Source organism: Acidovorax sp. MR-S7 (assembly GCF_000400995.2).
GTDB lineage: Bacteria > Pseudomonadota > Gammaproteobacteria > Burkholderiales > Burkholderiaceae_C > MR-S7.
Genome location: NZ_DF238937.1, coordinates 56834 through 102778 on the forward strand (window position 1 = coordinate 56834; position 45945 = coordinate 102778).

General features: G+C 68.2%; 54 protein-coding genes and 1 tRNA gene (1 of these 55 running past the window's edge). 43 read left to right on the top strand and 12 right to left on the bottom strand.

From position 1 onward, the window contains the following. Together AVS7_RS13940 and AVS7_RS13945 are read left to right on the top strand one after the other, a co-directional pair. On the top strand, positions 1-153 hold the end of the coding sequence (locus tag AVS7_RS13940; RefSeq protein WP_034690984.1) for an amino acid ABC transporter ATP-binding protein. The gene continues 627 nt to the left of window position 1, outside the view; the window shows 153 of its 780 coding nt (coding positions 628-780); its start codon lies beyond the left edge, outside the window; it ends in the stop codon at positions 151-153. A gap of 34 nt (positions 154-187) precedes the next feature. Beyond that, positions 188-1492, top strand: coding sequence for a DUF3422 family protein (locus AVS7_RS13945; protein ID WP_020229027.1), 1305 nt, complete (start codon positions 188-190; stop codon positions 1490-1492). Positions 1493-1592: 100 nt separating this feature from the next. On the opposite strand, the gene speE is transcribed toward AVS7_RS13945, so the two are convergent. Together speE and speD are read right to left on the bottom strand one after the other, a co-directional pair. Next, positions 1593-2552: a polyamine aminopropyltransferase gene (speE, locus tag AVS7_RS13950; RefSeq protein WP_020229028.1), complete on the bottom strand. Its 960-nt coding sequence runs from the start codon at positions 2550-2552 to the stop codon at positions 1593-1595. Beyond that, positions 2552-2962, bottom strand: a complete 411-nt coding sequence (speD, locus tag AVS7_RS13955) for an adenosylmethionine decarboxylase (protein ID WP_020229029.1) — start codon at positions 2960-2962, stop codon at positions 2552-2554. The genes speE and speD overlap by 1 nt, the downstream gene beginning before the upstream one ends. Positions 2963-3334: 372 nt before the next feature. On the opposite strand from speD, the gene AVS7_RS13960 reads away from it, so the two are divergent. From AVS7_RS13960 to hisD, 12 genes are all read left to right on the top strand, one after another. Beyond that, the gene (locus AVS7_RS13960) at positions 3335-4156 is read left to right on the top strand and encodes an ABC transporter ATP-binding protein (protein ID WP_024001588.1); all 822 of its coding nucleotides are present in this window, start codon (positions 3335-3337) and stop codon (positions 4154-4156) included. A gap of 58 nt (positions 4157-4214) precedes the next feature. After that, positions 4215-4997, top strand: coding sequence for a lipid asymmetry maintenance ABC transporter permease subunit MlaE (mlaE, locus tag AVS7_RS13965; protein WP_020229031.1), 783 nt, complete (start codon positions 4215-4217; stop codon positions 4995-4997). 14 nt (positions 4998-5011) lie between these two features. Further along, positions 5012-5488 (top strand): outer membrane lipid asymmetry maintenance protein MlaD, encoded by a 477-nt coding sequence (gene mlaD, locus AVS7_RS13970; protein WP_020229032.1) that lies wholly within the window; start codon positions 5012-5014, stop codon positions 5486-5488. Then, the gene (locus AVS7_RS13975) at positions 5485-6219 is read left to right on the top strand and encodes a VacJ family lipoprotein (RefSeq protein ID WP_020229033.1); all 735 of its coding nucleotides are present in this window, start codon (positions 5485-5487) and stop codon (positions 6217-6219) included. The genes mlaD and AVS7_RS13975 overlap by 4 nt, the downstream gene beginning before the upstream one ends. Before the next feature lie 137 nt (positions 6220-6356). Continuing rightward, the gene (locus AVS7_RS13980; protein WP_020229034.1) at positions 6357-7010 is read left to right on the top strand and encodes a phospholipid-binding protein MlaC; all 654 of its coding nucleotides are present in this window, start codon (positions 6357-6359) and stop codon (positions 7008-7010) included. Beyond that, positions 7011-7280: a lipid asymmetry maintenance protein MlaB gene (locus tag AVS7_RS13985; RefSeq protein WP_020229035.1), complete on the top strand. Its 270-nt coding sequence runs from the start codon at positions 7011-7013 to the stop codon at positions 7278-7280. It begins immediately after the preceding gene. A gap of 30 nt (positions 7281-7310) precedes the next feature. Further along, positions 7311-8225, top strand: coding sequence for an ABC transporter ATP-binding protein (locus tag AVS7_RS13990; protein ID WP_020229036.1), 915 nt, complete (start codon positions 7311-7313; stop codon positions 8223-8225). Then, complete coding sequence (locus AVS7_RS13995) at positions 8222-8977, top strand: ABC transporter permease (protein WP_020229037.1); 756 nt, start codon at positions 8222-8224, stop codon at positions 8975-8977. The genes AVS7_RS13990 and AVS7_RS13995 overlap by 4 nt, the downstream gene beginning before the upstream one ends. Before the next feature lie 4 nt (positions 8978-8981). Continuing rightward, positions 8982-9227: a BolA family protein gene (locus AVS7_RS14000; protein WP_020229038.1), complete on the top strand. Its 246-nt coding sequence runs from the start codon at positions 8982-8984 to the stop codon at positions 9225-9227. A gap of 71 nt (positions 9228-9298) precedes the next feature. Continuing rightward, complete coding sequence (gene murA / locus AVS7_RS14005) at positions 9299-10609, top strand: UDP-N-acetylglucosamine 1-carboxyvinyltransferase (protein WP_020229039.1); 1311 nt, start codon at positions 9299-9301, stop codon at positions 10607-10609. Beyond that, positions 10606-11256, top strand: a complete 651-nt coding sequence (hisG, locus tag AVS7_RS14010; protein ID WP_020229040.1) for an ATP phosphoribosyltransferase — start codon at positions 10606-10608, stop codon at positions 11254-11256. Before murA ends, hisG begins: the two co-directional genes overlap by 4 nt. Positions 11257-11262: 6 nt before the next feature. Beyond that, entirely contained in the window at positions 11263-12585 is a 1323-nt protein-coding gene (gene hisD, locus AVS7_RS14015) for a histidinol dehydrogenase (protein ID WP_020229041.1), read from the top strand. Here hisD and AVS7_RS14020 read toward each other — a convergent pair. Next, entirely contained in the window at positions 12572-12859 is a 288-nt protein-coding gene (locus AVS7_RS14020; RefSeq protein ID WP_020229042.1) for a DUF2917 domain-containing protein, read from the bottom strand. The two genes, hisD and AVS7_RS14020, sit on opposite strands and share 14 nt — an antisense overlap. Before the next feature lie 153 nt (positions 12860-13012). On the opposite strand from AVS7_RS14020, the gene AVS7_RS14025 reads away from it, so the two are divergent. The 15 genes from AVS7_RS14025 to tatC all read left to right on the top strand — a co-directional run bounded on the left by AVS7_RS14025 (position 13013) and on the right by tatC (position 23877). Next, positions 13013-14497: a PLP-dependent aminotransferase family protein gene (locus AVS7_RS14025; RefSeq protein WP_020229043.1), complete on the top strand. Its 1485-nt coding sequence runs from the start codon at positions 13013-13015 to the stop codon at positions 14495-14497. Continuing rightward, on the top strand, positions 14494-15597 hold the full coding sequence (locus AVS7_RS14030) for a histidinol-phosphate transaminase (RefSeq protein WP_020229044.1): 1104 nt from the start codon (positions 14494-14496) through the stop codon (positions 15595-15597). The genes AVS7_RS14025 and AVS7_RS14030 overlap by 4 nt, the downstream gene beginning before the upstream one ends. After that, positions 15594-16226, top strand: coding sequence for an imidazoleglycerol-phosphate dehydratase HisB (hisB, locus tag AVS7_RS14035; protein WP_020229045.1), 633 nt, complete (start codon positions 15594-15596; stop codon positions 16224-16226). The genes AVS7_RS14030 and hisB overlap by 4 nt, the downstream gene beginning before the upstream one ends. Before the next feature lie 52 nt (positions 16227-16278). Beyond that, on the top strand, positions 16279-16947 hold the full coding sequence (gene hisH / locus AVS7_RS14040; RefSeq protein ID WP_024001592.1) for an imidazole glycerol phosphate synthase subunit HisH: 669 nt from the start codon (positions 16279-16281) through the stop codon (positions 16945-16947). 50 nt (positions 16948-16997) lie between these two features. Next, entirely contained in the window at positions 16998-17738 is a 741-nt protein-coding gene (hisA, locus tag AVS7_RS14045) for a 1-(5-phosphoribosyl)-5-[(5-phosphoribosylamino)methylideneamino]imidazole-4-carboxamide isomerase (protein WP_020229047.1), read from the top strand. A 1-nt stretch (position 17739) separates the two neighbouring features. Further along, positions 17740-18741, top strand: coding sequence for a UDP-glucose 4-epimerase GalE (galE, locus tag AVS7_RS14050; protein ID WP_024001593.1), 1002 nt, complete (start codon positions 17740-17742; stop codon positions 18739-18741). A 25-nt stretch (positions 18742-18766) separates the two neighbouring features. Then, positions 18767-19546, top strand: coding sequence for an imidazole glycerol phosphate synthase subunit HisF (gene hisF, locus AVS7_RS14055; RefSeq protein WP_020229049.1), 780 nt, complete (start codon positions 18767-18769; stop codon positions 19544-19546). A gap of 94 nt (positions 19547-19640) precedes the next feature. After that, positions 19641-20030: a phosphoribosyl-AMP cyclohydrolase gene (gene hisI / locus AVS7_RS14060; RefSeq protein WP_034690988.1), complete on the top strand. Its 390-nt coding sequence runs from the start codon at positions 19641-19643 to the stop codon at positions 20028-20030. Positions 20031-20037: 7 nt separating this feature from the next. Beyond that, positions 20038-20415, top strand: coding sequence for a phosphoribosyl-ATP diphosphatase (locus AVS7_RS14065; RefSeq protein ID WP_020229051.1), 378 nt, complete (start codon positions 20038-20040; stop codon positions 20413-20415). Then, a complete protein-coding gene (locus AVS7_RS14070) occupies positions 20412-20795 on the top strand; it encodes a membrane protein (protein WP_020229052.1) in 384 nt (127 codons plus the stop codon). Before AVS7_RS14065 ends, AVS7_RS14070 begins: the two co-directional genes overlap by 4 nt. Next, positions 20788-21816 carry a patatin-like phospholipase family protein gene (locus tag AVS7_RS14075; protein ID WP_020229053.1) on the top strand — a complete coding sequence of 343 codons (1029 nt, stop codon included), beginning with the start codon at positions 20788-20790 and terminating at the stop codon, positions 21814-21816. Before AVS7_RS14070 ends, AVS7_RS14075 begins: the two co-directional genes overlap by 8 nt. A gap of 26 nt (positions 21817-21842) precedes the next feature. Further along, entirely contained in the window at positions 21843-22202 is a 360-nt protein-coding gene (locus AVS7_RS14080) for a histidine triad nucleotide-binding protein (RefSeq protein ID WP_020229054.1), read from the top strand. A gap of 73 nt (positions 22203-22275) precedes the next feature. Next, positions 22276-22518 carry a Sec-independent protein translocase subunit TatA gene (gene tatA / locus AVS7_RS14085; RefSeq protein ID WP_020229055.1) on the top strand — a complete coding sequence of 81 codons (243 nt, stop codon included), beginning with the start codon at positions 22276-22278 and terminating at the stop codon, positions 22516-22518. Between the two features lie 12 nt (positions 22519-22530). Beyond that, entirely contained in the window at positions 22531-23019 is a 489-nt protein-coding gene (tatB, locus tag AVS7_RS14090; protein ID WP_020229056.1) for a Sec-independent protein translocase protein TatB, read from the top strand. Between the two features lie 69 nt (positions 23020-23088). Continuing rightward, positions 23089-23877, top strand: coding sequence for a twin-arginine translocase subunit TatC (gene tatC, locus AVS7_RS14095; RefSeq protein ID WP_020229057.1), 789 nt, complete (start codon positions 23089-23091; stop codon positions 23875-23877). A gap of 78 nt (positions 23878-23955) precedes the next feature. Here tatC and AVS7_RS14100 read toward each other — a convergent pair whose 3' ends face one another. After that, positions 23956-25095 (bottom strand): S1C family serine protease, encoded by a 1140-nt coding sequence (locus AVS7_RS14100; RefSeq protein ID WP_034690974.1) that lies wholly within the window; start codon positions 25093-25095, stop codon positions 23956-23958. A gap of 299 nt (positions 25096-25394) precedes the next feature. Here AVS7_RS14100 and AVS7_RS14105 point away from each other — a divergent pair, with 299 nt between their 5' ends. Genes AVS7_RS14105 through pdxA form a run of 3 tightly spaced genes read left to right on the top strand, consistent with a single transcriptional unit; the run spans position 25395 to position 28567 of the window. Beyond that, positions 25395-26732: an MFS transporter gene (locus AVS7_RS14105; protein WP_020229059.1), complete on the top strand. Its 1338-nt coding sequence runs from the start codon at positions 25395-25397 to the stop codon at positions 26730-26732. After that, entirely contained in the window at positions 26729-27478 is a 750-nt protein-coding gene (locus AVS7_RS14110) for a Nif3-like dinuclear metal center hexameric protein (RefSeq protein WP_020229060.1), read from the top strand. Before AVS7_RS14105 ends, AVS7_RS14110 begins: the two co-directional genes overlap by 4 nt. A gap of 39 nt (positions 27479-27517) precedes the next feature. After that, the gene (gene pdxA / locus AVS7_RS14115) at positions 27518-28567 is read left to right on the top strand and encodes a 4-hydroxythreonine-4-phosphate dehydrogenase PdxA (RefSeq protein ID WP_024001595.1); all 1050 of its coding nucleotides are present in this window, start codon (positions 27518-27520) and stop codon (positions 28565-28567) included. A gap of 30 nt (positions 28568-28597) precedes the next feature. Here the strand turns inward: pdxA and mscL are convergent, their stop codons facing one another. Further along, positions 28598-29026: a large conductance mechanosensitive channel protein MscL gene (mscL, locus tag AVS7_RS14120; RefSeq protein WP_020229062.1), complete on the bottom strand. Its 429-nt coding sequence runs from the start codon at positions 29024-29026 to the stop codon at positions 28598-28600. 137 nt (positions 29027-29163) lie between these two features. Between mscL and petA the strand changes: the two genes are divergently transcribed. From petA to AVS7_RS14150, 6 genes are all read left to right on the top strand, one after another. Then, on the top strand, positions 29164-29763 hold the full coding sequence (gene petA / locus AVS7_RS14125) for a ubiquinol-cytochrome c reductase iron-sulfur subunit (protein ID WP_024001596.1): 600 nt from the start codon (positions 29164-29166) through the stop codon (positions 29761-29763). Between the two features lie 14 nt (positions 29764-29777). Further along, positions 29778-31199 (top strand): cytochrome bc complex cytochrome b subunit, encoded by a 1422-nt coding sequence (locus AVS7_RS14130; RefSeq protein ID WP_020229064.1) that lies wholly within the window; start codon positions 29778-29780, stop codon positions 31197-31199. A gap of 16 nt (positions 31200-31215) precedes the next feature. Further along, positions 31216-31971 carry a cytochrome c1 gene (locus AVS7_RS14135; RefSeq protein WP_020229065.1) on the top strand — a complete coding sequence of 252 codons (756 nt, stop codon included), beginning with the start codon at positions 31216-31218 and terminating at the stop codon, positions 31969-31971. A gap of 95 nt (positions 31972-32066) precedes the next feature. Then, positions 32067-32678 carry a glutathione S-transferase N-terminal domain-containing protein gene (locus tag AVS7_RS14140; RefSeq protein WP_013517797.1) on the top strand — a complete coding sequence of 204 codons (612 nt, stop codon included), beginning with the start codon at positions 32067-32069 and terminating at the stop codon, positions 32676-32678. Between the two features lie 22 nt (positions 32679-32700). Then, positions 32701-33207, top strand: a complete 507-nt coding sequence (locus AVS7_RS14145) for a ClpXP protease specificity-enhancing factor (protein WP_020229067.1) — start codon at positions 32701-32703, stop codon at positions 33205-33207. Positions 33208-33273: 66 nt separating this feature from the next. Further along, positions 33274-33349: transfer RNA gene (locus tag AVS7_RS14150), tRNA-Thr, on the top strand. Between the two features lie 39 nt (positions 33350-33388). Here the strand turns inward: AVS7_RS14150 and AVS7_RS14155 are convergent. Further along, entirely contained in the window at positions 33389-33688 is a 300-nt protein-coding gene (locus tag AVS7_RS14155; RefSeq protein WP_020229068.1) for a hypothetical protein, read from the bottom strand. A gap of 37 nt (positions 33689-33725) precedes the next feature. Between AVS7_RS14155 and AVS7_RS14160 the strand changes: the two genes are divergently transcribed. The 5 genes from AVS7_RS14160 (at position 33726) to AVS7_RS14180 (ending at position 40207) form a co-directional block, all read left to right on the top strand. Continuing rightward, the gene (locus AVS7_RS14160; protein ID WP_034690978.1) at positions 33726-34673 is read left to right on the top strand and encodes a M23 family metallopeptidase; all 948 of its coding nucleotides are present in this window, start codon (positions 33726-33728) and stop codon (positions 34671-34673) included. Between the two features lie 136 nt (positions 34674-34809). Then, positions 34810-37566 (top strand): preprotein translocase subunit SecA, encoded by a 2757-nt coding sequence (secA, locus tag AVS7_RS14165; protein ID WP_020229070.1) that lies wholly within the window; start codon positions 34810-34812, stop codon positions 37564-37566. A 62-nt stretch (positions 37567-37628) separates the two neighbouring features. Next, positions 37629-38858 (top strand): bifunctional glutamate N-acetyltransferase/amino-acid acetyltransferase ArgJ, encoded by a 1230-nt coding sequence (gene argJ, locus AVS7_RS14170; protein WP_020229071.1) that lies wholly within the window; start codon positions 37629-37631, stop codon positions 38856-38858. Between the two features lie 54 nt (positions 38859-38912). Further along, entirely contained in the window at positions 38913-39785 is an 873-nt protein-coding gene (locus AVS7_RS14175; RefSeq protein WP_020229072.1) for an ATP-binding protein, read from the top strand. Then, positions 39782-40207 carry an NUDIX domain-containing protein gene (locus tag AVS7_RS14180; RefSeq protein ID WP_020229073.1) on the top strand — a complete coding sequence of 142 codons (426 nt, stop codon included), beginning with the start codon at positions 39782-39784 and terminating at the stop codon, positions 40205-40207. The genes AVS7_RS14175 and AVS7_RS14180 overlap by 4 nt, the downstream gene beginning before the upstream one ends. Positions 40208-40270: 63 nt before the next feature. On the opposite strand, the gene AVS7_RS14185 is transcribed toward AVS7_RS14180, so the two are convergent. The 6 genes from AVS7_RS14185 to pilB are packed head-to-tail and all read right to left on the bottom strand — an operon-like array spanning position 40271 to position 45764. Continuing rightward, positions 40271-40492, bottom strand: a complete 222-nt coding sequence (locus tag AVS7_RS14185) for a DNA gyrase inhibitor YacG (protein WP_020229074.1) — start codon at positions 40490-40492, stop codon at positions 40271-40273. Between the two features lie 5 nt (positions 40493-40497). Next, on the bottom strand, positions 40498-41253 hold the full coding sequence (zapD, locus tag AVS7_RS14190) for a cell division protein ZapD (RefSeq protein WP_020229075.1): 756 nt from the start codon (positions 41251-41253) through the stop codon (positions 40498-40500). Between the two features lie 41 nt (positions 41254-41294). After that, entirely contained in the window at positions 41295-41906 is a 612-nt protein-coding gene (gene coaE, locus AVS7_RS14195) for a dephospho-CoA kinase (protein WP_020229076.1), read from the bottom strand. A 2-nt stretch (positions 41907-41908) separates the two neighbouring features. Further along, positions 41909-42787, bottom strand: coding sequence for an A24 family peptidase (locus AVS7_RS14200; protein WP_020229077.1), 879 nt, complete (start codon positions 42785-42787; stop codon positions 41909-41911). A 3-nt stretch (positions 42788-42790) separates the two neighbouring features. Beyond that, positions 42791-44008, bottom strand: coding sequence for a type II secretion system F family protein (locus tag AVS7_RS14205; protein ID WP_020229078.1), 1218 nt, complete (start codon positions 44006-44008; stop codon positions 42791-42793). Between the two features lie 19 nt (positions 44009-44027). Continuing rightward, entirely contained in the window at positions 44028-45764 is a 1737-nt protein-coding gene (gene pilB / locus AVS7_RS14210; protein WP_034690979.1) for a type IV-A pilus assembly ATPase PilB, read from the bottom strand. Between the last annotated feature and the right edge of the window lie 181 nt (positions 45765-45945).

The following is a 45945-nucleotide window of genomic DNA, read 5'->3' on the forward strand; positions in this document are numbered from 1 at the left end:
GTCGTCACGCACGAGATGGGCTTCGCGCGCGAAGTGGCGCACACCGTGGCCTTCATGGACCAGGGCGAGCTGATCGCGGCGCGGCCCGCGCGCGAGTTCTTCGCCGATCCAGGGCACGAGCGCGCGCGGGCGTTCCTCGAACACATGCTCTGACGCGACAATGGCGCATTCCTCACCGCCTGCGCCCATGACCCTCGCACCGCTCCCCACGCAGCACGCCCAGCGCGTGCTGCTGCACAACGAAGTCCATGCCCGCCCGCCCGAGGCGCTGGCCGCGCCGCTGGCGATCACGCACATCGTGATGCTGGCCGACGCGGCCGGGCGCGATGCCAGCCGCGCCCACCTGGCCACGCTGCTGCGCAACCACCACCTGGCCCCGCCCGATGCGCACACCACGCACCTGCGCGTGGACCTGGGGGCGTTCCGCATCCGCTGGGAGCTGCACACCGAATTCGTCTCCTGGACCTTCATGGCCGTGCCGGCCGGCGCCGCCGTGCCCGAGAACGGGCGGGCGCCCGCGGCCGCGCTGGAGTCCGTGCCGCGCGACTGGCTGGCGGGGCTGCCGGGCGAGTGCCTGTGCGCGCTGCACCTGTGGGTGGCCGCCGCGCGGGAGGTGGATACGGGGCCCGCGTTGCGGGGCTGGCTGCGCGAGGAATCGCTCGTCGCCTGCGCCGTCGCGGGCGGGCAGGGCGAGGTGTACACCGACTTCGCCATCCACGCCGACGGCTTCTCGCGCATGCTGCTGGTGGCCGGATCGCTCTCGCCCCAGCGCCTGGGGCGGCTGGTGCAGCAGCTGCTTGAGATCGAGACCTACCGCATGGCGGCGCTGCTGGGCCTGCCCGCCGCGCGCGATGCCGGCGCGGCCCTCGCCAGCGCCGAGCGCGAGCTGGCGGAGCTGGCCGAGGCCATCCGCAGCTCCCGCCGCGACGCGGAGCCCGCGCTGCTCGACCGCCTCACGCGGCTGGCGGGGCAGGTGGAGGGGCAGTACGCGGCCACGCACTCGCGCTTCTCGGCCAGCAGCGCGTATTTCGAGCTGGTGGACCGGCGCATCCAGGACATCGGCGAATCGCGGCTCGCGGGCCTGCAGACCATCGGAGAATTCATGGAGCGGCGCCTGAGCCCCGCGCGCAGCACCTGCGCCTGGGCCGCGCGGCGGCAGAACGCGCTCTCCGAGCGCGTTTCTCGCATGAGCAACCTGCTGCGCACGCGCGTGGAGATCGAGCAGCAGCAGAACAACCAGGCCCTGCTGGCCGCGATGAACCGGCGCGGCGACCTGCAGCTCAAGCTGCAGTCCACGGTGGAGGGGCTTTCGGTGGCGGCCATCACCTATTACATCGTCGGCCTGGTGAGCTACCTGGCCAAGGGGGCGCAGAAGCTGGGCTGGCCCTTCTCGCCCGAGAGCACGGCGGCGGTGGCCATCCCGCTGGTGGCCGGGGGCGTGTGGTGGTCGCTGCGGCGGCTGCACCACCGCATGTTCGGCGAGGCGCACTGATAAAAAAGTGAGCTGGTTGCGCTTGTCTGCTCTGGATTTTCATGTGAAAACATACGGAAACCCTTGTAGGACAAGCGCAACCAGCTCCTTTTTTTGAAAATCAGCCCGTTGTGACCGTCACGGGCGGCAGCTCCGACGGGTCGCGTACCTCGGCCAGCGTGTCGCCGCTGCGCAGCGGTTCGGCCGGGCGCGCCAGCAGTGCGCGCACGAAGTTGGGCTGGGCCAGCAGCGCGTGGTGCACCGCGCCGTTGTAGAGCTGCAGGTCGCCGATGTCGCGCACGGCCAGGCGCGCGTCCACCTCGGCGGCGGTGAGCCGGGCCGGGTCGGTGCTGTCCGACGCCATGGCCATGCACCACAGCGTGCCGTACAGGGGCACGTACTGCAGGTAGGGCCGGAACACCGGGAACACCGCGCGCACCGAGGCGGCGATGCGCGTCAGCGTCTCGTGCAGGTGGATGGGCGAGCCCAGGTGCAGCGACAGCACGCCGCCGGGGTTCAGCGCGCGGCGGCAGGCGGCATAGAACTCCACCGTGTACAGCTCTACGGCGGGGCCGAAGGGGTCGGTCAGGTCCAGCACGATCTGGTCGAAGCGCTCGCGGCCTTCCGCCAGCAGCGCGCGCGCGTCGCCCAGGCGCACCTGCAGGCGCGCGTCGTCGAACGCGCCGCGGTGGATGGCGCCCAGCCACTCGCGGGCCATGGCGATCACCTCGCCGTCCAGCTCGGCCAGCACCACCTGCTCGATGCCGGGCAGCTTGAGCAGCTCCTCGGCCGCGCCGCCGTCGCCGCCGCCCACCACCAGCGCGCGGCGCACGCCGGCATGGGCGATGGCGGGCAGGTGCACCATGGGCTCGTGGTAGAAGAACTCGTCACGCTCGCTGGTCATGAAGCAGCCGTCGATGCGCATCACGCGCCCGAACTGCGGGTTCTCGAAAACCTCGATGTGCTGCCACGGCGACTGGCGCTGCGCCAGGGTGCGCTGGTCGCTCAGGTAGAAGCCGAAGTCGGCATTCAGGCGCTCGGCCACGAAGCGCGTGGCCTGCGCGGTGCGCGCGCCGGCCATCACGCGCGCTCGACGCGGTGCAGGTGCGGATCGTTCGGGTTGAATGCGGCCTGCAGGTCGCCGAACAGCTGCTGCGCCTTGGGCCGGTTGTCGGTGGTGTAGTTGCACACGTACACGTCCAGCGTCACATAGCCCGACTCGGGCCAGGTGTGGATGGACAGGTGCGATTCGGCCAGCACCACCACGCCGGTGACGCCGCCGCCCTCGCCGAAGCTGTGGAACAGCGAGCCCACGGTGGTCAGCCCGGCCGCGGCCACGCGCTCCTTGCAGAAGGCTTCCAGGTACGCGGCATCCAGCATCAGGCGGCTGTCGCACAGACAGCCATACAGGTCGCCAATCAGGTGCAGACCGGTGGCCTGGCGCTGGACGGACGGGGCGGCGATGGGGACGACGGACTGGAATTTCTTCATGGAGTTCAGGCCCTTTCTGCAGGCACGGGGGGTGGCACGGAAGATGGCGGGCCCGGCGCGGGGACAGGGAGTCCACGGCGGGCGCGCCCGGGGCGCTGCAGCGCAGGCACTGAACGGAAGGCAAGGGGGAATGCCGCTGGCAATTGCCGCGCCCTCGTTCCGCTGGACGCACCGGGCGCCCATGCAACGCTGACAGCAATCCGCTCGGCAGGGCGAGCGTGACATTTCTCTCGAAGCTGTCAATTATAGCCAACAGTTATATACATCCGCATACACCCAGGTGATCCCTGTCCAGCATTTCCAGAGGGTTTCCCCTATGATGTAACGTTTTTCCGCTGCCCCGTGGGGGCGCGGCCCTGCATTCTTCACTCCATGCCCTCCAACGCCCCATCGCCTTCCGAGGCTCTCGTGGAACTGCGCAACGTCACCTTCGGGTACGGCGAGCGCGTGATCCTGCGCGACCTGTCGCTGACGGTGCCGCGCGGCAAGGTCACGGCGCTGATGGGCGCGTCGGGCGGCGGCAAGACCACTGTGCTGCGCCTCATCGGCGGCCAGCAGCGTGCCCAGCAGGGCGAGGTGCTGGTGGCCGGCCAGGACGTGGGCCGCATGAGCGTGGAGCAGCTCTACGCCGCGCGCCGGCGCATGGGCATGCTGTTCCAGTTCGGCGCGCTGTTCACCGACATGAGCGTGTTCGAGAACGTGGCCTTCCCGCTGCGTGAGCACACCGACCTGCCCGAGGCGCTGATCCGCGACATCGTGCTCATGAAGCTCCACGCCGTGGGCCTGCGCGGCGCGCGCGACCTGATGCCCAGCCAGATCTCCGGCGGCATGGCGCGGCGCGTGGCGCTGGCGCGGGCCATCGCGCTGGACCCCGACCTCATCATGTACGACGAGCCCTTCGCGGGGCTGGACCCGATCTCGCTGGGCACGGCCGCGCAGCTCATCCGCCAGCTGGGCGACTCCATGGGCCTGACCACCATCGTCGTCTCGCACGACCTGGAGGAAACCTTCCGCCTGGCCGACCACGTCATCATTCTCGGCCCCGGCACGGTGGCCGCACAGGGCACGCCCGAGGAAGTGCGCGCCAGCACCGACCCGCTGGTGCACCAGTTCGTGCATGCGCTGCCCACGGGGCCGGTGCCTTTCCACTACCCCGGCCCTACGGTGCTGCAGGACTTCGGAGGCATGGCATGAGCCGCACGGCCGTTCCGAGGGCTCATGGCGCCGCAGTGCGCAGCACGGAGGTTTCCGAATGAGCTGGTGGCGCCCTTCGCACGTGGGCTATGCGGTGCGCACCAAGCTGGCCGACATCGGCGCGGGCGCGGGCCTGTTCGCGCAGCTGGTGGGGCTGCTGGGCCCGGTCATGCAGCGCCCGGCGCTGGTGCGCGACCAGGTGCACTTCCTGGGCAACTATTCGCTGTCCATCATCGCCATGTCGGGCCTGTTCGTGGGCTTCGTGCTGGCGCTGCAGGGCTACAACGTGCTGCAGCTCTACGGCTCGGCCAACTCGCTGGGGCTGGTGGTCACGCTGGGGCTGGTGCGCGAGCTGGGGCCGGTGGTCACGGCGCTGCTGTTCGCCGGGCGCGCGGGCACGTCGCTCACGGCCGAGATCGGCCTGATGCGCGCGGGCGAGCAGCTCTCGGCCATGGAGATGATGGCCGTCGATCCGGTGCGCCGCATCCTCGCGCCGCGCTTCTGGGGCGGCGTGATCGCCATGCCGCTGCTGGCGGCGGTGTTCAGCGCCGTGGGCGTGATCGGCGGCTGGCTGGTCGGCGTGGTGCTGATCGGCGTGGACGGCGGCGCCTTCTGGGGGCAGATGCAGGGCGGCGTGGACGTGTGGAAGGACGTGGGCAACGGCTTCGTCAAGAGCGTCGTGTTCGGCGTGGCCGTCACCTTCATCGCGGTGCTCCAGGGCTTCGTGGCCAAGCCCACGCCCGAAGGCGTGTCGCGCGCCACCACCCGCACGGTGGTGATGGCCTCGCTCTCGGTGCTGGCGCTGGACTTCGTCCTCACGGCCTTCATGTTCAGTCTTTGATGAGTCAAACAACCATGCAGCATTCCAAGAACGATCTCTGGGTGGGCCTCTTCGTGTTGCTGGGCGGCGCGGCGCTGGTCTTCCTGGCCCTGCAGTCGGCCAACCTGCTCAATCTGAACTGGCGCACCGGCTACGCGGTCACCGCGCGCTTCGACAACATCGGCGGCCTCAAGCCCAAGGCGGCGGTGCGCAGCGCCGGCGTGGTGGTGGGCCGCGTGCAATCCATCACGTTCGATGACACCACTTACCAGGCGCGCGTGACGCTGGACCTGGACAAGCGCTACGCTTTCCCCAAGGACAGCTCGCTCAAGATCCTCACCAGCGGGCTGCTGGGCGACCAGTACATCGGCATCGAGGCCGGCGCGGACGAGCACAACCTCGCCGAAGGCGACATGGTGACGGCCACGCAGTCGGCCGTGGTGCTGGAGAATCTGATCGGCCAGTTCCTCTACGGCAAGGCCGAGGAAAGCGGCGCGGGCAACAAGAAATGAAGAAAAACACCACGACGACACACGGCAGGCTGGCGGCGGCGCTCGGCGCAGCGCTGCTCCTGGCCGGCTGCGCCAGCGGCCCCCAGGCCAACCCGGCCGACCCCTTCGAGCCCTACAACCGCGGCATGACCACGTTCAACGAGAACGTGGACAAGGCCGTGCTCAAGCCCGTGGCCACGGCCTACCGCGACATCACGCCGCAGCCCGTGCGCACCGGCGTGAGCAACTTCTTCGGCAACCTGGGCGACGCCTGGTCGTTCGTCAACAGCGTGCTGCAGCTGCGCGGCCGCGAGGCCTTCGACAGCCTGGTGCGCTTCGGCACCAACACGGTCCTGGGCCTGGGCGGCGTGCTGGACATCGCCAGCGAGGCCGGCATCGCGCGCCACAAGCAGGACTTCGGCCTGACGCTGGGCCGCTGGGGCGTGCCCACGGGGCCGTACCTGGTGCTGCCGCTGTTGGGCCCCTCCACGGTGCGCGACACGGCGGCCCTGCCGGTGGACCTGTATGCCGACCCGCTGCTTGCGGTCGATCCGGTGTCCGCCCGCAATTCGCTGTACGCGCTGCGCTTCGTCAACCGGCGCGCGGAGCTGCTGCGCGCCACCTCGGTGCTCGACGCGGCCGCGCTCGACTCCTACAGCTTCACGCGCGATGTGTACCTGCGCCTGCGCGCCGCTCCCGGCCAAACTGCCGATGACGGGGACGACGACGGCCGGCTGCCCGAGGACTATTGACGCTTCTCCCGCGCAGGTTGCAGTTGCTTGCATCCGCGTACCGTGGCGACGCACGGCGCGTGCGCCGCGCCCGTGACAATTCGCACTCCCGCGGTGCGGCCCCTCCGGTGCCGCACTGATCGAGAAAGGACCAGAACATGATGAACCGCCGCACGCTGAACCGCACCGCCGCCGCCCTCGCGGTCGTGGCCTGGATAGGGCTGCCAGGTGCCGTGCTGGCCGCCGACGAGGCGCCGGACGCGCTGATCAAGCGCCTGTCGACCGACGTGCTGGAGACGGTGCGTGCCGACAAGTCCATCAAGTCCGGCGACGTGGACAAGATCATGGCGCTGGTGGACAAGACCATCCTGCCGCACGTGAACTTCCGCCGCATGACCGCCGCCGCCGTCGGCCCGGCCTGGCGCAAGGCCACGCCCGAGCAGCAAAAGCGCCTGCAGGACGAGTTCAAGTCCCTGCTGGTGCGCACCTATTCCGGCGCGCTGAGCCAGGTGACGGACCAGACCATCGTCGTCAAGCCGCTGCGCGCCGCGCCGGACGACAAGGACGTGCTGGTGCGTACCGAGATCCGCGGCCGCGGCGACCCGGTGCAGCTCGACTACCGCCTGGAGAAGACCCCCGGCGACGGCGCGGGCTGGAAGGTCTACAACCTGAACGTGCTGGGCGTGTGGCTGGTGGAAACCTACCGCAACCAGTTTGCGCAGGAAATCAACGCCGCCGCCGACGGCCAGGGCATCGACCGCCTGATCGAGTCGCTGTCGGCGCGCAACAAGGCCAATGCCGGCGGCAAGTAAATGCTGGTGCTGCCGCCCGAACTCACCCACCGGCAGGCCGCGGCCTGCCTGCGCCTGCTGCTGCAGGGCCTGAAGACCGAGCGTGAATCGCAGGTGGTGGTGGACGCCGGCGCGCTGACGGCCTTCGACTCGTCGGCCCTGGCGGTGCTGCTCGAATGCCGCCGCGCGGCGGTGCTGGAAGGCAAGGGCCTCGTCGTCAAGGCGCTGCCTCCGGCGCTGGCCAGTCTGGCGGGCCTCTACGGGGTACAGGAGCTGCTGCCAGCAGCGTGAAGGGGTACGGCTTAGAATCGCCGGTTCCCTATGTCCGCCGTTTCCTTCCAGTCCGTTTCCAAGACCTTTTCCACGCCCAAGGGACCTTTCCAGGCGCTGCACGACGTCAGCCTGGACATCGAGGAGGGCGAATTCTTCGGCCTGCTGGGACCCAACGGCGCGGGCAAGACCACCCTGATCAGCATCCTCGCGGGCCTGGCGCGCGCCACGCAGGGCCGCGTGCGCGTGCTGGGGCACGACGTGCAGGGCGACTTCGCCGCCGCGCGTCAGCGCCTGGGCGTGGTGCCGCAGGAGCTGGTTTTCGACCCCTTCTTCAACGTGCGCGAGACGCTGCGCATCCAGTCCGGCTACTTCGGCGTGAAGAACAACGACGCCTGGATCGACGAGCTGCTGGAGAGCCTGGGCCTGGCCGACAAGGCCACCGCCAACATGCGCCAGCTCTCGGGCGGCATGAAGCGCCGCGTGCTGGTGGCCCAGGCGCTGGTGCACAAGCCCCCCATCATCGTGCTCGACGAGCCCACGGCCGGCGTGGACGTGGAGCTGCGCCAGACGCTGTGGCAGTTCATCGCCCGGCTCAACAAGCAGGGCCACACCGTGCTGCTCACCACGCACTACCTGGAGGAGGCCGAGGCGCTGTGCACGCGCCTGGCCATGCTCAAGCGCGGCCAGGTGGTGGCGCTGGCGCGCACCTCCGAGCTGCTGCAGGCCGCCTCCGCCAACGTGCTGCGCTTCAAGACCGACGACGCGCTGCCCGCCGCGCTTGCGCCTCTGGCGCGCGTGACGGGCCGCGTGGCCCAGCTGCCCGCGCAGAACGCGCAGGAGATCGAGCGCCACTTGGCCCAGCTGCGCGCGGCCGGCGTGCGCGTGGAGGACGTGGAGATCCGCAAGGCCGACCTGGAGGACGTGTTCCTCAACGTGATGGCTGCCGAAGGAGCGCAGCGATGACCGGCTGGCAGACCCTGTTCTACAAGGAAGTGCTGCGCTTCTGGAAGGTGGCCTTCCAGACCGTGGCCGCGCCCGTGCTCACGGCGGTGCTGTACCTGCTGATCTTCGGCCACGTGCTCGAAGACCACGTGAAGGTCTACGACCGCCTGAGCTACACCGCCTTCCTGGTGCCGGGCCTGGTGATGATGAGCATTCTGCAGAACGCCTTCGCCAACAGCTCGTCCAGCCTGATCCAGAGCAAGATCATGGGCAACCTGGTGTTCGTGCTGCTCACGCCGCTGTCGCACCGCGCCTGGTTCGCGGCCTACGTCGGCTCGTCCGTACTGCGCGGGCTGGCGGTGGGGCTGGGCGTGTTCCTGGTCACGCTGGCCTTCGCGGCTCCTGAGTTCGCCGCGCCGCTGTGGATCCTGGCGTTCGCGCTGCTGGGCGCGGCGCTGCTGGCCACGCTGGGGCTGATCGCGGGCCTGTGGGCCGACAAGTTCGACCAGATGGCCGCGTTCCAGAACTTCATCATCGTGCCCATGACCTTCCTGTCGGGTGTGTTCTATTCGATCCAGTCGCTGCCCCCGTTCTGGCAGGGCGTGAGCCACCTGAACCCGTTCTTCTACATGATCGACGGCTTCCGCTACGGCTTCTTCGGGGTGAGCGACGCATCGCCCTGGCTGTCCCTGGCCATCGTCGGCGGCGCCTGGCTGGCGGTGAGCGCGCTCGCGCTGCACCTGCTGCGCACGGGCTACAAAATCAGGAACTGACCCCATGACCGCAGACCAACTCAAGCACATCATCAGCGCGGGCCTGGCCTGCGAGCACCTCCACCTGGAAGGCGACGGCCGCCACTGGTACGCCACCATCGTCTCGCCCGAGTTCGAGGGCAAGCGCCAGATCCAGCGCCACCAGCGCGTCTACGCCACGCTGGGCGCGCGCATGCAGACCGACGAGGTGCACGCGCTGTCGATGAAGACCTTCACCCCCGCGGAATGGGCGCAGGCCCAGGGCGAGTGAAACTCCTGTTTCCATAGCTGCTCGCGCTTGCTGGATAAGCGCTGCAGGCCGATTTGGCTCATAAAAACCCAATGGACAAACTCCTGATCCGCGGTGGCCGCCCCCTGGTGGGCGAGGTGCCGATCTCCGGCGCCAAGAATGCGGCTCTGCCGGAGCTGTGCGCCGCGCTGCTCACGGCCGAGCCGGTCACGCTCGCCAACGTGCCGCGCCTGCAGGACGTGGCCACCATGCTCACGCTGATCCGCAACATGGGCGTGCAGGTGGAGCGCATCGCCGCGCCCGGCTGCGAGGACACCGGCGCGGCGGGCGTGGTGCGCATCGACGCCAGCGGCCTGACCACGCCCGAGGCGCCCTACAAGCTGGTCAAGACCATGCGCGCCTCCGTGCTCGCGCTGGGCCCGCTGCTGGCGCGCTTCGGCGAGGCGACGGTGTCGCTGCCCGGCGGCTGCGCCATCGGCTCGCGGCCCGTGGACCAGCACATCAAGGGCCTGCAGGCCATGGGCGCGGAGATCGTGGTGGAGCACGGCTACATGCTCGCCAAGCTGCCCGCGGGGCGCACGCGCCTCCAGGGCGCGCGCATCGCCACCGACATGGTCACCGTGACCGGCACCGAGAACCTGCTCATGGCCGCCACGCTGGCCGAGGGCGAGACGGTGCTGGAGAACGCCGCGCAGGAGCCCGAGGTGGCGGACCTGGCCGAGATGCTCATCAGCATGGGCGCGCGCATCGAGGGCCACGGCACCAGCCGCATCCGCATCCAGGGCGTGGAGCAACTGCACGGCTGCACCCACGCCGTGGTGGCCGACCGCATCGAGGCCGGCACGTTCCTGTGCGCCGTGGCCGCCACGGGCGGCGACGCGCTCCTGCGCCACGGCCGTGCCGACCACCTGGACGCGGTGATCGACAAGCTGCGCGAGGCCGGCGTGCAGGTGCAGGCCGAGGCCGGCGGCATCCGCGTGCGCAGCGCGGGCGGCCCGCACCTGAGGGCGCAGGGCTTCCGCACCATGGAATACCCCGGCTTTCCCACCGACATGCAGGCCCAGTTCATGGCCCTGAACGTGGTCGCGCAGGGCACGGCCACCGTGGCCGAGACGATCTTCGAGAACCGCTTCATGCACGTCAACGAGTTGCTGCGCCTGGGTGCCAGAATCCAGACCACCGACGGCCGCGTGGCCGTGGTCGAGGGCCTGGGCAGCGCAGCGCGCCTGTCGGGCGCCACCGTCATGGCCACCGACCTGCGCGCCTCGGCCAGCCTGGTCATCGCGGGCCTCGTGGCCAGCGGCGAGACGCTGGTGGACCGCATCTACCACCTGGACCGCGGCTACGACTGCATGGAAGCCAAACTGCGCGGCCTGGGCGCCGACATCGAAAGAATCCAATGACGCAGCAGATCACGCTGGCCCTCTCCAAGGGCCGCATCTTCGACGAGACCCTGCCCCTGCTGGCCGCCGCCGGCATCGAGGTGCTGGAAGACCCCGAGAAGTCGCGCAAGCTCATCCTGCCCACCAGCCGCCCCGAGGTGCGGGTGGTGCTAGTGCGCGCCACCGACGTGCCCACCTACGTGCAGTACGGCGGCGCCGACATCGGCGTGGCGGGCAAGGACTCGCTCATCGAGCACGGCGGCCAGGGCCTGTTCCGCCCGCTCGACCTGGGGATCGCCAAGTGCCGCGTGAGCGTGGCCGTGCGCGCCGACTTCGACTACGCGCAGGCCGTGCGCCAGGGCGCGCGCCTGAAGGTGGCCACCAAGTACACCAGCATCGCGCGCGACTTCTTCGCCACCAAGGGCGTGCATGTGGACATGATCAAGCTCTACGGCAGCATGGAGCTGGCGCCGCTCACGGGCCTGGCCGATGCCATCGTCGACCTGGTCTCCACCGGCAACACGCTCAAGGCCAACCACCTCGTCGAGGTGGAGCAGATCATGGACATCAGCTCCCACCTCGTCGTCAACCAGGCCGCGCTGAAACTCAAGCAGGCGCCGCTCAAGCGCATCATCGATGCGTTCGCGTCCGCCGTTCCGCAGGATTGATCCACTATGAAATTCGTAGCTGCTCCCGCTCGCCTGTCCACCGTTTCCAGCACTTTCGAGGCTGATTTCGCGGCGCGGCTGCACTGGTCGGCCGAGCAGGACGCAGCCATCGAGCAGCGCGTGGCCGACATCCTGGCCGACGTGCAGGCGCGCGGCGACGCGGCGGTGCTCGAATACACGCAGCGTTTCGACGGCCTGCACGCGCACGGCGTGGCCGAACTGGAGCTGGCGGCCGGCGAACTGCAGGCCGCCTTCGACGGCCTGCCCGCCGCGCAGCGCGAGGCCCTCATGGCCGCCGCCGCGCGCGTGCGCCGCTACCACGAGGCGCAGAAGAAGGCCAACGGCGAGAGCTGGAGCTACCGCGACGAGGACGGCACCCTGCTCGGCCAGAAGGTCACGCCGCTCGACCGCGTGGGCATCTACGTGCCCGGCGGCAAGGCCGCTTACCCGAGCAGCGTGCTCATGAACGCCATCCCCGCGCACGTGGCGGGCGTGGGCGAGATCGTCATGGTCGTGCCCACGCCGCAGGGCGCCAAGAACCCGCTGGTGCTTGCCGCCGCGCACGTGGCCGGCGTCACGCGCGCCTTCACCATCGGCGGCGCGCAGGCCGTGGCGGCGCTGGCCTACGGCACCGCCACCGTGCCCAAGGTGGACAAGATCACCGGCCCCGGCAACGCCTACGTCGCCAGTGCCAAGAAGCGCGTGTTCGGTACCGTGGGCATCGACATGATCGCGGGCCCGAGCGAGATCCTCGTGCTGGCCGACGGCACCACGCCGCCCGACTGGGTGGCGATGGACCTGTTCAGCCAGGCCGAGCACGACGAGCTGGCGCAGTCCATCCTGCTGTGCCCCGACGCCGCCTACATCGAAGCGGTGCAGGCCGCCATCGACCGGCTGCTGCCCGGGATGCCGCGCGCCGAGATCATCGCCAAGAGCCTCACCGGCCGCGGCGCGCTGATCCTCACGCGGGACATGGAAGAGGCCTGCGCCATCAGCAACCGCATCGCGCCCGAGCACCTGGAGGTCTCCAGCAGCGACCCGCACCGCTGGGAGCCGCTGCTGCGGCACGCCGGCGCGATCTTCCTGGGCGCCTACACCAGCGAGAGCCTGGGCGACTACTGCGCCGGCCCGAACCACGTGCTGCCCACGAGCGGCACGGCGCGCTTCTCGTCGCCGCTGGGTGTCTACGACTTCCAGAAGCGCAGCAGCCTCATCGAGGTGAGCGGGCAGGGCGCACAGACGCTGGGCCGCATCGCCAGCGTGCTGGCCCACGGCGAGGGCCTGCAGGCCCACGCGCGCGCGGCCGAGATGCGCCTCACGCAGGACTGAGCGCCCAGCGCAGGCACGCGGCGGCGCGCCCGTCGGCGCTCACGCGCAGCCGCGCCGGCCCGGCGAATTGCAGGCGCTGGCCGGCCTCCAGGAAATGGTCTTCGGGACGGCCCTCGCAGGTCAGCCACACGCGCCCGCGCTCTGCTTCGAGCACGGCGGTTTCGCCCTTGCGCACGTGCAGGGTCTGCACGGGCTGCAGCGGCGCCAGGGGCTGGCGCTGCCAGGGCAGAGGGACGGGTGCAAGCAAAGCGGGGGAGGAAGCGGCGTAGTCCATGACAGCCATGGTGCGCAGGCGCCCGTGCCGCCGCCAGCCACAGCCGCAGGCGATCCGGTGCAGTACAGCGCGCCGCCGCGGCGCGTCTGTACTGGTCGGCGTGGCCGGTGTCTGTGCTGCCCGGCAGGCTGCCGGCCAGTACAGAATGCCCGCATGTCCTCTGACGAAGCCCCGCCCCTGTACCAGCAGATCGCCGGCCAGCTCGCCGAGCTGGTGCGCAACGGCACGCTTGTGCGCGGCGAGAAGCTGCCCTCGGTGCGCGCGCTCGCGCGCCAGCACGGCGTGGCGCAGACCACGGTGGTGCAGGCCTTCCACTGGCTGGAGGACGCGCGCCTGGTCGTCGCGCGGCCGCGCTCGGGCTTCTTCGTCGCACCCCGGCCAGCGCCGCTGCCCGAGCCCCAGGCCTCGCGCCCGCGCGGCCGTCCGCGCGAGGTGTCGGTGGACTGGCTGGGCCAGCGCATCCTGGGGCGCGAGCAGCCTGCGGGCCTGGTGTCGTTCAGCAGCGGCACGCCCGGGGCCGACATGCTCAACCCCGACCGCGTGCGCCGCGCCGTCACGCGCGCCGTGCAGCGCCACCGCCACCTGCTGTGCGCCTACCCTTCGGCCACGGGGCAGGAGGAGGCGCGCCGTGCGCTCGCGCGCTATGCCGTGGGGCTGGGCTGCACGCTCGACCCTGCCAACGTCATCGTCACCAGCGGCTGCATGGACAGCATCGGCCTGTGCCTGCGCGCGGTCACGCAGCCGGGCGACGTGGTGGCGATCGAGTCGCCCACGCATTTCTCCTTCCTGGAAGTGCTGCAGAGCCTGCACCTGCGCGCGCTGGAGATCCCCACGCACCCGCGCCACGGCCTGTCGCTGGACGCGCTGCAGCTCGCGCTGGACACGCAGCCGGTGAAGGCGCTGCTGCTCGTGCCCACGCTCAGCAATCCGCTGGGTGCCTGCATGCCCCAGCCCGAGCGCAGGCGCCTGGCGCAGATGGCGGCGCGCCACGGCATCGCGGTGATCGAGGATGCGATCTACAACGACCTCGCCGAGCCCGACGAGATGCGCCGCACCGTCAAGTCGTACGACACCACGGGCCACGTGATGCTGTGCGACTCGTTCTCCAAAACCCTCGCGCCGGGCCTGCGCCTCGGCTGGGTGGAGGCCGGGCGCTGGGGCGAGCGGGTGCGCGCGATCAAGGACCTGCAGTCCGGCGGCCAGTCGGCAGTGCTGGAGCTGGCGCTGGCCGACCTCATCACCCAGGCCGGCCACGCCGCCGCGATGCGCCAGCTGCGCGCGCTGGCGGCGGCGAGGCTGGACGGGGCGCGCCATGCGATCGCCGCCCACTTCCCGCCCGGCACGCGCGTGAGCGACCCGCCCGGCGGCCTGCTGCTGTGGCTGGAGCTGCCGCGCGGGCTGGACGCGGTGCGCCTGCACGAGGCCTGCCTGGCCGAGGGCATCCTCGTCGCGCCCGGCACCGTGTTCAGCGCCAGCGCGCGTTTCCGCAACTGCCTGCGCATCGGCATGGGTGGCGACTGGACGGACCGGCACCTGGACGCGCTGCGCCGCGTGGGCGACATCGCCACGCGCATGGGCGAGCAGGCCCCGGGCACCGCCTACACTCGCCGTTCCCGCGAAACCGATCCCGCCGCATGACGCCCCCCACCGCCCCCGATCCGCTGCAGCGCATCCGCCCCGACGTGCGCGCCATGCACGCCTATCCCATCCCGGATGCCACGGGCTACCTGAAGATGGATGCGATGGAGAACCCCTTCGGCCTGCCCCCCGCGCTGCAGGCCGCGCTGGGCCGGCGCCTGGGCGCGCTGGAGATCAACCGCTATCCCGGTGCGCGCCAGGGCGAACTGCGGGCCGCGTTGGCCGCGCACGCCGGTGCGCCGCAGGGCAGCGCGCTGCTGCTGGGCAACGGCTCCGACGAGCTCATCAGCCTGGTGCAGATGGCCTGCGCGCAGCCCGGGGCAGCGGTGCTCGCGCCGGTACCGGGCTTCGTCTACTACGCCATGGCCGCGCAGCAGCACGGCCTGCGCTACGTGGGCGTGGAGCTGGACGGGGAATTCCAGCTGCGCGAGCAGCCCATGCTGGACGCCATCGCCGCGCACCGCCCGGCCGTCACCTTCCTGGCCTATCCCAACAACCCCACGGCCACGCTGTGGGACGAGGGCGTGGTGCAGCGCATCGTCGACGCCGTGGCCGCGCAGGGCGGCATCGTGGTGATGGATGAGGCCTACCAGCCCTTCGCCAGCCGCAGCTGGATCGACCGCATGCGCGCCGACCCCGCGCGCAACGGCCACGTGCTGCTGCTGCGCACGCTCAGCAAGTTCGGCCTGGCGGGCGTTCGCCTGGGCTACCTGATCGGCCCGGCCGCGCTGGTGCACGAGATCGACAAGCTGCGCCCGCCCTACAACGTGAGCGTGCTCAACTGCGAGGCCGCGCTGTTCGCGCTGGAGCATGCCGGAGTTTTCGCCGCGCAGGCGGCCGAGCTGCGCGCCGCGCGCGCCGAATTGCTGGCCGCGCTGCGTGCCCTGCCCGGCGTGCTGAAGGTGTGGGACAGCGAGGCCAACATGGTGCTGGTCCGCGTGCGGGATTCCGCCAGAGTGCATGCGGGCATGGCCGCGCGCAAGGTTCTCGTCAAGAACGTTTCTACAATGCACCCATTGCTGGCCAACTGCCTGCGTCTGACGGTGGGCAGTGCCGCCGACAACGCCCAGATGCTCGCGGCGCTCCAGGCTTCCCTATGACCTCTTCCGCACTCGTTCCTTCCTCCCCCGAGCCCTGCGCCGACCGCACGGCCGAAGTCAGCCGCAACACGGCCGAAACCCGCATCACCGCGCGCGTGAACCTCGACGGCACGGGCGAGGCCCGCCTGAACACGGGCATCGGCTTCTTCGACCACATGCTCGACCAGATCGCACGCCACGGCCTCATCGACCTGGAGGTGCGCTGCGACGGCGACCTGCACATCGACGGCCACCACACGGTGGAGGACGTGGGCATCACCCTCGGCCAGTCGTTCGCGCGCGCCGTGGGCGACAAGAAGGGCATCCGCCGCTACGGCCACGCCTACGTGCCGCTCGACGAGGCGCTCTCGCGCGTGGTGGTCGATTTCTCGGGCCGCCCGGGCCTGCACCTGCACATCCCGTTCACGGCGGCGAGCATCGGCGGCTTCGACACGCAGCTCACCTACGAGTTCTTCCAGGGCTTCGTGAACCATGCGGGCGTGACCCTGCACATCGACAACCTCAAGGGCATCAACGCCCACCACCAGTGCGAGACGGTCTTCAAGGCCTTCGCGCGCGCGCTGCGCGCCGCGCTGGAGCGCGACCCGCGCGCGGCGGGCGTGATCCCGTCCACCAAGGGCTCCCTGTAGAAATTTCAAGCCAAATTGGCCTTTAACGCTTATCTGGCAAGCGCTGGCAGCTATGAATAGTGAAGCTAAAACCGTCGCGGTCGTGGACTACGGCATGGGCAACCTGCGCTCGGTCTCGCAAGCCGTGCTGGCCGCGGCGCAGGGCAGCGGCTGGCAGGTGACCGTCACCCGCCATCCCGACGAGGTGCGCGCCGCCGCCCGCGTGGTGCTGCCCGGCCAGGGCGCCATGCCCGACTGCATGCGCGAGCTGCGCGACTCGGGGCTGCTCGCCCCCGTGCTGGAGGCTGCCGCGGCCAAGCCCCTGTTCGGCGTGTGCGTGGGCATGCAGATGCTGCTGGACCACAGCGCCGAGGGCGACACGCCCGGCCTGGGCCTGATCCCGGGCGAGGTGCTCAAGTTCGACCTGGCCGGACGCACCCAGCCCGACGGCAGCCGCTACAAGGTGCCGCAGATGGGCTGGAACCGCGTGCGCCAGGCGCGCCGCGGAGGCAGCGCCCACCCGGTGTGGAACGGCGTGCCTGACGACAGCTATTTCTACTTCGTGCACAGCTTCTACGCCCGCCCGCGCGATGCGGCGCATGTGGCGGGCGAAGCCGACTACGGCCAACCCTTTGCAGCCGCCATCGCGCGCGATAATATTTTCGCCACGCAGTTCCACCCGGAAAAGAGCGCCGAGCACGGCCTGGCGCTGTTCCGCAACTTCCTGCACTGGAATCCCTGATCCTCAACCCGGCCGGGCTGCCCGTGCGCCCGAATCCTCGCTCCACATCTATGCTGCTCATCCCCGCCATCGACCTCAAGGACGGCCATTGCGTGCGCCTCAAGCAAGGTGACATGGATCAATCGACCACCTTCGGCGAAGACCCTGCCGCCATGGCGCGCAAGTGGGCGAACGCCGGCGCGCGCCGCCTGCATCTCGTCGACCTGAACGGTGCCTTCGCGGGCCAGCCCAAGAACAAGGCGGCCATCAAGTCCATCCTGGCTGAGGTGGGCGCGGACATCCCGGTGCAGCTCGGCGGCGGCATCCGCGACCTGGACACCATCGAGCGCTACATCGACGCGGGCCTGGCCTACGTCATCATCGGCACGGCGGCGGTCAAGAACCCGGGCTTCCTCAAGGACGCGTGCAGCGCCTTCGGCGGCCACATCATCGTGGGCCTGGACGCCAAGGACGGCAAGGTGGCCACCGACGGCTGGAGCAAGCTCACCGGCCACGAGGTGGTCGATCTGGCCAAGAAGTTCGAGGACTGGGGCGTCGAGTCCATCATCTACACCGACATCGGCCGCGACGGCATGCTCTCGGGCATCAACATCGAGGCCACGGTCAAGCTCGCGCAGGCGCTGACCATCCCCGTGATCGCCTCGGGCGGGCTCGCCGGCATCGCCGACATCGAGCAGCTGTGCGCCGTCGAGCGCGAGGGCGTGGAGGGCGTGATCTGCGGCCGCGCCATCTACAGCGGCGACCTGGACTTCGCGGCCGCGCAGGAGCGGGCCGATGAGCTCACGGCCTGAGGTGATCCTCGTCACCGGCGGGGCCGGTTTCATCGGCTCTCACACCTGCGCCGCGCTGGCAGTGCAGGGCGAGCGCTTCGTCATCCTCGACAACTTCTGCAACAGCCAGCGCCCGGTGCTGGAGCGCCTGGCGCGCATCACCGGCGCGCCGGTGGACTGCGTCGAGGGCGACGTGCGCGACGGCGCGCTGCTCGCGCGCGTGCTGCGGGAGCGCTCCATTGGCGCCGTCATCCATTTCGCAGGCCTCAAGGCCGTGGGCGAGTCGGTGCGCGACCCGCTGCGCTACTACGACAACAACGTGGGCGGCACGCTCACGCTGCTGGCCGCGATGCGCGATGCGGGCGTGCGCACCGTGGTGTTCTCCTCCTCGGCCACGGTGTACGGCGATCCCATCACCTCGCCCATCCGCGAGGACTTCGCGTTGCAGCCCGCCAACCCCTACGGCTGGAGCAAGCTCATGGCCGAGCAGGCGCTGGCCGACGTGGAGCGCTCCGAGCCCGGCCAATGGCGCATCGCGCGGCTGCGCTACTTCAACCCCGTGGGCGCGCACGAAAGCGGCCTGATCGGCGAAGACCCGCAGGACGTGCCGAACAACCTCATGCCCTACGTGGCCCAGGTGGCCGTGGGGCAGCGGCCGGAGCTGTCCGTCTTCGGCGGCGACTATCCCACCGAGGACGGCACCGGCGTGCGCGACTACATCCATGTGAGCGACCTGGCCGAAGGCCACGTGGCCGCGCTGCGCTACCTGCGCGCGCACCCGGGCCTGCTCACCCTCAACCTGGGCACCGGCCAGCCCGTTTCCGTACTGCAGATGGTGCATGCCTTCGAGCGCGCCAGCGGCCGCCCCGTGCCCTACCGCATCACCGACCGCCGCCCCGGCGACGTGCCTGCCTACTGGGCCGACCCGTCTCTGGCCGAGCAACGGCTGGGCTGGCGCGCCACGCGCGGCGTGGACCGCATGTGCGAGGACGTCTGGCGCTGGCAGAGCGGCGCCCATTCCTGAAGGGCCTTCTGAAGGTTTTTTCCCCATGCTTGCCAAACGCATCATTCCCTGCCTCGACGTGACCGGCGGCCGCGTGGTCAAGGGCGTCAACTTCGTCGAACTGCGCGACGCGGGCGACCCCGTGGAGATCGCCGCGCGCTACAACGCGCAGGGCGCCGATGAACTGACTTTCCTCGACATCACCGCCACCAGCGACGGGCGCGACCTGATCCTGCCGATCATCGAGGCCGTGGCCAGCCAGGTGTTCATCCCCCTCACGGTGGGCGGCGGCGTGCGCACCGTCGAAGACGTGCGGCGCCTCTTGAACGCGGGCGCGGACAAGACCAGCTTCAACTCCGCCGCCATCGCCAACCCCGACGTCATCAACGCCGCCAGCGACAAGTACGGCGCGCAGTGCATCGTGGTGGCCATCGACGCCAAGCGCCGCCAGGGCGAGGACGTGCGCGAGCGCGGCGAGGGCTGGGACGTGTACAGCCACGGCGGACGCAAGAACACCGGGCTGGACGCGGTGCAGTGGGCCTTCGACATGGCGCGCCGCGGCGCGGGCGAGATCCTGCTGACCAGCATGGACCGCGACGGCACCAAGAGCGGGTTCGACCTGCAGCTCACGCGCGCGGTGAGCGACGCGGTGGGCGTGCCCGTGATCGCCTCGGGCGGCGTGGGCAACCTCGAGCACCTGGCCGACGGTGTGCAGCAGGGCGGCGCCGACGCGGTGCTGGCCGCCAGCATCTTCCACTACGGCGAATTCACCGTGCGCGAGGCCAAGGAGCGCATGCAGGCGCGCGGCATTCCGGTCCGTCTTTGATATTTCAAGCCAAATCGGCCTCCAGCGCTTGTCCACCAAGCGCGGGCAGCTATTTCTTTGATAGTAGGAGAAGGCCGTGAGCGACAATGCCCGCATGAACTGGCTCGATCAAGTGAAATGGGACGCGCAGGGCCTGGTGCCCGCCATCGCGCAAGAGGCCGCCACGGGCGACGTGCTGATGTTCGCCTGGATGGACCGCGAGGCGCTGGCCAGGACGGCCGAGCTGGGCCGCGCGGTGTACTTCAGCCGCTCGCGCGGCAAGCTGTGGTTCAAGGGCGAGGAATCGGGCCACGTGCAGACGGTGCACGAGATCCGCCTGGACTGCGACAACGACGTGGTGCTGCTCAAGGTGACGCAGCTCGGCCACGAGCCCGGCATCGCCTGTCACACGGGGCGGCACAGTTGCTTCTTCAGCGTGCTCAAGGACGGTGCATGGCAAGCCGTCGATCCGGTCTTGAAAGACCCCGAGTCCATCTACAAATAATCCACTCATGTCCAGCAACGATTCCCTGGCCCGCCTGGCCGCCATCATCGAAAGCCGCAAGGCGGCGAACGGCGGCGACCCCGAGAAAAGCTACGTGGCCCGCTTGTTGCATAAGGGGCCCGACGCCTTTCTCAAGAAGATCGGCGAGGAAGCCACCGAGTGCGTCATGGCCGCGAAGGACGTGGACCACGGGGCGGACAAGGCCAAGCTGGTCTACGAAGTGGCCGACCTGTGGTTCCACTCGATGATCGCGCTGGCCCACTACGGGGCCACGCCGGCCGACGTGATCGCCGAGCTGGAGCGCCGCGAAGGCACCAGCGGCATCGAGGAGAAAGCCCTGCGCAAGGCCGCAGCCCGTGCAACCGAAGAAGGAGGTCCGAGGTGAACAACGACATCATCGACGTGGAGCCGAACCAGCGCGCCGAATCGCTCAAGACCGTCGGCTGGGTCAGCTACATCCTGCACCTGATCGTCGCCGTGGCGGCCGTCGTGCCGGGCGCGCAGCCCAGCGCTGCGCTGCTGATCGTGGCGCTGGTCATCGACCTCGTGAAGAAAAGCGACGCCCAGGGCACCTGGCAGGCCAGCCATTTCTCGTGGCGCATCCGCACCGTGATCTGGGCCGGGGTGCTCTACGTGGTCACCGCGCCGCTGTGGATCTTCATCTTCCCCGGCTGGATCGCCTGGGGACTGATCTCCATCTGGTTCCTCTACCGCATCGTGCGCGGCATGGTCGAGATGAACAAGGGCCAGGCCATCCATGCCTGAGGCGGGGGGCACGCAGCGGCTCAACCTCGCCCTGCAGGGCGGCGGCTCGCACGGCGCGCTCACCTGGGGCGTGCTCGACGCCCTGCTGGAAGACGGCGGCTTTTCCTTCGAGGGCGTGAGCGGCACCAGCGCCGGCGCCATGAACGCCGTGGCCCTGGCCCACGGCTTCGCCGAGGCCGCGCAGGAGCATTCCGACCCGCACGAGGCGCACCTGGCCGGCTGCGCGCAGGCGCGCGCCACGCTCACGCGGCTGTGGGAGGGCGTGGGCACGCTCGGCAGCCTGATGTGGGGCGTGCCGCTGCCGGGCGCGAAGGCGCTCATGGGCCTGTGGACCCAGTGGCTCTCGCCCTACCAGACCAATCCGCTGGACATCAACCCGCTGCGCCGTCTGCTGGAGCGCGAGGTGGACTTCGAGCGCCTGTGCGCCACGCACGCCCGCATCCCGCAAGTGTTCGTGTGCGCGACCAACGTGCGCACCGGGCGCGGTGAGATCTTCACCGGCAAGCGCCTGAGCGCCGATGCGGTGATGGCGTCCGCCTGCCTGCCCATGCTGTTCAAGGCCGTGGAGATCGGCGGCGAGCACTACTGGGACGGCGGCTATTCCGGCAACCCGGCCCTGCACCCGCTGATCTACAAGACCGAATGCAGCGACGTGCTGCTGGTGCAGATCAACCCCATCGAGCACGCGGGCGTGCCGGGCAGCGCGGCGGAAATCATGGAGCGCATGAACGAGGTGACCTTCAACGCCAGCCTGCTGGCCGAGCTGCGCGCCATCGAGTTCGTGCGCCGCCTGCTGGCCGAGGGCAAGCTGGACCCGCGCCGCTACAAGAGCGTGCGCATGCACCGCATCGACGGCGGCGCGGTGCTCGCGCCCTTCGGCTCGTCGAGCAAGGTGCGTGCGGACCTGTCCTTCGTGCGCCAGCTCTTCGCCCTGGGCCGCGAGGCCGGCGAGCAGTGGCTCGCGGGCCACCGCGGCGACGTGGGCGTGCGCCCGAGCGTGAACATCGCGGACAATGCGTAGAGCGTGCGACACGCGCTCCAACCACCATGCAACACGATCCGAACTGCCTTTTCTGCAAGATCATCGCCGGCCAGATTCCCTCGAAGAAAGTCTACGAGGACGAACAGGTCTTCGCCTTCCACGACATCCAGCCCTGGGCGCCGGTGCACTTCCTCATGGTGCCCAAGACGCACCTGCATTCCATGGCCGCCGTCACGCCGGAGCACGCGGGCCTGCTGGGCCACATGATGGCCCTGGCGCCGCGCCTGGCGCATGAGCAGGGCTGCAACCCGTACCCGGAAGGGGGCTTTCGCATCGTGGTCAACACCGGCACCGAGGGCGGGCAGGAAGTCCACCACCTGCACATGCACGTGATCGGCGGCCCGCGCCCCTGGCGCAAGGGCTGACGCCGGCAGGGATATGCGGCGGCAGGCGACATGCCCCGCGTCTAGAATGGCCTGTATTCGTTAGGAGATTTCCATGGGTTCGTTTTCCATTTGGCACTGGCTCATCGTGCTGCTCATCGTCGTGATGGTGTTCGGCACGAAGAAGCTCAAGAACATCGGCTCCGACCTCGGCGGCGCGGTCAAGGGCTTCAAGGACGGCATGAAGGACGGCGCCAGCGATGACGCCGCCTCCGCCAGCGCGCCCGCCGGCCAGGTGACCAACACCACCGCGGCCGACAAGACCACCATCGACGTCGAAGCCAAGCACAAGAGCTGATCGCGCGCGTCCATGATCGACATCGGCCTGTCCAAGATGGCGCTCATCGGCGCCGTCGCACTCATCGTCATCGGCCCCGAGAAGCTGCCGCGCGTGGCCCGTACCGTGGGCACGCTGCTGGGCAAGGCGCAGCGCTACGTGGCCGACGTGAAGGCCGAGGTCAACCGCTCCATGGAGCTGGACGAACTGCGCAAGATGAAGGATACGGTGGAGAACGCCGCGCGCGACGTGGAGCAGAGCATCCAGACCAGCGCCTCCGATTTCCAGAAGGACTGGGACGCGGGCGTGGCCGGCCTCACGTCCGACAGCAGCACGGATGACGGCGCGCTGCAGGCGGCATCTTCCTCCACCATCGTCCCGGCCTACAAGCACCCCGGCAAGAACTGGCGCCTCAAGCGCGGCGCGGTGCCGCAGTGGTACAAGTCGCGCGCCGGCGTACGCACCAAGGCGCAGTCCGGCGCGGCGCGCGTGGCGCGCTTCCGGCCCCAACGATTCCATTGACCTTTGTGACGGCGGCCGCATCGCCCGCGCGGTCCGCGTGCATGCCGCCGCTGCGGCCCCACCCCCACCATGTCCGAAACCCCCGATAAAGAAGACGAGCTGGCCGGCACCGAGCAGCCTTTCGTGCAGCACCTCATGGAGCTGCGCGACCGCCTGCTCAAGGCGCTGATCGCCGTGGGCATCGTCGCCGCGGTGCTGTTCTTCTTCCCCGGCCCCGGCCGGCTCTACGACTTCCTGGCCGCGCCGCTGGTGGCCCACCTGCCGCAGGGCGCTACGATGATCGCCACCTCGGTCATCTCGCCGTTCATGGTGCCGCTCAAGATCCTGCTGATGTCGGCCTTCCTGGTCGCGCTGCCCGTAGTGCTCTACCAGGTGTGGGCCTTCATCGCGCCGGGCCTGTACTCGCACGAGAAGAAGCTGGTGCTGCCCTTGGTGGTCTCCAGCACGGTGCTGTTCTTTATAGGCGTGGCCTTCTGCTACTTCTTCGTGTTCGGCCAGGTGTTCAGCTTCATCCAGGGCTTCGCGCCCAAGAGCATCACCGCCGCGCCGGACATCGAGGCCTACCTGGGCTTCGTGATGACCATGTTCCTGGCCTTCGGCCTGGCGTTCGAGGTGCCCATCGCCGTGGTGGTGCTGGCGCGCCTGGGCGTGGTGAGCGTGGACAAGCTCAAGAGCTTCCGCGGCTACTTCATCGTGGCCGCCTTCGTGGTCGCCGCCATCGTCACGCCGCCGGACGTGGTGTCGCAGCTGGCACTGGCCATTCCCATGTGCCTGCTCTATGAGCTGGGCATCTGGGCGGCGCAGATCTTCATCCGCACCACCAAGGCGCCGGAGGACAGCGCGGAATCGGCCTCCTGAACGATCAGGCATAAAAATAGCTGCCAGCGCTTGATGGGCAAGCGCCGGCAGCTATTTTTTTGATAGTGCTGTGGCGGATCAGCGCCGCTGCTGCAGCCGCGGGCGCGTGCCGGGCACCACGGAGACCTCCATGCGCGCATCGCCGCGCTGCAGGTCGAAGGGCGCGGCCGTGCCGGGCTTGAGGGCGGCCACCGCCGTGAGCAGCTGCGACACATTGTTGGTGGCCTTGCCATCCACGCGCAGGATCACGTCGCCCGGCCGCACGCCAGCCTGGGCCGCGGGGCCGCCCTGCAGCACGCCGGTGATGATGACGCCCTCGGTGGCCTGCACGCCGAAGGTCTGTGCCAGCTCGGGCGACAGCTCGTTGGGCTCCACGCCGATCCAGCCGCGCGTCACCTGGCCGTCGCGCACGATGCCGTCCAGCACCAGCTTGGCGGTGGAAACGGGGATGGCGAAGCCGATGCCCATGCTGCCGCCCGAGCGCGAATAGATGGCGGTGTTGACGCCCATGAGGTTGCCGTTCACGTCCACCAGCGCGCCGCCGGAATTGCCGGGGTTGATGGCCGCGTCGGTCTGGATGAAGTTCTCGAAGGTGTTGATGCCGAGCTGGCTGCGCCCCAGCGCCGAGACGATGCCGCTGGTCACCGTCTGGCCCACGCCGAAGGGGTTGCCGATGGCCAGCACCTGGTCGCCCACGGCGAGCTGGTCCGAGTCGCCCAGCACGATCACGGGCAGCTTGTCGAGCTCGACCTTCAGCACGGCCAGATCGGTCTCGGGGTCGGTGCCGATCACGGTGGCGCGCGCGCGGCGGCTGTCGGTGAGCGTCACCTCGATCTCGTCGGCGCCTTCCACCACGTGGTTGTTGGTGAGGATGTAGCCGTCGGGGCTGATGATCACGCCGCTGCCCAGACCCGTCTGCGCCTGCGTGCCCTGGTCGCCGAAGAAGAACTGGAACCACGGGTCGTTGCTGCGCGGATGGCGCACGGCCTTGCTGGTGTTGATGCTCACCACCGCTGGCGCCGCCTTGCGCGCCGCGGCGCTGAAGCTGCCCGCGGCGGGCTGCGCGACGGGGGCGGAGGGCGCCTCGATCAGCGAAATGCCCGCGCTGCTCCTGGTAGCGCCGCGCTGCAGCCAGCTGGGCTGCAGGGTGGCGACGACGAAGTAGGCGGCGGCGAGCACCGTCACGGCTTGGGAAAACAGCAACCAGTAGCGCTTCATGATGCGGGGCTTCGGCTCGAGGGAGGAAAACGCCGCCATTGTCGCGCGTTTGCGGGGAGCGGCCGGGCGCAGGCCCCGGCCCTGTGCACGGCAGGGGAAACGGGCAGTGCCCTGAAAGAAACTAGGGTTAACCCTAGAATGAAGTCCGCTGCATCGGCCATCCGTTCCCTGCGGCCCGGCGCACCCGCCCGGCCTGCATGCCCAGACCCTATCCGGATCGTTCCCTGAACTGGCCCGCTGCCCTGCTGCCAAGCGCCCAGGGCCCGCGCAGCGCTCGCAAGTTAGCCGGAACGCATCCCATGACCACACTCATCTCCGCCGCGCCCCTCCCGGGCACGGGCGCACACCATCGTCCCCTGACCCGCGGCGACTACAAGACGCTGGGCCTGTCCGCCCTGGGCGGCACGCTGGAGTTCTACGACTTCGTCGTCTTCGTCTTCTTCGCCAACGTGATCGGTGCGCTGTTCTTCCCTCCCAGCCTGCCCGACTGGATGCGCCAGCTGCAGACGCTGGGCATCTTCGCGGCGGGCTACCTCGCGCGACCCATCGGCGGCGTGCTGATCGCGCACTTCGGCGACATCCTGGGCCGCAAGCGCATGTTCACGCTCTCCATCTTCCTGATGGCCGTGCCCACGCTGGTCATCGGCCTGCTGCCTACGTACGCGGCCATCGGCGTGGCCGCGCCCATCCTGCTGCTGCTGATGCGCGTGCTGCAGGGCGCGGCCATCGGCGGCGAGATGCCAGGCGCCTGGGTGTTCGTGGCCGAGCACGCACCCGCGCGGCACTACGGCTTCGCCATCGGCGCGCTGACCTCGGGCATCACGGGCGGCATCTTCCTGGGCTCCATCCTCGGCGTGTGGCTCAACAGCACCTATAGCCAGGCAGAGATCCACGACTGGGCCTGGCGCATTCCGTTCATCCTGGGCGGCGTGTTCGGGCTGGTGTCGGTGTACCTGCGCCGCTTCCTCGAAGAAACGCCGATCTTCAAGGAACTGCAGGCGCGCAAGGCCGAGGGGCGCGAGCTGCCCATCAAGACCATCCTGCGCGACCACCGCGAGGCCTGCGTGCTGGTGGCGCTCATGACCTGGGTGCTCTCCACCGCCATCGTGGTCGTGGTGCTGCTCGCGCCGTCCTACCTGCAGAAGGTGTTCCACATCGAGCCGGCGCTGGCGCTCAAGGCCAACGCGGTCGCCACGGTCACGCTCACGCTGGGCTGCGTGTTCTGGGGCTGGCTGTCCGACCGGGCCGGTACGCGCGCCGCCATGGCCGTCGGCTGGCTGGGCATGAGCACTACCTGCTACTGGTTCTACCTGGGCCTGCCGGGCGATGCGGCCTCGCTCGTCTGGCACTATGGCCTGGCGGGCTTCTTCGTGGGCGCCATTGCGCTGCTGCCGGTGGTCGGCGTGCGTGCTTTCCCGCCGGCGGTGCGCTTCACGGGCCTGTCGTTCGCCTACAACCTGGCCTATGCCGTGTTCGGCGGGCTCACGCCCATGCTGGTGTCGGTGTGGCAACAGGCCGACGTGATGGCGCCCGCGCACTACGTGGGCGCGATGGGCGTGCTGGGCGCGGCCATCGGGTTCTGGCCGCTGGCCTGCCGGGGCTGGCAGGCACGATCGGCAGCACAATTGCGGGCATGACCACCCGACAGGAACTGCTCTCCCATTTCGACGCGCTGCTGCAGCCCGAGCGCTTCAAGGACTACGGCCCCAACGGCCTGCAGGTTGAGGGCCGGCCCGAGATCCACCGCATCGTCAGCGGCGTGACGGCCAGCCGCGCACTGATCGATGCGGCTATTCGCCAGGAGGCCGATGCCATCTTCGTGCACCACGGCCTGTTCTGGCGCGGCATGGACGGCCGCGTGACCGGCTGGATGAAGCAGCGCCTGCAGCGGCTGCTGGCGCACGACATCAACCTCTTCGCCTACCACCTGCCGCTGGACGCGCACCCTGAACTGGGCAACAACGCGCAGCTCGGCCGCGTGCTCGGCTGGCAGGCCGACCAGCGCTTCGGCGACCAGGAGCTGGGCTTCGCCGCGCACGCCGATTTCGCCGGTGCCGCCGATCTGGCCGCCCATGTGCAGGCCGTGCTGGGCCGTAGCGTGACGCTGGCCGATCCCGAGGACGCGCGCCCCATCCGCCGCGTGGCCTGGTGCACGGGCGGCGCGCAGGGCTTCTTCGAGGCCGCCATCGCCGCAGGGGCCGACGCCTTCCTCACCGGTGAAATCTCCGAGCCCCAGGCCCATCTGGCGCGCGAGACGGGCGTGGCCTTCATCGCTGCGGGCCACCATGCCACCGAGCGCTACGGCGCGCCCGCCGTCGCGGCGCACGTGGCGGCGCAACTGGGGCTGTCGCATGAATTCATCGAGATCGATAATCCCGCCTGACTATCGTTTTGATAGCTGCTTGCGCTTGTTGGTTAAGCGATGGAGGCTGATTTGACCCATATTCCCCTCATCGCCATCACACAGGGCGACCCCGCAGGCATCGGCCCCGAGATCGTCGCCAAGGCGTTCCGCGACGCGCCGCACGAGATGCGCGGCTGCTTCGCCGTGGGCGACGTGGCCACGCTGCGCCGAGCCGCCGCGTGCATCGGGCGGCCTGGCGTGCCCGGCCTGCCCGTGGCCTGCATCGACGGCCCGCAGGACGCGCATGGCGTGCCGCCGCGCTGCCTGCCCGTGCTGCAGTTGCCCGGCCTCGCGGGGCCGGCGCCGTGGGGCGTGGTGAGCGCGCAGGCCGGGCGCGATGCGGCCGCCTGCGTGGTCTGGGCCGCGCGCGCCGCACTGCGCGGGGAGATCGCCGCCCTGGTCACCGCGCCGCTGCACAAGGAGGCGCTGGCCGCGGCTGGCGTGGACTTTCCCGGACACACCGAGCTGTTGCAGGCCGAGGCCGCGCACCACGCGGGCGTGCCCGTGGCACGCATGCCGGTGCGCATGATGCTGGCCAACGACGAGCTGCGCACGGTGCTGGTCAGCATCCACGTCGCGCTGCGCGAGGCGATCGCCGCCGTCACGCCGGACAACGTGCTGCAGACCCTGCGCATCACGCATGCGGCGCTGTCGCGCAGCCTGGGCCGCGCGCCGCGCATCGGCGTGGCAGGGCTCAACCCGCATGCAGGCGAGGGCGGCCTGTTCGGCCGCGAGGAACTGGACGCCATCGCCCCGGCCATCGCCGCGGCGCGCGCCGAGGGCATCGACGCGCACGGCCCGCATGCGCCCGACACCATCTTCATGCGCGCACGCAGTGCGCCTGGGCGCGCGGGCGAGTTCGACGTGGTGCTGGCCATGTACCACGACCAGGGGCTGATCCCCGTGAAGTACCTCGGCGTGGACAAGGGCGTGAACGTGACGCTGGGCCTGCCGCTGGTGCGCACCAGCCCGGACCACGGCACTTCGTTCGACATCGCGGGGCAGGGCGTGGCCGATGCCTCCAGCCTCGTCGAGGCCGTGCGCATGGCGCGCAGGCTGGCCGCGTAAAAAAGCCCGCTCATCGGCGGGCTTGGGGGGTCAGCGCTTGAGGCTGTCGCGGATCTCGCGCAGCAGCTGGATGTCCTCCGGCGTGGCCGCCGGTTCGGCCGGCGCGGGAGGCGCCTCGCGCTTGAGGCGGTTGATCTGCTTGACCATCATGAAGATGATGAACGCGAGGATGACGAAGTTCACCAGCACGGTAATGAAGCTGCCATAGGCCAGCACGGGCACGCCGGCCTTGCGCAGCGCATCTAGCGTATGCGGCGTGCCTGCGGGCACGCTGCCCAGTACCAGGAACAGGTTGGAGAAGTCCAGCTTGCCGAACACCAGGCCGACGACAGGCATGATGAGGTCGCTGACCACCGAGTCGACGATCTTCCCGAATGCCCCTCCGATGATCACGCCCACGGCCAGATCGATCACGTTGCCCTTGACCGCGAACTCCCTGAATTCTTGTGCGATTCCCATGCCACTCGTCCTTTGATATAGATGAAAACACTGAAGTATTGCCTAGCTTACTGGGGTTCACCGCGTTGGAATAACCATTTTCACTCCGCTACAATTTGCGGTTGACCCCCCAATAGCGATGCATACCGAGGATCCCCATGAGTGAAACTCCGATCGACTCCAGCAAGCGGACGTGGCTGATTGCGTCCGGCTGCGCTGGTGCGGTGGGCGGCGTGGCGACCGCCGTTCCTTTTGTGAGCACGTTCCAGCCCTCCGAAAAGGCCAAGGCTGCGGGCGCTGCCGTCGAGGTGGATATCTCGGGGCTCAAGCCCGGCGAGAAGATCACCGTGGAATGGCGCGGCAAGCCCGTGTGGATCGTCAAGCGCACGCCCGAGCAGCTCGCGGAGCTGCCCAAGCTCGACAGCCAGCTGGCCGACCCGCAGTCCAAGCGCAATCCCGCCGAACTCACGCCCGAATACGCGCGCAACGAGTGGCGCTCCATCAAGCCCGAGGTGCTGGTGGCCGTGGGCATCTGCTCGCACCTGGGCTGCTCGCCCTCCGACAAGTTCACGCCGGGCGCGCAGCCTTCGCTGCCCGACGACTGGAAGGGCGGCTTCCTGTGCCCCTGCCATGGCTCCACCTTCGACATGGCCGGCCGCGTGTTCAAGAACAAGCCCGCGCCCGACAACCTCGAAGTGCCGCCGCACACGTACCTGTCGGAGACCAAGCTCCTGATCGGTGAAGACAAGACGGCTTGAGGGAGACAGAACACATGGCTGCTTACCGCGAATTCAAGGAACTCTCGCCCAACGCCTCGGCGGGCGCGAAGGTCACCAACTGGCTGGAGAACCGTTTCCCCACGGCCTTCGATGCCTACAAGGTGCACATGTCGGAGTACTACGCTCCGAAGAACTTCAACTTCTGGTACATCTTCGGCTCGCTGGCCCTGCTGGTGCTGGTGATCCAGATCGTCACCGGCATCTTCCTCGTGATGCACTACAAGCCCGATGCCGCCAAGGCGTTCGAGTCGGTCGAGTACATCATGCGCGACGTGCCCTGGGGCTGGCTGATCCGCTACATGCACTCCACGGGGGCCTCCGCCTTCTTCGTGGTCGTGTACCTGCACATGTTCCGCGGCCTGCTCTACGGCAGCTACCGCAAGCCGCGCGAGCTGGTCTGGATCTTCGGCTGCGCCATCTTCCTGGCCCTCATGGCCGAGGCCTTCATGGGCTACCTGCTGCCCTGGGGCCAGATGTCCTACTGGGGCGCACAGGTGATCGTGAACCTGTTCTCGGCCATCCCCTTCATCGGCCCCGACCTGGCGCTGCTGATCCGCGGCGACTACGTGGTGGGCGACGCGACGCTGAACCGCTTCTTCAGCTTCCACGTGATCGCCGTGCCGCTGGTGCTGCTGGGCCTGGTGGTGGCACACTTGCTGGCGCTGCACGATGTGGGCTCCAACAACCCCGACGGCATCGAGATCAAGGGCCCTGGCAAGCCCGTGGACGAGCACGGCCATCCGCTGGACGGCGTGCCCTTTCATCCGTACTACACGGTGCACGACATCCTGGGCGTGTGCGTGTTCCTGTTCATCTTCTCGGCCGTGGTGTTCTTCGCGCCCGAGTTCGGCGGCTACTTCCTGGAGTACAACAACTTCATTCCCGCCGACCCGCTGAAGACGCCTTCGCACATCGCTCCGGTGTGGTACTTCACGCCGTTCTATTCGATGCTGCGTGCCATCACGAGCGAGATGATGTATGCGCTGATCGCCTGCGTGGTGCTGGGCGCGGGCTACGGCATCCTCAAGGGCAAGCTGCCCGGCTTCGTTAAGGGCGGCATCGCGATCGCCGCCGCCCTGGCCATCGTGCTCATGCTCTCCATCGACGCCAAGTTCTGGGGCGTGGTGGTGATGGGCGGCGCCGTGGTCATCCTGTTCTTCCTGCCCTGGCTCGACCAGAGCCCCGCGCGTTCGATCCTCTACCGTCCGGACTGGCACAAGTACCTGTACGGCGTGTTCGTGATCGTGTTCGTGATCCTGGCCTACCTGGGGGTGCAGCCGCCCTCGCCGATCGGCGAGCGGGTGTCGCAGGTCGGCACGCTGTTCTACTTCGGTTTCTTCCTGCTCATGCCCTGGTGGAGCCGCCTGGGCGAACCCAAGCCCGTGCCCGAGCGCGTGACCTTCGCCCCGCATTGAGCTGGAGAACACAACAATGAAGAAACTCATCCTCACGTTGATCGCTGCGCTGGGCATTGCCTCGGGCGCGCAAGCTGCCGAAGGCGGTATCGCCTGGGACAAGGCGCCCGTCAACACCAGCGACACGGCTTCGCTGCAGAACGGCGCCAAGCTGTTCGTCAACTACTGCCTGAACTGCCACTCGGCAGCCTTCATGCGTTTCAACCGCCTCAAGGACATCGGCCTCACCGACCAGCAGATCAAGGACAACCTGCTGTTCACCACCGACAAGGTGGGCGAGACCATGAAGTCCGCCATCGACCCGCGCCAGGCCAAGGAGTGGTTCGGCGCCAACCCGCCGGACCTCACCGTGATCGCGCGCTCGCGCGCCGGACATGGTGGCACGGGTGCGGACTATCTCTACACCTTCCTGCGCACCTTCTACCGCGACGACACCAAGGCCACCGGCTGGAACAACCTTGCCTTCCCGAGCGTGGGCATGCCCCACGCCCTTTGGCAGCTGCAGGGCGACCGCCGCCCGGTCTTCGAGGAGCATCAGAGCCACGGCAGGGTGGAGCATATCTTCAAGGGCTGGGAGCAGGTCTCGGCCGGCAGCATGACGCCGCTGCAATACGACCAGGCTGTGGGTGATCTCGTCAACTATCTGCAGTGGATGGGCGAGCCGGCGCAAAATACGCGGGTTCGCATCGGCGTCTGGGTGCTGATCTTCCTGGGCGTCTTCACCGTCATCGCCTGGCGGCTGAACGCGGCGTTCTGGAAGGACATCAAGTAAGCGCTAGACTCTCGCCGCGCTTTCCCGGCGCTGCCACGCCTGTACAGAGTGGGTGCTACAGCACCCACTCTTTTGATTTTTAGGAGCTGCCCACCATGATGGTGCTTTATTCGGGTACGACCTGCCCCTTTTCCCATCGCTGCCGTTTTGTCCTGTTCGAGAAGGGCATGGACTTCGAGATCCGCGATGTGGACCTGTACAACAAGCCCGAAGACATCAGCGTGATGAACCCCTATGGCCAGGTGCCCATCCTGGTCGAGCGTGACCTGATCCTCTACGAGTCGAACATCATCAACGAGTACATCGACGAGCGCTTTCCGCACCCGCAGCTGATGCCGGGCGACCCGGTGGACCGCGCGCGCGTGCGCCTGTTCCTGCTGAATTTCGAGAAGGAGCTGTTCGTCCATGTGAACACGCTCGAATCCCGCGCCACCAAAGGCAACGAGAAGGCACTGGAAAAGGCGCGCGCCCACATCCGCGACCGCCTGACCCAACTGGCGCCCGTGTTCCTCAAGAACAAGTACATGCTGGGCGAAGGCTTTTCCATGCTGGACGTGGCCATCGCGCCGCTGCTGTGGCGCCTGGACTACTACGGCATCGAGCTGTCGAAGAACGCCGCCCCCCTGCTGAAGTATGCGGAGCGCATCTTCTCGCGGCCGGCCTACATCGAGGCGCTGACGCCATCCGAAAAGGTCATGCGCAAGTAAACCGCATTCGTCGCCGCGCATCATGAACGCCCAGGATTTCACTTCCACGCGCCCGTACCTCATCCGGGCCCTGTACGAGTGGTGCACGGACAACGGGTTCACGCCCTACCTCGTCGTGCGCGTCAACGACTCCGTGCAGGTACCCCGCGAATACGTCAACAACGGCGAGATCGTGCTGAACGTGAGCTACGACGCCACGAGCGCGCTGCAGCTTGGCAACGATTTCATCGAGTTCAAGGCCCGCTTCGGTGGGGAGCCGCGCGACATCATGGTGCCGGTGCGCCGCGTCGTCGCCATCTATGCGCGGGAAAATGGGCAGGGCATGGCCTTCCCGCTGGAAGACGACGTGGTGGCGCCCCAGGATGAGCAGCAAGCCACGGGTGCGGCCACTGCAGCCCCCAGCGCACCGGAACGCAGCCCGGTGCAGCTCCAGTCCGTGGAGAGCGTGGCAGACGACGGCGAGGAGCCGCCACGCCCGCAGCCGCCTGCTGGCAGCGGTGCCCGCCCGTCCTTGAAGCGGGTCAAATAACGCCGTCTCCCGCCGGAGTGCCGAGGGTGAAAACCCCGGCATTTGGCGGCTAGAATGCAGCCTCTCGCCGGTTTAGCTCAGTTGGTAGAGCACCCGCCTTGTAAGCGGTAGGTCGTCAGTTCGAATCCGACAACCGGCACCAACTTCCCCACCTCTTTCGCCCATCGGGCCGCCCGCCGGCTCAGGTTTGAATTTTCAGGCGAATGGAGGTAACCTCCCACCCCCGATTGCGCAGTTGCGCCTGAAATGCCGGCAGCAACTGCCGCACCTTGGCCGCTGCCGCATTGCTCCGCACCAGCAGGCACCAGCAGGTGCCTTCGATCGGCCCGGCTTGAAGCGCGGGCCGGAGCAAGGGAGGAATCAATGTCTCGATGGCTTTCAGCCGGTCGCTGGACTCGCGGGTCAGCGCAGTCAAGCGGGCCAGGGTGGGCGACTCCTGGCTGGCCTGCTGGAGCGAGATGGCGTAATGGCGGCGGTTCATGGCAAGAAAGTGATCGCCAACGGAGGGGACACACGTTGTGCATGTGATTATCACGGATGCCCGGCTGGCACGAAGCCGGGCCATACACCTTGGAGGGGGGCAACTGGCCGTGGCTGCAACCCTGCTGTGCCTGCTGCTGATGCTGGCGGCGGCCGGTGCGTACCACTGGTTGCGGCAATGGCCCGGCACGGACGGGGGCGCGCCGGCGGCGATGCAGGAGGATGTCCAGCAGCGTGAGCGCTTCATGCGGGCCAACATCGACGCGATGGCCCGCAAGCTGGGAGAGATGCAGGCACGGCTGATGCAGCTCGAATCGCTCGGCGAGCGCGTGATGGGCCTGGCCGGCATGCCGCCGCTCGATACCTCCCGCGTGCCGGGGCAGGGCGGCGCCCTGGTGTCGGGCCATTCCCTGAGCATGCAGGAGCTGGACGCAGCGCTGGACGACCTGGCGGCGCTGACGGACCGGCGCGTGGATCTGATGACCGTGGTGGAGTCGCGTTTGTTCGACCAGCACATCCGCAAGCACCTGGTGCCCACGCAGGCCCCGGTGCTGGGGCGCTCGGTGGGCTCGCCGTTCGGCTGGCGCATCGACCCGCTCACGGGGCAGTCGGCCTTGCATACCGGCCTGGACTTCCCCGCCGACACGGGCACGGCGATCGTGGCGGCGGCCGGGGGCGTGGTGATCGCGCAGGAGTACCACCCCGCCTATGGCAACATGGTCGAGATCGACCACGGCAACCAGTTGATCACCCGGTACGCGCATGCCTCCCGCACGATGGTCAAGCTGGGAGACCTGGTCCGGCGCGGGCAGAAGATCGCAGAGGTCGGCACGTCGGGGCGCTCCACCGGTCCCCACCTGCATTTCGAGGTGTGGGTGCAAGGCGTGCCGCAGGACCCGCAGAAATTCCTGACCGCCGGCCAGGACGCGCGGGAGGTGCCGGTGGCGGCGGCCCGCCCTGCCAAGGCCGACGTGGCACGACGGTAGAATCCTCGATCCGTGCCCCGCCGTTCCCGCGTTGCAGTTGCTTGCAATCCAGGCGGTGGCCCCCATCTGAATTCATTCATCTTAGGGATTCCGGCCGCTCTGCCGCTTTCGTGATGCGCAGCGCGGTCCTGTTCGCATGGCCACCAACTTTCTCACCAAACTATTCGGCAGCCGCAACGACCGGCTGCTCAAGCAATACCGCAAGACGGTCGCTCGCATCAATGCGATGGAGCCGGAATACGAGAAGCTGAGTGACGAAGCGCTGCGCGGCAAGACGCAGGAATTCAAGGACCGCATCGCCAAGGGCGAAACGCTCGACGCGCTGCTGCCCGAGGCCTTTGCCGTGGTGCGCGAGGGCTCCAAGCGCATCATGAAGATGCGCCACTTCGACGTGCAGCTCATCGGCGGCATGGCGTTGCACCACGGCAAGATCGCCGAAATGCGCACGGGCGAGGGCAAGACGCTGACGGCCACGCTGCCCGTGTACCTGAACGCGCTTTCGGGCAAGGGCGTGCACGTGGTGACCGTGAACGACTACCTGGCCGGCCGCGACGCGCAGTGGATGGGGCGCCTCTACAACTTCCTGGGCCTCACGGTGGGCATCAACCTGCCGCAGATTCCGCGCGAGGAAAAGCAGGCCGCCTACGGCGCCGACATCACCTACGGCACGAATAACGAGTACGGCTTCGACTACCTGCGCGACAACATGGTCTACGACGCGCGCGAGCGCGTTCAGCGTGCCTTGAACTACGCCATCGTGGACGAGGTGGACTCCATCCTGATCGACGAGGCGCGCACGCCGCTCATCATCAGCGGCCAGGCCGAGGACCACACGGCCATGTACGTCTCCATCAACAAGGTGGTGCCGCTGCTGGTACGCCAGGAGGGCGAAGCGGACCCGCGCACCGGTGAGGGCGTCGTCAAGCCCGGCGACTTCACGGTGGACGAGAAAACCCATCAGGTATTCCTGACCGAGCAGGGGCACGAGAACGCCGAGCGCATCCTGGCCAGCCAGGGGCTGCTGCCCGAGGGCGCCTCGCTCTACGACCCTGCGAACATCTCGCTGGTGCACCACCTGTACGCAGCGCTGCGGGCCAACCACCTGTACCACCGCGACCAGCACTACGTGGTGCAGAACGGCGAGATCGTGATCGTGGACGAGTTCACGGGCCGCCTGATGGCCGGCCGCCGCTGGAGCGAGGGCCTGCACCAGGCCGTCGAGGCCAAGGAGGGCGTGGAGATCCAGGCCGAGAACCAGACCATGGCCTCGATCACCTTCCAGAACTATTTCCGCCTCTACGGCAAGCTAGCCGGCATGACCGGCACGGCCGATACCGAAGCCTACGAGTTCCAGGAAATCTACGGCCTGGAAACCGTGGTCATCCCCCCCAACCGCCCGAGCAAGCGCGACGACCAGCTCGACCGCGTGTACAAGACCACGCGCGAGAAATACGAAGCGGCCATCGCCGACATCCGCGAGTGCCACGAACGCGGCCAGCCGGTGCTGGTGGGCACCACGTCGATCGAGAACTCCGAAATCATCGACGACCTGCTGAACAAGGCCGGCCTGCCGCACCAGGTGCTCAACGCCAAGCAGCATGCGCGCGAGGCCGACATCGTGGCCCAGGCGGGCCGCCCCGGCATGATCACCATCGCCACCAACATGGCGGGCCGCGGCACCGACATCGTGCTCGGCGGCAACGTGGAGAAGGCCGTGGCCGCGCTGGAGGCCGACGAATCGCTCTCCGAAGCCGAACGCACCCAGCGCATCGAGGAATTGCGCGCGCAGTGGAAGCTCGACCACGAGAAGGTCACGGCGCTGGGCGGCCTGCGCATCATCGCCACCGAGCGGCACGAGTCGCGCCGCATCGACAACCAGCTGCGTGGCCGCTCGGGCCGCCAGGGTGACCCCGGCTCCTCGCGCTTCTACCTGAGCTTGGACGACCAGCTCATGCGCATCTTCGCGGGCGACCGCGTCAAGGCCATCATGGACCGCCTGAAGATGCCCGACGGCGAGGCCATCGAGGCGGGCATCGTCACGCGCAGCATCGAGAGCGCGCAGCGCAAGGTCGAGGCGCGCAACTTCGACGTCCGCAAGCAGCTGCTCGAATACGACGACGTCGCCAACGACCAGCGCAAGGTCATCTACCAGCAGCGCAACGAGATCCTGGATGCGGCCGACCTGGCCGGCCTGATCTCGGCCATGCGCGACGACTGCCTTACCGACGTGGTGCGCCAGTACGTGCCTGCCGAATCGGTCGAAGAGCAGTGGGACCTGCCGGCGCTGGAGAAGGCGCTGGTCTCCGACTGGCAGGTGCCGCTGGCGCTGCAGCAGGAGGTCGAAGGCTCCGAAGCCATCACGGACGACGAGATCCTGCAGAAGGTGCTGGACGCCGCGCGCGCCGCGTTCGACGCCAAGGTGGCCATGGTGGGCGGGGACAACTTCACCCAGTTCGAGCGCATGGTGTTGCTGCAGAGCTTCGACACCAGCTGGCGCGACCACCTCAGCGCGCTCGACTACCTGCGCCAGGGCATCCACCTGCGCGGCTATGCGCAGAAGCAGCCCAAGCAGGAATACAAGCGCGAGGCGTTCGAGCTGTTCCGCCAGCTGATCGACCAGGTCAAGAACGAAGTCACGCGCGTGATGATGACCGTTCAGGTGCAGTCCAGTGCACAGGTGGACGAGGCCGCCCAGGCGCTAGAGCAGCGCGGCGAGAACATCGGCAACGTGACCTACAGCGCGCCCAACGAATCCGGCGGCGTGGACACCACCATCAACGCCGACGGCGCTGCCGCGCTCAACCTGCCCGAAGGCGTGCGCGTGGGCCGCAACGATCCCTGCCCCTGCGGCAGCGGCAAGAAGTTCAAGCAGTGCCACGGCAAGCTGGCCTGATGCTTTCTCTGGACTGAACACGGGCTGCGGCCCGTGTTTTGCATTTTTCAAGGACGACGACCATGCCTGTGAATCTCTCTGCTCCCATCGCATCCGACCTGCATGCCGTGCCCGGCGTGCGCATCGGCGTGGCCGAAGCCGGCGTGCGCAAGGCCCACCGCAAGGACCTGACCGTGTTCCTGCTCGATGAAGGCGCCACCGTCGCGGGCGTGTTCACCAAGAACCGTTTCTGCGCTGCGCCCGTGCAGGTCTGCCGCGAGCACCTGGAGGGAGGCCAGGCCATCCGCGCGATGGTGGTCAACACCGGCAACGCCAACGCCGGCACAGGGGCCGACGGCCTGGCGCGCGCGCGCGCCACCTGCGCGGCGCTCGCGGGCCGCCTGGGACTGGACGCGCGGCAGGTGCTGCCGTTCTCCACCGGGGTGATCATGGAGCCGCTGCCCGTGGACCGCATCGAGGCCGGCCTGCCCGCCGCGCTGGCCGATGCGCAGCCCGCGCACTGGGCGCGCGCGGCCGAGGGCATCATGACCACCGACACGCTGCCGAAGGCGTTCAGCACGCAGGTACAAATCGGCGGCACCACGGTGACCATCACCGGCATCTCCAAGGGGGCAGGCATGATCCGGCCCAATATGGCGACCATGCTGGGCTTCCTGGCCACCGATGCGTGCATCGCTCCCGCACTGGTGCAGCAGCTCGTGCGCGAGCTGGCCGACCAGTCCTTCAACCGCGTGACCATCGACGGCGACACGTCCACCAATGACTCGTTCGTGCTCGTCGCCACGCACCAGGCCGCGCACGCGCCCATCACATCGCTCGATAGTGACGAAGGTGGCGCGCTCAAGGCCGCGCTGCTGGAAGTGGCGCAGAAACTCGCCCAGTCCATCGTGCGCGACGGCGAGGGAGCGACCAAGTTCATCACCGTGCGCGTCGAGGGCGGCCGCACCGGCGAGGAATGCCGCCAGGTGGCCTACGCCATCGCGCACTCGCCGCTGGTCAAGACGGCCTTCTTCGCCAGCGACCCGAACCTGGGCCGCATCCTCGCGGCCGTGGGCTACGCGGGCATCGAGGATCTCGACCAGACGCTCATCGACCTGTACCTCGACGACGTGCACGTGGCCGTGCAGGGCGGGCGCAACCCCGCCTACCGCGAGGAGGACGGCCAGCGCGTGATGAAGCAAAGCGAGATCACCGTGCGCGTGGTGCTCGGGCGCGGCGACGCGGCCGACACCGTCTGGACCTGCGACCTGAGCCACGAGTACGTGACCATCAACGCCGACTACCGCTCCTGATCGCTATTTGTTTAATAGCTGCTTGCGCTTGATGCGCAAGCGCTAGAGGCCAAAATGAACGAAAAACTCGACCACTTGCTGCTGCGCGCCGAGCAGCTCATCGCCCGCATCGAATCCGTGCTGCCCCAGCCGCTCACCGCGCCCGACTGGAGCCAGTCCGTGGCCTGGCGCTACCGCAAGCGCAGCAGCGGCCACGGCACGCTGGAACCCGTGCGCCAGGTGGCGGTGATGCGCCTGGACGACCTCAAGGAAATCGACGCGCAGAAGGAGAAGGTGCAGCGCAACACCGAGCAGTTCGTCCATGGGCGCACAGCCAACAACATGCTGCTGACGGGGGCGCGCGGCACGGGCAAGTCCTCGCTCATCAAGGCCTGCCTGCACCAGTACGCGCCGCAGGGCCTGCGCCTGATCGAGGTGGACAAGGCCGACCTGACCGACCTGCCCGACATCGTGGACGTGTGCTCGGGCCGGCCCGAGAAATTCATCGTCTACTGCGACGACCTGAGCTTCGAGGAGGGCGAGGCGGGCTACAAGGCGCTCAAGTCCATCCTCGATGGCTCGGTGGCCGCGGCCACGCCCAACGTGCTGGTCTACGCGACGAGCAACCGGCGCCATCTGCTGCCCGAGCAGATGAAGGACAACCTGAGCTACACCACGTCGGCCGACGGCGAGATCCACCCGGGTGAGGTGGTGGAAGAGAAGATCTCCCTGTCCGAGCGCTTCGGCCTCTGGGTGAGCTTCTACCCGTTCAGCCAGGAGGAATACCTGGCCATCGTTGCGCAGTGGCTGTCCGCGCTGGGCGTGCCGCAGGCCACCATCGAGGCGGCACGGCCCGAGGCGCTGGTCTGGGCGCTGGAGCGCGGCTCGCGCTCGGGCCGCGTGGCCTACCAGTTCGCGCGCGACTTCGCCGGGCGCCAGGGCGCATGAGCCGCAAGCACACCGAGGTGGCCGTCGGCATCCTGCTGCGGGATGACGGCGCGCTGCTGCTGTCCACCCGGCCTGAGGGCAAGCCGTATGCGGGCTACTGGGAATTTCCCGGCGGCAAGATCGAGGCGGGCGAGACGGTGGAGCAGGCGCTGCGCCGCGAACTGATCGAGGAGCTGGGCGTGACCATCGGCCCCGCCGAGGTCTGGAAGGTGACGGAGCACGACTATCCGCACGCGCTCGTGCGCCTGCACTGGTGCAAGGTGCATGCATGGCAGGGCGAGTTCGAGATGCGCGAGGGTCAGGCGATGCGCTGGCAGCAGTGGCCGGTGCAGGTGCGGCCCGTGCTGCCCGGTGCCTATCCCGTGCTGCAGTGGCTGGCCGAGGAGCGCGGCGAGGCGTTCGATCCGTCCGTGCTGGGCTGAGCAGCAAAAACCATAGCTGCCAACACTTGCCCGGCAAGCGCTAGAGGCCGATTTCATGCAAATTCAGGAGAGGCGTTTGGGGTCGCCGTATTCGGCGTCCTCGGGCGGCGCTTCGGCCGGCATGCGGAAGTCCTCGTTGGCCCAGGCGCCCAGGTCGATCTGCCGGCAGCGCTCGCTGCAGAACGGGCGGTAGGGGTTGGCCGGGCTGTAGAGGCTGGGGCCGCCGCAGGTGGGGCAGGGCACCTGCCGGGCGCTGGAGGAGGGCTGCTGGGCGGGCGTGGCCATGGCGTTCAAGCGCACAGCGTCAGCTCGAAGAACGCATCTTCGGTGCTGGGGACCAGGCGCCCGTTTTCTTCCTGGCGCATCAGGCGCACCGAGACGATGAGGCGGTTGCCGCTGATTTCGGGGATCACCTGCAGGGCCGGATCCAGCGCCAAGCGCAGCAGTTGGAACGTGCGGCCCTGCGGCAGGTTCTGCTGGAACTGTCCGCGCTCGGCCGCCACCTTCTGAGGCAGGCCCGCATCGCGCATGAGGCGCAGCAGCAGGTAGACGGATTCGGCCAGCGGGCCCAGGCTGGCGGCCCAGGTTTCCAGGTCGTGCTGGCGCTCCTGGGGCGCGTGGTGCTGCCAGGCGTAGTAGGCAGGCAGGTCGAAGCCGCAGGTGCCGCCCGGGATGCCCATGCGGCTGCGGATGCTCATGAGCCAGTCGTTCTCGGTGAGTGCCTGGCCGGCTTTGCCGTTCTGGCCGTTGAGCGCGGCGAAGCAGTGGTCCAACTGGCCGATGACGCCGTCCAGCGCGGCTTCCGAAATGGAGGGGTTGCCTCGGTAGCCGTCGAACTGGTGCTTGTGCCGCTCCAGGTCCTTGAGCACGTCGGCCTTCAGGTCGGCCCGTGCCGCCACGTCCATGATCTCGAACATCGTCACCAGCGCGTAGTGGTGGTCCAGCGGATGCGCGCGGGGCATCAGCTCGCCGAGCCGACGGAACAGGTGCTCGAGCCGCAGGTAGGTTCTCAGCCGCTCGTTGAAAGGGTATTCGTAAAGGATCACGCTAGGGGGTTCCTGGGGGTGCACGGAACTGCGCCTGGCAATCATAGCCCGAACGATGCGGCGATCCCGTGTACCTTTGTGTGCAAATCCGCGAGCGTCAGGCCGTCGTTGTAGACCACGATGTCGGCCGCCGCACGGCGCACCGCGCGGCTGCTCTGCGTGGCCATGATGGCCTGCACGGCATCGGGGCCGAGCCCGCTGCGCGCCTGCACGCGGGAGATCTGCGTGGCCTCGCGGCAGTCCACCACCAGCACGGCATCGAGCTGGCGAGGCCAGCGGGGCGATTCCGTCAACAACGGGATGTCGAGCACGATGAGGCGGCGGCCGCCCAGGCTGGCCTCATGCACGGCCTGTGCGATGGCGTGGCCCACGAGCGGGTGGATGATGGCTTCGAGCCGCAGCTTGGCGCCGGCGTCGGCGAAGACCAGCGCGCGCATGCGGGCGCGGTCCAGTGCGCCCTGGGTGTCGATGTAGTCGGCGCCGAACGTACTGCGGATGGCGGGGACCGCTGCGCCCCCGGCTTCGGTGACGGAGCGCGCAATGCCGTCGGCATCGACGAGCGCTGCGCCGAACGTGCCCAGCATGGCGGCCACGGTGCTCTTGCCGCTGCCGATGCCGCCCGTCACGCCCAGCCGGAAGCTGCGGGGCGGCATGCTCAGAGCCCCAGCAAGGCCAGGATGGCCTGCATGATCTGCTGCGGGCCCCAGAGCATGGCGGCGATTCCCCCGCCCGCGAGGAAGGGACCGAAGGGGACGTACTTGCCCTCGCGCAGGTGGCTGGCCAGCTTCATCGCAATGCCCACGAGCGCCCCGATGACCGATGCGATCAGGATGATGGGCACCAGCGCCTGCCAGCCGAACCATGCGCCCAGCGCAGCGAACAGCTTGAAGTCGCCATAGCCCATGCCTTCCTTGCCGGTCGCGAGCTTGAAGCCCCAGTACACGGCCCAGAGCGACAGGTAGCCGCCCACGGCGCCCAGGATGGCGTCTGCAGGCGTGACGTCGATCCACCGCAGCGTGGCCGCGGTCAGGCCGGCCCAGAGCAGGGGCAGGGTGATGTCGTCCGGCAGGAGGGTCGTGTCCCAGTCGATGAAGGCCAGGGCCACCAGGGCCGCGCAGAAGCCGCACCAGGCTGCCGTGGCCGCGGACCAGCCCCAGTGGACCGCGCAGGCGTAGAACAGCGCGCCCGTGAGCAGCTCCACCAGCGGGTAGCGTGCGCTGATGCGCGTGCCGCAGCCCGAGCAGCGTCCGCGCAGGCCGATGTAGCTGAGCACCGGGATGTTCTCGTACCAGCGCACCTCATGCCCGCAGGAGGGGCAGCGGGAGCGCGGCGCCCAGAGGTTGAAAGTCTCCGTGGAAACGGGGGCTGTGCCTTCGGGGAGCAGGCCGGCATCGCGTGCGTACTGGTCGCACTCTGCTGCCCACTGGCGTTCCATCATGCGGGGCAGCCGGTGGATCACCACGTTGAGAAAACTGCCGATCAGCAGGCCCAGGATGCCGACCAACGCGGCGTCCCATTGCGCAGAACCCGTCATCGATCAGACCACCTGGCCCAGCTTGAAGATCGGCAGGTACATGGACACGACGATGCCGCCGATCAGCGTGCCGAGGAACACGATGATGATGGGCTCCATCAGGCTGGACAGCCCGGCCACCATTTCATCGACTTCCTGCTCGTAGAAGTCGGCCGCCTTGCCCAGCATGTGGTCGATGGAGCCCGATTCCTCGCCGATGGCGCACATCTGCAGCACCATCGAGGGGAAGACGTTGGCATTGCCCATGGCGGCCGTGAGGCTGGTGCCGGTGGAGACTTCCTGCTGGATCTTGTCCGTGGCGATCGCGTACACGGAGTTGCCGGAGGCGCCGCCCACCGAATCCAGCGCCTCCACCAGCGGCACGCCGGCCGCGAACATGGTGGACAGCGTGCGCGTCCAGCGCGCGACGCAGGACTTGTCGATCAGTGCGCCGAAGATGGGCAGCTTCAGCAGCAGGCGGTCCATGAAGCGCTGCATCTTCTCGTTGCGTTTCCACGCCTGCATGAAGAAGTAGAAGCCGCCGCCGATCACGCCGAAGATCAGGTACCAGTAGGACACGAAGAATTCGCTGATCGCCATCACGAGCAACGTGGGAGCCGGCAGATCGGCACCGAAGGAAGAGAACACCTCCTTGAAGGCCGGGATCACGAAGATCATGATGATGGTCACCACCACGAACGCGACGATGATCACCGAGATCGGGTACATCAGCGCCGAGCGGATCTTGCCTTTGATGGCCTCCGTCTTTTCCATGTAGGTCGCGAGCCGGTCCAGCAGCGTTTCCAGGATACCGGCCGCCTCGCCCGCCTCGACGAGGTTGCAGTAGAGGCTGTCGAAGTACATGGGGTACTTGCGGAAGGCGGAGTTCAGCGACGTACCCGTCTCCACGTCGCTGCGGATGTCGTTGAGCAGCTTGGTGACGCTCGCGTTGGCGTTGCCGCGCCCCACGATGTCGAAGGCCTGCAGCAAGGGCACGCCCGCCTTCATCATGGTGGCCATCTGACGCGTGAAGAGCGCGATGTCCTTGGGCTTGATCTTCTTGCCGGAGCGCATCCGGCGCTTCTTGATCTTCGTGGGCAGCACGCCCTGGCGCCGCAGGGTGGCCTTGACCTGGTTCTCGCCCGAAGCGCGTACCTCGCCGCGGACGACCTTTCCGCTGCGGTCCTTGCCCTCCCACTCAAAGACGAAATCCTTGATGTCCCTCGATGTTGCGGTTGCCATTGGTGTCGTTCCGTCGCGATTATTCGTTGGTGACGGCCAGGACCTCTTCGAGCGAGGTCAGTCCGATCTTCGCTTTGTGCAGGCCGGACTCGCGCAGGGAGCGCACCCCTTCCAGCCGGGCCTGCTCCGCGATTTCCAGGGCACTGCCGTCGCGCAGGATGATGCGTTGCGTCTCTTCGGAAACGGGCATGACCTGGTAGATGCCGACACGTCCCTTGTAGCCGTTGTTGCAGGCGGAGCATCCGACGGGCTTGTAGGTCACCCAGGAGCCATCGATTTCTTCCTCGCGGTAGCCGGCCTCCAGCAGGGTTTCATGCGGAATGTCGGCCGGGGCCTTGCAGTTGGGGCACAGGCGGCGCGCGAGGCGTTGCGCGGTGATCAGGATGACGCTGGATGCGATGTTGAAGGGGGCGATCCCCATGTTGCGCATGCGCGTCAACGTCGTCGGTGCGTCGTTGGTGTGCAGGGTCGAGAGCACCAGGTGGCCCGTTTGTGCGGCCTTGATCGAGATGTCCGCAGTTTCCAGGTCCCGGATTTCGCCGACCATGATGATGTCCGGATCCTGGCGCAGGAAGGCCTTGAGCGCCGTGGCGAAGGTAAGCCCCGCCTTCTCGTTGACGTTGACCTGGTTCACGCCCGGCAGGTTGATTTCCGATGGGTCTTCCGCCGTCGCGATGTTGACGCCGGGCTTGTTCAGCAGGTTCAGGCAGGTGTAGAGGGACACCGTCTTGCCGGAACCCGTGGGTCCGGTCACCAGAATCATGCCGTAGGGCCGGCCGATGGCATGCAGGAGCCGTTCTTTTTCTTCGGGCTCGTACCCCAGCGCGTCGATCCCCAGCTTGGCGCTGCTCGGATCGAGGATACGGATCACGATCTTTTCGCCGAACAAGGTCGGCAGGGTGCTTACGCGGAAGTCGATCACCCGGTCGGGGCCCACCTTGAGCTTCATCCGGCCGTCTTGTGGCACTCTTTTCTCGGAAATATCGAGGCGGGAGATGACCTTGATCCGGGAAGCCAGCTTTTCCTTGATCGCAATGGGAGGCGAGGCGATTTCCCGCAATTCCCCGTCGATGCGAAAGCGCACGCGGTAATGGTGCTCGTAAGGTTCGAAATGCAGATCGGATGCCCGCATGTTGAATGCGTCCAGCAGCATCTTATGCAGAAACTTGACGATGGGGGCATCTTCGACCTCGGTGGTCGCTGCCTCGTTGCTTTCCGATGCCTCTTCGACGGGAATGTCATCGAATTCAAAATCCCCGCCACTGGTAATCGTGTCCAGGGTTTCGCTGACGCTTTTGGAGGTCGCATCGATGAGTTTGATGAGCTTGTCGTGCTCGGCGATGATCCAGTCCACGCCCATCTGGGTCGTGAATTTGATCTTTTCCGCAGCCTCCTGGTCCGTGGGATCGGCCGTTGCGACGATCAGGCGGTTATTGCGCTTATTCAGCGCGACCACCTTGTAAGCCTGGCACAGCTTGGCGTCCAGCAATTCCTTGGGAATGCGCAATGGATCAATAGCGCTGATATCCACCAAAGGCGCGCCAAAAATCGCAGACACTGTATGTGCCAAATCGCTGGGGGTGATCGTGTTGGATCCCGTCAATTCAGCGATGAAATTGGTGCGGCTTGTTTGTGATTTTTTGTAAATATCCTCGGCGGATTTCTGGCTCAGTTTTCCCACAGACATGAGCGCCCGCGCCAAGCCTGGCAGAGCAATAGAGGGAGACTCTTTCTGAGGGGTACCTACGGCAGCCATGTAACCAGCGGATTCTTAAGACGGAAAAGGAAACCCGCCTATCATCGCCGATGATTTATGGCATGTACAGGTTTGCTCGTCGGTATGCGTTGCCTGGGCAACAGGCTGGCCAGAGGGTGTGCAGAATTTTGTGTAAACGGACAATCCACCGCCGGCGCGAGCCGGCCTGTCCGTAAGCACA

Coding starts and splice junctions, on each gene's coding strand:
- AVS7_RS13945 (WP_020229027.1), top strand. CDS start 188: ATGACCCTCGCACCGCTCCCCACGCAGCACGCCCAGCGCGTGCTGCTG.
- speE (WP_020229028.1), bottom strand. CDS start 2,552: ATGGCCGGCGCGCGCACCGCGCAGGCCACGCGCTTCGTGGCCGAGCGC.
- speD (WP_020229029.1), bottom strand. CDS start 2,962: ATGAAGAAATTCCAGTCCGTCGTCCCCATCGCCGCCCCGTCCGTCCAG.
- AVS7_RS13960 (WP_024001588.1), top strand. CDS start 3,335: ATGCCCTCCAACGCCCCATCGCCTTCCGAGGCTCTCGTGGAACTGCGC.
- mlaE (WP_020229031.1), top strand. CDS start 4,215: ATGAGCTGGTGGCGCCCTTCGCACGTGGGCTATGCGGTGCGCACCAAG.
- mlaD (WP_020229032.1), top strand. CDS start 5,012: ATGCAGCATTCCAAGAACGATCTCTGGGTGGGCCTCTTCGTGTTGCTG.
- AVS7_RS13975 (WP_020229033.1), top strand. CDS start 5,485: ATGAAGAAAAACACCACGACGACACACGGCAGGCTGGCGGCGGCGCTC.
- AVS7_RS13980 (WP_020229034.1), top strand. CDS start 6,357: ATGATGAACCGCCGCACGCTGAACCGCACCGCCGCCGCCCTCGCGGTC.
- AVS7_RS13985 (WP_020229035.1), top strand. CDS start 7,011: ATGCTGGTGCTGCCGCCCGAACTCACCCACCGGCAGGCCGCGGCCTGC.
- AVS7_RS13990 (WP_020229036.1), top strand. CDS start 7,311: ATGTCCGCCGTTTCCTTCCAGTCCGTTTCCAAGACCTTTTCCACGCCC.
- AVS7_RS13995 (WP_020229037.1), top strand. CDS start 8,222: ATGACCGGCTGGCAGACCCTGTTCTACAAGGAAGTGCTGCGCTTCTGG.
- AVS7_RS14000 (WP_020229038.1), top strand. CDS start 8,982: ATGACCGCAGACCAACTCAAGCACATCATCAGCGCGGGCCTGGCCTGC.
- murA (WP_020229039.1), top strand. CDS start 9,299: ATGGACAAACTCCTGATCCGCGGTGGCCGCCCCCTGGTGGGCGAGGTG.
- hisG (WP_020229040.1), top strand. CDS start 10,606: ATGACGCAGCAGATCACGCTGGCCCTCTCCAAGGGCCGCATCTTCGAC.
- hisD (WP_020229041.1), top strand. CDS start 11,263: ATGAAATTCGTAGCTGCTCCCGCTCGCCTGTCCACCGTTTCCAGCACT.
- AVS7_RS14020 (WP_020229042.1), bottom strand. CDS start 12,859: ATGGACTACGCCGCTTCCTCCCCCGCTTTGCTTGCACCCGTCCCTCTG.
- AVS7_RS14025 (WP_020229043.1), top strand. CDS start 13,013: ATGTCCTCTGACGAAGCCCCGCCCCTGTACCAGCAGATCGCCGGCCAG.
- AVS7_RS14030 (WP_020229044.1), top strand. CDS start 14,494: ATGACGCCCCCCACCGCCCCCGATCCGCTGCAGCGCATCCGCCCCGAC.
- hisB (WP_020229045.1), top strand. CDS start 15,594: ATGACCTCTTCCGCACTCGTTCCTTCCTCCCCCGAGCCCTGCGCCGAC.
- hisH (WP_024001592.1), top strand. CDS start 16,279: ATGAATAGTGAAGCTAAAACCGTCGCGGTCGTGGACTACGGCATGGGC.
- hisA (WP_020229047.1), top strand. CDS start 16,998: ATGCTGCTCATCCCCGCCATCGACCTCAAGGACGGCCATTGCGTGCGC.
- hisF (WP_020229049.1), top strand. CDS start 18,767: ATGCTTGCCAAACGCATCATTCCCTGCCTCGACGTGACCGGCGGCCGC.
- hisI (WP_034690988.1), top strand. CDS start 19,641: ATGAACTGGCTCGATCAAGTGAAATGGGACGCGCAGGGCCTGGTGCCC.
- AVS7_RS14065 (WP_020229051.1), top strand. CDS start 20,038: ATGTCCAGCAACGATTCCCTGGCCCGCCTGGCCGCCATCATCGAAAGC.
- AVS7_RS14075 (WP_020229053.1), top strand. CDS start 20,788: ATGCCTGAGGCGGGGGGCACGCAGCGGCTCAACCTCGCCCTGCAGGGC.
- AVS7_RS14080 (WP_020229054.1), top strand. CDS start 21,843: ATGCAACACGATCCGAACTGCCTTTTCTGCAAGATCATCGCCGGCCAG.
- tatA (WP_020229055.1), top strand. CDS start 22,276: ATGGGTTCGTTTTCCATTTGGCACTGGCTCATCGTGCTGCTCATCGTC.
- tatB (WP_020229056.1), top strand. CDS start 22,531: ATGATCGACATCGGCCTGTCCAAGATGGCGCTCATCGGCGCCGTCGCA.
- tatC (WP_020229057.1), top strand. CDS start 23,089: ATGTCCGAAACCCCCGATAAAGAAGACGAGCTGGCCGGCACCGAGCAG.
- AVS7_RS14100 (WP_034690974.1), bottom strand. CDS start 25,095: ATGAAGCGCTACTGGTTGCTGTTTTCCCAAGCCGTGACGGTGCTCGCC.
- AVS7_RS14105 (WP_020229059.1), top strand. CDS start 25,395: ATGACCACACTCATCTCCGCCGCGCCCCTCCCGGGCACGGGCGCACAC.
- AVS7_RS14110 (WP_020229060.1), top strand. CDS start 26,729: ATGACCACCCGACAGGAACTGCTCTCCCATTTCGACGCGCTGCTGCAG.
- pdxA (WP_024001595.1), top strand. CDS start 27,518: ATGGAGGCTGATTTGACCCATATTCCCCTCATCGCCATCACACAGGGC.
- mscL (WP_020229062.1), bottom strand. CDS start 29,026: ATGGGAATCGCACAAGAATTCAGGGAGTTCGCGGTCAAGGGCAACGTG.
- petA (WP_024001596.1), top strand. CDS start 29,164: ATGAGTGAAACTCCGATCGACTCCAGCAAGCGGACGTGGCTGATTGCG.
- AVS7_RS14130 (WP_020229064.1), top strand. CDS start 29,778: ATGGCTGCTTACCGCGAATTCAAGGAACTCTCGCCCAACGCCTCGGCG.
- AVS7_RS14135 (WP_020229065.1), top strand. CDS start 31,216: ATGAAGAAACTCATCCTCACGTTGATCGCTGCGCTGGGCATTGCCTCG.
- AVS7_RS14140 (WP_013517797.1), top strand. CDS start 32,067: ATGATGGTGCTTTATTCGGGTACGACCTGCCCCTTTTCCCATCGCTGC.
- AVS7_RS14145 (WP_020229067.1), top strand. CDS start 32,701: ATGAACGCCCAGGATTTCACTTCCACGCGCCCGTACCTCATCCGGGCC.
- AVS7_RS14155 (WP_020229068.1), bottom strand. CDS start 33,688: ATGAACCGCCGCCATTACGCCATCTCGCTCCAGCAGGCCAGCCAGGAG.
- secA (WP_020229070.1), top strand. CDS start 34,810: ATGGCCACCAACTTTCTCACCAAACTATTCGGCAGCCGCAACGACCGG.
- argJ (WP_020229071.1), top strand. CDS start 37,629: ATGCCTGTGAATCTCTCTGCTCCCATCGCATCCGACCTGCATGCCGTG.
- AVS7_RS14175 (WP_020229072.1), top strand. CDS start 38,913: ATGAACGAAAAACTCGACCACTTGCTGCTGCGCGCCGAGCAGCTCATC.
- AVS7_RS14180 (WP_020229073.1), top strand. CDS start 39,782: ATGAGCCGCAAGCACACCGAGGTGGCCGTCGGCATCCTGCTGCGGGAT.
- AVS7_RS14185 (WP_020229074.1), bottom strand. CDS start 40,492: ATGGCCACGCCCGCCCAGCAGCCCTCCTCCAGCGCCCGGCAGGTGCCC.
- coaE (WP_020229076.1), bottom strand. CDS start 41,906: ATGCCGCCCCGCAGCTTCCGGCTGGGCGTGACGGGCGGCATCGGCAGC.
- AVS7_RS14200 (WP_020229077.1), bottom strand. CDS start 42,787: ATGACGGGTTCTGCGCAATGGGACGCCGCGTTGGTCGGCATCCTGGGC.
- AVS7_RS14205 (WP_020229078.1), bottom strand. CDS start 44,008: ATGGCAACCGCAACATCGAGGGACATCAAGGATTTCGTCTTTGAGTGG.
- pilB (WP_034690979.1), bottom strand. CDS start 45,764: ATGGCTGCCGTAGGTACCCCTCAGAAAGAGTCTCCCTCTATTGCTCTG.